Source organism: Paenibacillus lentus, assembly GCF_003931855.1.
Taxonomy (GTDB): Bacteria; Bacillota; Bacilli; order Paenibacillales; family Paenibacillaceae; genus Fontibacillus; species Fontibacillus lentus.
The window spans coordinates 4498379-4556049 of sequence record NZ_CP034248.1; the positions used below are offsets into that span (position 1 = coordinate 4498379).

Genomic DNA, 57671 nt, shown 5'->3' on the forward strand with positions numbered 1-57671 from the left:
GTATGAATCGGTGCGCACGGCAGCAGCTCTCACAGGCAAGGAAGTCGTCGTCGACGCTTACTGCGGCACAGGCACGATCGGGCTGTGGCTTGCCCCTTACGCCAGCGAGGTGCGCGGCATCGAGTCAATCCCCGAAGCGGTGGAGGACGCCAAAGCGAACGCAGCCCGCAACGGACGCGATAATGCCTCCTTCTACGAGGGCAATGCCGAAGAGCTGCTTCCTCGCTGGGTGAAGTCCGGCTTCAAGCCCGACATCATCATCGCCGACCCGCCACGTACCGGGTTAGACCCGCGCTTCATCAGCGCGGTTCTGCGCACGAAGCCGAAGCGCTTCGTGTACGTATCCTGCAATCCTTCGACCTTGGCGAAGGACTGCAAGGAGCTGCTGGACGGCGGCTACTCGCTGGAGTGGATGCAGCCGGTGGATATGTTCCCGCAGACGAGTCATGTGGAGTGCGTAATATTGATGGTACGAAATGAGATGTGACAGCACTGCTCAAGCTCAAAATAGTGTCCGTATTGCAATCAGGTAACGCGAGCCCTATTTTATATCCACAAATTCATTGTTGACACCTAGTTGTCAACAATGGGGGAGTACAATATCCGTATAGAACCTACTGAAAGGATGTTCGATATGGATATGAATGATGGATCAATTGCCGGGAGCGCCTATGCGCAGGAGGCGGCCTGCGATGGTAGGAGGCAGAGCCCATGGCTAAGATAACGCGATTGCCCGGAAACGCCGAAGGCGATTTCTACGTAAACTCGACTTGCGTCGATTGCGATATTTGCCGGCAGCTGGCGCCTAACATTTTCTCTGCGGTGGACGGATTGTCTGCGGTCACCCAGCAGCCTGAGACGGACGAAGACAGACGACTGGCGTTTTATTCCTTGCTGGCTTGTCCCACGGGGGCCATTGGCAGCGAAACGAAGGCTGAGCTTGCCGAGGCCATGAACGGGTTTCCTCTGCCATTATCGGAGGACATTTACTACTGCGGCTACTCTTCGGCCAAATCTTACGGCGGTCATAGCTATTTCATCAAACGTTCCGACGGCAACTGGCTGATCGACGCTCCGCGATTCGTTCCTGCGCTAGAGAAAAAATTGGTTGAACTCGGCGGCATAAGCACCATATTCCTAACTCATGTTGATACGGACGAAAAAAGGGATGTCGACCGGTACGCTAAGCGCTTCGGTGCGGAAATCGTTCTACACGCCGACGAAGAGGCTGAACGAGATGGGTCAGAGCGCCTTTTGACAGGTACGCAGCCCATTTGTTGGCATTCGGATCTGATTTTATTGCCCGTGCCTGGTCATACGATGGGCCACATCGTGCTGCTATATAAGGACACTTATTTGTTCGCGGGGGATCACCTCCATTGGGACCGACATACGCGCGGGCTCGGCGCGGTCCGGGATTACTGTTTTCATTCTTGGGCCGAGCAAACGGACTCCATGGAGCGGCTGGCGCGGCAATCCTTCCGATGGGTGCTGCCTCGCCATGGGGAATGGATCGAGTTAGAATGGGCTTCCATGAAGCAGGAGATGATGGATTTGGTAGAGCGAATGAGGAATACCGACTGAAGGGCAATAACGGGGGGATAAGAGATGAAGCTGGAGAGATTGATGGCGATTACAATGATCTTGCTGAATCGCAAGCGCGTCCAAGCGCATGAATTGGCCGAGCAGCTGCAGGTATCGCTACGGACGGTCTATCGCGACCTAGAATCGCTTAATCTCGCCGGAATCCCCATCGTATCCTACACGGGGGCGGAGGGCGGCTTCGAGATTATGGACAGCTTTCGGCTTGATCGCCAGCTGCTGTCGTACGACGAATTGATGTCGCTCACAATCGCACTGCAAGGCCTGCAATCTACAGGAACGATGAACGAGAACAAGATGGAGCGGCTCATGGATAAAGTCGGAGCTCTGGTCGCTCGGGCGGAACAAGGGCGGATGGATGACAGGGAGCGAATTCAGATTGACTTTTCACCCTGGAGACACAGTAAAGCCGATCGCGCCAAATTCGAATTGCTGCGGCAGGCGGCCTTGGAGCGCCGCGTCGTCGTTTTTACCTATGTGGACGGCAAGGGTGAGGTCACGACCGCTCGTTCCGTGGAACCCATGGAGATTGCGTTGAAGGGCTATGTCTGGTATTTGTACGGCTACTGTCTTAGGCGGAACGATTACCGCACGTTCCGGCTTTCGCGCATCCGGGAACTGCAGACGACTCCGAAGCTTTTCGAACGGAAGCAACTGACTCGTTCCGACAGCCCGAAGGAGGTCTGTCAGACTCCTGTATACGGGACGACGCTGGAATTAGTGCTCCGGTTCGAGGGAGGGGGGAAGGCCGCCGCATCCGATCACTTCGAAGAACATGAGCTGGAATGGCAGTCGGACGGTTCGTTAATCGTGCGGGCGACGTTGCCGGACAAGCCTTGGATCATCGGCTATTTGCTTCATTTTCGCACGGACGTCATCGTCCTCGAGCCCCACCGGATTGCCGAGAAGCTAAGGGATGCGGCGCTCTCAATCGCATCGTTGTACGAGAATTCGCCGGAAACCGACAATGGGTAAGAGTAAAGAGAGGTTCTCGCCTCTCTATTTATTTTTTTAGGCTCTGTTAAATCTCAGTGTTGATTTGGTGGCTATTTTTGATGACATTGAACCGACGGGCAGGATAATTGAGTCAGATACCCAATCGCTTTGAGAAATAAAATTTCAGGGGTGAAGCTACGTGGATAATATGATTGAAAAACTCAAGAACATTATGGTGGATTGTGTAGGGGGATTATGAACAAGTACTCATGTTACTCCTATAAGGGAAAAGGAAAAGTGGAGCATACGCCCCACTTGTTAGCATCCTCGATATATCAGCTACGGAAGTCATTAATCGTCTTACAGTTGAAGAAGTCCAGCAAATCAGCTTTCTATACCCTAACCCGTACTTGGAAATGGTTGGAAAATTGGCAGTTATAAAGGTTGTTAGACAGAAGCTTTGTTGATTGTCATGATTTCCGTTCATTAAATCGTAAATTTCTCGATTTCTTTTTGTAAATTTTGAGCGAGTTTTGCAAGATGTTCCGAAGCAACGGCCATTTCATTCATGGTTGAAGATTGTTCTTCTGTAATAGCTGATACATTTAATGTGTGTTCATTTGTTATTCTTGTTTGTTCATTGATTTCTTCTACGGTTACCGTGACATTTTTTAGTTTTTCGTAAGTGTTTATTGTATTTTGGCTAGTGGTTTCAATCATTTGTTTTAAGTCTTGAATAGCGCCTGCAATCGTATCAAACGTTCCCTCCGCTTGTTTTACAGAAACAATACCATTTTGAGCAATGGAACGGCTTTGTTCCATCATATCAACAGCTCGATTCATTTCATCTTGAATATTCCGAACAAGGTCTTCAATATCTTTGGAAGCAACTCCGGTTTGTTCCGCAAGCTTCTTCACTTCATTGGCAACTACGGCAAAGCCTTTACCATGTTCTCCTGCTCGCGCTGCTTCAATAGCTGCATTTAAAGACAATAAATTGGTTTGTTCCGTAATCGATGAAATGAGTTGACTCATGCTCTCAATTTGTTCTGATTGCTCTTTTAATTTACCCATTAAACTTGCGCTATCTTCCACTTGGGTATGTAGCTGTGTTATATCATCGATAAATGTTCGGATATCCTTCGAGCCACCTGTGGCGACTTCTGAGGTTGAAACAGATTGTTGAACGGCGCCGTTCAACGTTGCTACGACCTGCTGCATATCCTCCGATAATAATGTTGTTACCGATTGTAATTGTTCACTGACAGATTGTTGCTTGCTGGTATTTTCCGCAACATCTTGCATTGAAACGGCAACTGCCATTACCGATTGATTTACTTCTTGTACACTCGCTGTTAATTCTTCTGCAGTTGATGCAACCACTTCCGTTTCATCAGAAACCGCTTTCATCATATTTCCTAACGCTTGGACTGAACCGTTATAATAATTGGCCATTTCTCCAAATTCATCTTTTGTCTCGATGGATATAGTTTTCGTTAAATCCCCATTTGCTAGATTACCTAAATTATGATTAATATTTCTTACTTCACTGCGAATATATCTCGCAATAACAAGTACGAACAAAGACATTAAAACGACTAATACCGTACTTACAGCAAACTGTTGATAAGTCATCTTTTGTTGCGCACTAAACAGTTCCTTCGTTGGCACAAGTAATACCGCTTTCCATGGCATGCCGTTAACTTGCTGATATTGCATGAAATGATCTTCACCATTAATTTTTGTCTGGATCAGGGCTGTATCATTCCCTAACTGTTCAAGTGAAATATTTAAATAGTCTTGAATCGTTTCTGTATTGACTTTTTCTTTATCAGGATGAGTTAAGAAGGTACCTTTGTCATCAATTAAAAAAGCATATCCACTTTCTCTAATTTTGATATCTGACACAATGGACTGGATCGAATTTAGGATATAATCCCCCGTAATGACTCCGATTGGCTTCGAATCATCTACCACTTGAACACTAAATGAGATGAACATTTCCCCTAATGCCTCATCAAAATAAGGTTCTGTATGGTTTACTTGATTAGAAGTTAATCCTTTCGTATACCATTCTTGTGTATAAAAATCATAGGAAGGTTCTTCATAAATATCGGTATAAACAGCCTTCCCCTCATCTTTATATATATAGGGGCCGAATATTTCTCCATTCGCGACCTCTTTTTCGTACCATAGTCCCATTCCGTAGGTTTCTTCATTTAAGGGAAGGATTTGCTCTACTAAACTTATGAAATTTTTTCTAGTCATTAAAGTATCTGATGATTCCACAGCTGACTTCACACTGTAAATCAGTTGATTATGTGCATTAACTTTGTTTTCAACGGTATAAGTTACATTGTCGGCTAATAAAGACATTTCACTTTCAACCATTTTTTCGATTTCATTTGAAGTAATCTGATGATTCATGATTGCCATACCGATTAAGAAAATAGCAACAATAGGTATTAGTATTCCGATTTTCATAAAAATTCTCATATTACCTAATATCTTTTTCATAAATCTGTCTGACCTCCCTAAGTTGTATGTTTATAATGCTACTTATCTACTACAGTAAAGCGAAAAAGAGTATCTAATTCGACTTTACTATAAAACATCATTAGATGTCTATTTCCTTTTATCTAATATCGGGATGGTATTGGGGTCGTTTTGTCTTAGGGTGGTTTAGGCATTAATGTAAGAGGTGGAAATATCGGTGGGCATTGTATGATAGCCTTGGTTTATTGAAAGGAGTAAAGCTGTAAAGGCATCGGTTGCAACCCGATGCCCTTATACTATGCATACTTAGTGCATGATTCATCTTACGCAGCAAATTAATGTGCATTCATTTCATCTACGATTTCTTCTCCACTCAAACTAGAAGGATAATAGGTCGGCCAGTTTTCTAATTCTTTTAAAAGCGTGTCATGGTCTTCATCTCCAAAATAGATGTGGTAATGGTCTGCTTTAGTTGGATAAATACTATGATCGCTGAATTGGACATGTGCGGGTACGCCATCTGCTTCCCCAACTAAATCAAATAAAAAGCGAACTCCTCTTTTTCCTGATTCATAAGTCAAAATTTCGTATCCATGGTACTCATATTCTCCCGTCTTTCCTTCTCCATTTTGATAAAAGGTTATCTTACTATCTTGAATAACGATGCGTTCAATGTCTGTTTTATATCCGGTGGAATAATATGCCTTGTACTCTTCAAAGGTTTTATCTTTTTTTGTTTCGGCTTTATTATGTAAGACCTCATCCAAACTTCCGTCCAACAAGTACGGATAGACCGATTGCCAGTCCCCTCCCCAATCCGATAAGGCCCGGTCTTTAATCTCGCTATCTTCAAATATTCCTGCATATATTTCTTTCTGTTTCTCATCTCCGTGATGATGATTGGCATGGCTGTGATCGTGGGCATGATTATCGTGGTTATGGTTATGGTCATGCTCGTGGGCGTGCCCGTGCTCGTGGTCATGGTTATGCTCATTTTGAAGATTACCTTCTACAGGTTCAGAAGAAACTGGAGCCTCTTTAATCGGCGCTTTCTCGTTGTCTTGACAACCTGTAAGCATGGCACCTAATAGGCAAAGCACAGCTATGGATTGGATAAGTTTTTGTTTCATAAATAAATTCACTCCCACTATAAATTAATATTTTCTCGCTCTTTCTCACATTTCCTTAGAATTTTAACATTGACTACCTCGAGAGGTGGATATAACGGGAAGTTTATTGAATTTATTTCCTTTCGGCAGTGTGCGGGAACAGAGATTGGAATGGATTTTCCAAAAAAAAGTGGTTTCCGTATGATCGCACCTTGGATATCCACAACACTTCCTTGATGGTTTACCCTCCCATGTCACACGGGGTCTATGCCCTTACATTCCTTCGTTCTACCTCTCAAGGGGTGGACGCCGTTTCTCGCTCCTTTACTGGGTCGTTGCCCTTATGGAATAGTTCCTGCGGCTGATCCGTGCTTCCATTGTCTCTGTATTGATCCTAAGCATATAGTGAGTCTATCGACCTGAACGTGATTGATTTAAGCAGCCAACTGAAGCTGAGTCCGGCGAACCGGTCCTAAGACATCAGCGGCATTGTATACGATTTTCCTTGTGCCTAACGTGTGTAAAATGCGAATCAGTTTTCCACAAAGCGCCACAATAGACTGTTTCTTTTTCAACGGATTGACCTGACGCTGCGTATAATACTGATGCATCGCTTTAAACTCCGGGTTCTTTGCCACCATGGGCAACACGGCTCGGAAAAGTAGTGCTCGAAGACGTGATCGACCTCGTTTGCTGATCGTCGTTCGACCCTTTTTCTTTCCAGAACTGTTTTCTCGCAGGTTAAGTCCCGCGAGACGGATAATCTGTTGACCGTGGCTATACCGAGATAGGTCACCGGTTTCTGCTAGGAAGCCAGCAAGTGTCGTGATTCCTACACCCGGAATAGTGAGCATTTCCTGTGTGCCAGGAATCTGTTTGAGTAATAACTCCACTTGATTCATGATCTCTTCCAGTTGTTGTGTAAATAAGGCGTACTGTTGCATCCAAGTGTGTAACTCTAACTTAGCAGCAGTGGTACCTTCTGTGAGTCCAATGGATTCAGAGGCAGCTTCCACAAGCTTTTCAGCTCGCTTTATCCCTACGGCTCGCTGTACGTCTTGCTTCCATCGCCCGAGGATCGCAGTGGCGCCAAGGGCTACGATCTCTTGCGGCAATGGAAACTCAGTCAACGTGACGAGCGCGGCTTTGCCCTCCCAGCTCTTAAAAACGTTGTTAAACTCCGGGAAAAACCGATCGAGCCAGTTTTGAATCCGTCTTTGGACTTGCCCCAAACTGACCATCGTTTTCTCACGCATATTCATGAGAATTCTCAAATCTGCGTAAACGCTAGTCGGTAGTTGGGGTTCGGTATAGTGACCGTTACGGACAAGATCCGCAATCACTTTGGCATCCTTGTAGTCATTTTTAGTCTGGGAGTTATCCTCCAGTTCCTTGCTCTTATGCACATGATGAGGATTCACGACCACGATACGAATGCCCTTGTCTTGCAAGAACTCAGCCAGGGGAAACCAGTAGTGTCCGGTGGGCTCAATGCCAAACACAATATCTGTTTTGGCGTACTGCCTCTGCAATGCCTTCATCCACGATACGAGTTTCGAGAGTCCCTTACGGCTGTTTTCAAATACACAGTCTTTGCCAAGCTCGATTCCGCGAAAATCGATCGCTCTGGCAACATGGGTGTCCTTTGCAATATCTGCACCGACAACCAAGGTTTGATCTGTAATGTCCAAAATGCGTTGATTCTGTTTCTCTTTTAGCTTATACTTCATTTGAGCGTCCTCCTTCTAATTAGGGCAGTGAATGGTTCGCATTCCAAGACCCAGCATACAGGAGGCGCTTTTTTTGTTCAAATCTCATATTAATTCATTACAGGAATAGCTCCTTCTTCCTTTTTTACTCTAATCGTAATGATTACTATTTACCCTTTGCGAATATACTATGTTTTGAATTTAATGTCAATATAAATCGTAATAATTACTATTAAAATAAAAAGCAGACTAACAAAAGTAGGCTCTGCCATCCGTGACAGAACCTAGGTTTACAGATTTACATTCTGTTTTCTGTTATTCTTGAGAATCGTTAAGATAATATTGTAAGGACTGATAAGGGGACATTTTAATAGATTTCTTAGCAGCCTGCTTCACCCCCCTTCTATTCGCGAGGTATTCATTAGGGGACAAAACGTGAATCAGCTCATTAGCCATATCATCGAAGGAAGTCGGTTGAGGAACTTGCTCATGCTGAAGCAGCAATACATATTTTTTTAGAATAGACTTAATTTCATTGAATTGCTCCCCATTTAATCCATTTGCAATTATCCAATCCCAGAGACGATACTGTTCTGGTTCAAGTGTAATTTGACGCAACAAGTTTACGTATAATTCCAATCGCTGTACTTTTTCCTCTAAGGATTCAGGCAAATTGTATCACCTCTTTTATCTAATTTATTAAACCTAGAACATTCGGAGTAAGTTCTTCTATCCAATTTCCCTATGGAATTCCGGAAAGTTCTGTACGGCAATTTGACCTACCTTATTGATCATCGGTTATTCACCCCCTTTTCAATATCGATTGCCCTATAAGATGAATTAAAGAATGCCCTACATCCATTTCAATATTCAGCTTATATAAATGGATTTATACAGACTGTTGAAAAAGCCCCTATCTAGATCACATTACCGCATTAATTTGGTATAATATAGGTAATATATTGAAAGTGTGGTGCGCGAGTTGCCTAACATTCAACAAGATAGAAATCAAATTGAATTGGTTAGTATAGATATGCTTGTACCAAAAGATCATTTACTACGAATCATTGATGAAAACGTAGATTTTTCATTTATTACGGAGATGACTCGCCCCTACTATCACGGCACATTAGGGAGGCCTCCAATTCACCCGATTCGCCTTTTCAAAATGATGCTGATTGGTTATTTGTATGGCATTCACTCCGAAAGGCAATTAGAGCAAGAAATTAAAACGGACGTAGCCTACCGCTGGTTCCTTGGTCTAGGCTTAACGGATCCTGTGCCGGATCACTCGACGATTAGTTACAACCGTAATGTGCGATTCAAAGGATCTACCATTTTTCAAGACATTTTTGACGAAGTAGTCCGTTTGGCCATCCGTCATAACATGGTAGGGGGACGTGTTCTCATTACTGATTCAACGCACATCCAAGCTAACGCGAATAAAAATCGTTCATCGATGCAAGTTGTGACGGAAACGCCCCTTGAATATTTAAAAGAATTGGAGACAGCTGTTAATCAAGAACGAGAGCGTCATGGAAAAAAGCCGCTGCCGCCCGTGAAAAACGAAACGATTGAAAAAAAACTGCGAGTGAGTAACACCGATCCAGAAAGTGGCTTTATGAAGCGTAAAGGCAAACCCGAAGGGTTTTATTATTTGGATCATCGTACAGTCGATCACAAATTCAATCTCATTACGGATGTCCATGTTACCCCTGGAAATGTGAATGACTCAACCGTTTATATAGAAAGACTTCAAAGACAGATCGATACATTTGACTTTCACAATACGTTAGAAGCTGTTGCTTTGGATTCAGGATATATGACGCCCTACATATGCAAAAAAACAAGCGAGATGGGTATTTTCAGTGTCATCGCTACTCGTAATGCCCCTACAGCAGAGGGGACTATACCCAAAGAAGAGTTTTCCTATGACCCGCAACAAGACGCTTATATATGTCCCAATGGATCTAAGCTGACTTACCACACAACCAATCGCAATGGATACAAAGAATATATGTCCAACCCTGACTTATGTGGCCAATGCCCATTATTGGATAGCTGTACATCAAGCAAAAATCGTAAACGTAAAATTCAGCGGCATGTTTGGGAAGGGTTTAAAGAGCGAGTAGAAGCGAATTACCGTAGCTCTTCAGGACAGATCTTGTATAAGCTCCGTTGTAAAACAGTTGAGCGAAGCTTCGCGGATGCCAAAGTGCTCCATGGGCTTCGCATTTCCCGTTTGCGTGGCCGGGAAAAAGTGCAGGAACAAGCACTGATGACTGCCATAGTGCAGAACATTAAGAAAATAGCAAGGCACCTAGCCAAGCTTTTTTCTCGTACAAACGGGAACTCACCTTATATTTTAATCCTTTCGATTCTGGATTTCCGTGGAAAGTATGTTTTCTTGCATAGAAAATCAATTACTTCAACAGTCTGATTTATAGTAGTTAGTTTGTACGGTAAGGAAGAAAAAGTAAATTTAAATGTATTTCATGTCCTTAGAAGAAAGCAATTTGCCAATCATAGCCTGGAATCTTGAATTTAGCTGCATCAAATCCATCTAAACTCCTGAAACATTCGTTTGGAGTATTATTAGATACATGAAATCCAGTTAGTGTACGATAACTTCGTGTACGATAGTTTTCTCTCAGAATAAGCCTCTTAGGGTGCGCACATCTCAGGATACGCTCAGGGTACGCCTCTTGGAATACACCTCTTGGGATGCACGCTCATCATCTATATAGTAATGTAACAATTCCATAGTATGGGGAAATTTACCCTCTACACATACAAAAAAACAAACCTCTTGCATTTCTTATCATTTTGTAATACATTAGTTGAGGGGTCAATCATTGACCCATCAATTAATGAGCTATGCAATGCAATCCAATGCAATTGCAGCATACTGTTGAACGCAGGGCGAGCTCATTGGTTACCGCACCCAGGAGGTTATTCAATGAATTGCTCAGCTAAAGATCAAGAGCGTATTTTGTTTCTGCTTAAAGACTTCTGCAATCAGATTGGACCGAAGTTTGAACGTAGTGCCCAGATGAGCTTGTCCCGCTATGAGCTATTGTATCAGCTATACCAGACGGACGAGATGAATCAATCCACACTACAAAAATCGGTCAACATTGATCATGCAGCTGTTACTCGCCATTTGAAACAACTTGAAGCTCAAGGAATGGTGGCGAGACGCAGAAATCCATCCGATCACCGTGAGACCTTCGTCAGCCTGACAAAGGAAGGACGGGAGCAGATTGTTAGCTGCAGCACGGAAAAACGCAGTTTTGTCCATCACATGTTCCAAGACTTCAGTTCGAAGGAACTGCATGCATTAACTGACATGCTGACGCGCATTCAACAAAACATAAGTAAATATTAGATTTATAGGAGAGGATGAAGCCATATGAATACAACCCCTACTAAAGATTTCAAAGAAATCGTATTAGGACGCCGTTCCGTGAAAGATTATGATCCAACCGTAAAAATCAGCCGCGAGGAAATGACAGAGATTTTGGCAGAAGCAACGACCGCCCCCTCCTCAATTAATATGCAGCCTTGGCGCTTTGTCGTCATTGACACACCTGAGGGTAAAGCCAAAATGGCTGAGCTGGCGATGTTCAATACGAACCAGGTCAATACTTCTGCAGCTGTTATCGCGGTCTTCGGCGATATGAATTGCATCGAGCATGCCGAGGAAATCTACGGAAAATCCGTCGAACTGGGCTACATGCCTGAAGATGTTAAGGAGAAGCTGCTCAGCTCCTTCAAACCGATGTATGAAACTTTGCCCGAACAGACCATGCGGGATATCGTACTCATTGACGCGAGTCTCGTATCGATGCAGCTCATGCTCGTTGCTCGCGCTCATGGCTACGATACCAACCCGATCGGCGGATATGATAAGCAGCAAATTGCCGAAGCCTTTGGCCTCGATAAGGAACGTTATATCCCTGTGATGATTATTTCCATCGGCAAGGCAGCCACTGAAGGCCGCCCATCCTACCGCCTGCCTGTTGAGGCAGTAACGACCTGGAAGTAATCCGCCATAACATATAATTAAACCGCCCGATGGGCGGTTTTAGTTATTTATTGAAGTCACCTTTTGGGCGATCATTTTAGACATCGCGTGCTTATGAGGGATGCCGGAGGAATTACAGTCAAATACGATTTCCGAACTCTCTTGGATAAGCCAGTCTTGGTAATGTCCAAGCAACTCGCCGGAATACCACTTATACGCATTGGGTTCCTTCTCCGGAGGCGGTGCAATAAACGGCTTATTGACGAATACATTAAGGAAATGCATGCCGTTTTGATTTGTAAACTGCTTATAGTTTTCGAATATTTCTTGGCGAAACTCCGGTTTGATGTAATGAAAAACACCACTTGCAAAGACGACGTCAAAATGGCGATCTAAACGATAATCTAAAATATCCGCTTTGAATACATTCACTTCTACTCCGCATTGATCGGCCAATCTTTTCGTTTTCTCGATACCGGCATCAGAAACGTCGAAGGCTGTAACCTCATATCCATTTCTTGCAAAGAACACGGCATCTTTACCTTCCCCACAGCCAATATCCAACAATTTCACGGGCTTCGTAGGCGGCATCCGCTGCAATACCTGGTAGCATTCTTTGTTGGGCTCAGTCCCCCAGTAATAATCCTGTGTTAGATATACTTCCTCATAAATTGTAATCGGTCTATTCTGCGAGACATAACCAAGGAGCTTATCAATACTTACTTCCAAGGTTCTTGAGAGCTGAGGCAACAATGAAATATCCGGCATAGTCTGAGCATTCTCCCACTTGGATACAGCTTGAAAAGAAAGCCCAAGTATTTGGGCAAGCTCCTCCTGAGTAAGCCCTCTTTCTTTGCGATAAATATTTATATTTCTTGCTAATGTTTCTTTCATTTTTTTCACGCCCCTTTGTATAACCTCAATTTTATTGGGTATTCCTGGAGGTTACAATAACTTTGTATTTGATTTTTTTAATCATTCAACTGCCAGTTGAACGACTAGATTTACCTGATGGAGAGTATGTGGGGGTACCGCGTGGAGCGTAGTGCAAAATAATGAGCCATTGACAACACCCGATAGCTGAATTAGAATAAATTTAACAACCATCTAATTAGATGATTATTAAATAATGAATCGTTAAGGTGAGGTGTCCTGATTTGCAGTTAGACAAGGTGGTAACCTACCACAAAGCACTCGCCGACCCCACAAGAATTCGAATGCTAATTTTACTGGCGGAGGGCGAACGAAATGGGCAGGAGCTAGCGAAGAAGCTTGGAGTAACCCCGGCTACCATTACCCATCATGCCGCAAAGCTGCGTGAAGCGAGCCTCATTAACGAACGCAGGGATAAGAACACGATCTTTTTCTCACTAAATCATTATTTTCTGAAAAATAGCGCAGACGCCACGGTTAATCTGATTCAACGGGCGTCCGAAGGAGGTACGAGTATGCTGGATGAGCAGCAGCAGCGCATGAAGGAATCTGTTATCAAAAACTTCTTTTCCGCTGAAGGTCGTCTGAAGAGCCTTCCTGCCCAGCTTAAGAAGAAGTTGATTGTATTGGAGTACTTGGTATCCCGCTTGGAGATGGGGCGCAAATACACCGAGCTAGAAATCAATGCGTTCATCAGGGAATATCACGAGGATTTTGCCACAATCCGCCGGGAATTCATTATGCACCAATTTATGTTTAGGGAGAACGATATTTATGAATTGAACCCGCAGGAGATGTGGACGAAGTGGGAGAGCCTTTCGTAAGTATCCAGACTTCTCAGCGGTGACATTTATCAAAGTTATAACAGCAGAAAAATAAAAGCGGGCGCACATTTTCATGCACCCGCTTTATTATTGCTTCTCAAGCGTACAACAGTTCCAGGGTGGAAGCTGTTAGTTACTAAGCTCTTACCCGCCCCACTTACGGAAGCACATTCCCCGCGGCACGGTAAATGTCATACCATTCCTCACGGGTCAACATAATGTCGGCGGCTTTACAGCAATCCAGGATTCTCTGCAGATTCATCGTACCCGTTACCGGCTGCATCTTCGCAGGATGACGAAGCAGCCAAGCAATGGCAATTGTCGTATTGGAAACCTCATACTTGGCGGCGATTTCATCGATTTTTTGGTTCAACTCCGGGAACTTCTCGCTACCGAGGAATACGCCTTCAAAGAAACCGTATTGGAACGGCGACCATGGCTGAATCGTAATATCCTGTAATCGGCAATAATCCAAAATACTACCGTCACGGCTCACTGCAGCATGATTCTCCATATTGACGTTAATTCCATTTGAAATCATATTCGCATTCGTAATGCTCAGCTGGAGCTGATTGGCGATGAGCGGTTGTTTTACATGCTTCTTTAGAAGCTCGATCTGCATCGGATTTTGGTTAGAAACCCCAAAATATCTTACCTTACCGGAGCTCTCCAACTGATCAAAAGCTTCGGCAACCTCTTCCGGCTCAACCAAAGCATCCGGACGATGTAGTAGAAGCACGTCAAGATAATCCGTTCTCAATCTTTTCAGGATACCGTCCACCGAATTTAATATATGTTCCTTGGAGAAATCGAACATGCCCTGGCGAATACCGCATTTGGACTGCAGGATGACCTTCTCACGCACATCATCATTCATTTGGATTGCATCAGCAAAAATCTCCTCGCATTCGCCCCCGCCGTAAATATCCGCGTGATCAAAGAAATTCGCACCTGCTTCGAGCGCCGTTTGAACAAATTTCTCCGCCGCAGCTTGTCCCAATGAATTAATACGCATACAGCCGACTGCAATTACTGGCACCTCTAAATTGCTAGTTCCCAGCTTCATCGTTCTCATGATTCATATCCTCCTTGTCTATCCCTTTTGAATCATTAACTTGTATTGTACAATAGAATCTTAAACCTTAAAGTTAACTTCAAGTCAAGAGCTTGCTACCTATTTTGAAATTATGGAAGGGAAGATTCGCGATGAGCTACTCTATTAAACAAGTTTCTGAAAAAACCAATTTGCCCAGTCATACTTTGCGCTATTATGAAAAAGAAGGACTGCTGCCGTTCGTGAAGCGCACAGAAGGCGGAATTCGCCGCTTCTCGGACGATGATTTGGACTGGCTCGGACTCATTTGCTGCCTGAAGGAAACGGGCATGCCCATCAAGCAAATTAAAGCTTTCGTAGATTTAAGCATGCAAGGCGCTGATACATTAAAGCAGCGCTGCGAAATGTTAACCGAGCATAAGAAAAGCGTTGAAGCGGAAATCAAAACGATGGAAAAGCATCTGCAAAAAGTATCGAAGAAAATCAACCATTTCACCACACAGTATGAGAAGCACACCCGCCAGTAATTGATTTCCAGCCAAATAAGCTTCATGGAATAGATGAAAAGCATAGTTTTTTACGTATATATTCAATCGTTTAACCACTGATTTCTTTCATCTCTTGTTGCTCTCTAGTAATGAGAGATTTTTCTCCCCTAATCACATAATCCTCCCCCTTCATACAATCTCATCTACCAATTACAATTATAGGTAACTGTTGCCAATAGACTCTTTTTTTGCTGAGATATGGAAAGTCCTTCACACTACACCACTGCCGTTCTGAGCTACCCTGGGATGCTTATCATCTTCTCTCATCCCAGTGATAACTAATATTCGGGACGACTTGCTGATCACTCTATGAAGCTCTATGAAGGAGGTGATAGACTCATAGATTATTTGTTCTGCACACAGCATGTACTATAAAACAATGGGAGAAGAGGTGGATTAAAGTATGACACTGCGAAAAAATTTAATCTCAAAAAGCGGTATCGTGCTTTTAGCGGCTGTTGTAGTTTTATCTGTGTTTTCTTCACTAGCCTACGGGGGACAGAAGGCGGAAGCAGCCTCGGACTACAAAATTATCGGGTACTATCCTTCATGGGGGGCTTATGGAAGGAACTATAACGTCACGGATATCGATGCCAGCAAAGTAACGCATATCAACTATGCGTTTGCGGATATTTGCTGGAATGGAATTCATGGAAATCCAGACCCTACCGGGCCTAATCCGGTTACATGGTCTTGCCAGGACGAAGTCGGTGCGATCAACGTTCCGAATGGCACAATTGTACTGGGCGATCCCTGGATCGATGCCCAGAAGGCGTTCCCTGGCGACACCTGGGATAAACCACTCAAAGGAAATATTGGTCAACTGATTAAACTGAAGCAGGAGAATCCTGGGCTGAAAACAATTATTTCCGTCGGCGGCTGGAGCTGGTCGAACCGCTTCTCCGATGTGGCAGCAAGCGCCGAGACCCGCGAGACTTTCGCCAATTCAGCGGTGGACTTTCTTCGCAAATATCAATTTGACGGGGTAGACCTGGACTGGGAATACCCGGTTAGCGGCGGCCTTGCCGGCAATAGCGTCAGACCCGCCGATAAACAGAACTATACGCTATTGCTGCAAAAAGTCCGTGAGAAGCTTGATGCTGCAGGCGCGCAGGACGGCAAAGCCTACCTGCTGACGATCGCTTCTGGTGCCAGTCCATCGTTTGCGCAAAACACCGAGCTTGCGAACATCGCTGCGATTGTCGACTGGATCAACATTATGACCTATGACTTCAACGGCGGCTGGCAGACCGTCAGTGCGCATAATGCTCCTCTCTACTACGATCCTGCCGCAGCTAGCGCAGGAATACCGAATGCCGCTACATTTAACGGAGCAGCGGGCGTGCAGGGCCATTTGGATGCAGGCGTTCCAGCCAGCAAAATCGTGCTGGGCATGCCGTTCTACGGACGCGGTTGGGCTAACTGCGCTTCTGGCGACAATGGACAGTACCAAAGCTGTTCCGGCGTTTCGAACGGAACATGGGAATCCGGCATTTTCGATTTCAGCGACTTAGAAGCGAATTACATCAACAAGAACGGATACACCCGTCACTGGAACGACATAGCCAAGGTGCCTTACCTTTACAATCCGTCAAGCCGCATTTATATTTCGTATGACGATATCGAATCCTTCGGCCACAAGACCTCCTTCATCAAGGACAAGGGATTAGGCGGAGCGATGTTCTGGGAGTTCAGCGGAGATCGGAACAAGACACTCCTTAATAAGCTGGCGGGCGATTTAAGCACCGGTTCGGGCGGAACAGACACAACGCCGCCGACGACGCCAACGAATCTCCAAGCGACTGAAACAACTTCGTCAAGCGTCAGCCTGGCTTGGAACGCATCAACCGATAATGTTGGGGTAACAGGCTACAAGGTCAGTTATGGTACCAGTGAAGTCAATGTTAACGGAACAAGTGCTACAATCAGCGGACTTACTCCAAATACGGCATATACATTCACTGTGTCGGCACGGGATGCCGCTGGCAATATATCCGCTCCAAGCAGTCCGCTGTCCGTCACGACAAATTCGGGCGCTAACGACACAACGCCGCCGACAGCACCAACGAATCTACAAACGACAGGAAAAACTTCATCGAGCATTAGCCTGTCTTGGACTGCGTCTACCGATAATGTTGGAGTAACAGGCTATACCGTCAGCTATGGCTCCAGCGAACTGAACGTCTCTGAGACGAGTGCCACGATCAGCGGACTTACTCCAAATACGGCATATACGTTCACTGTGACGGCGCGGGATGCGGTCGGTAATATATCGGACAGTGCAGCGATTACGGAGACCACCGAGGCAGACGACCAAAGCGCTGCTCCTTGGGCACCGAATGTTAGCTACAAAGTGAATGATCAGGTTACTTACGAAGGCAAGACGTACTATTGCATCCAGCCCCATACCTCCCTTCCAGGCTGGGAACCGGCAAATGTCCCTGCTTTATGGGGATTACTCTAAAAACAGCAATAAGGGACTGTCCGAAAAGTAATTAATTAATACCCTCCCTAAAAAAACAAACGCCTAAGAATGCTGGTTATACGGCATTCCTGGGCGTTTGCTTTGGGTTCAATTAACTCAAAACGGACTTTCTAGACAGCCCCTTGGTTGTCTGTAAATCGCTCTCTCCAATATTCGGACCGAACTACATCAGAAAGCATTTCCCCTGTTTGCCTTCATTCGCTTCAGCTTCCCGTACAGCCGCGTCAACCTGACACAGCTCAAAGCGCGAACGCGGCGGCAGCAGTGATAGTTTGCCTGCCTGCACTAAAGAAATCAGTTCCCGAAAAGTATCCTGCCAGCCTTGAGCGCTAACTGCCTCATTCCAATGACGCAGATGAAACATAGTTGCCGATGCGTTTGTTCTACGCTTAATTTCAACCCAATTTAAAGAAATTCCTGATAGCAGTCCTAATGTCACGAAAATACCATTTCCCCCTACGCAGCAAGCCAGCTCCGTGCCTGGCTCGCCGCCAACCATATCTACAGCAGCATTCACACCAAGTCCGCCGGTCAACTCCATGATGGTTGGCAGCAAATCAAGCTCGTTCTCATTGATCACCCTCATTGCCCCAAGCCGCAGCAGCTCCTTCGTATGCCGATCATTCCTCGTCACAGCGATGAGCCGAACACCGAAACAACGACTTAACTGGGCAAAAATTCGACCAAGCGAAGAACCGCACGCGTTGACAATGAGAACATCGCCGGGCTTCAGCCCCAATATTTGACGACAAATAACCCAGGCGGTAACCGGGTTAATATATAGCTGGGCCGCCATATCATCCCCGAGGGTATCCGGAATAGCAATCGCCCAAGCTGCTGGCGCCTTAACGAATCGCTGCCATGTGCCCTCTCCCCGCAAGGGCAGTACGCGTTTGCCGATAAGCTCTTGAGGAACGTCCTCGCCCACAGCCTCAACGATGCCGACGCCTTCATACCCTGGAATACCGGGCAGCGAAATTCGATGCGAATAAGCGCCACCAATCGGAATCAGGTCAGATGGGTTAATTGGCCGGGCTGTCATTCGTACAAGCACCTCACCGCGCTGGGGAGCAGTAATGCTCCGCTCCTCAACCTTTAGGACATCACTAGGACTTCCAAAGCGGTAAAAAGTGATATATTGGTTATCCACGCAAATGCCCCTCTCCTCTAAGTATGCAATTCTAATAAATTACACTGGATATTTTTGATAAAATTTATATTTTCTTAATATCTTTTCAATATATAATTAGAATCTCCTGCACGTCCCTGATACTTCATACCATATGTCCAGAACTAAGTTTCTCTTACTGAACAACCTTGGCTGGAGTGAAGCGAACGCCCTAATATTGTAATTTTAGTTAAATAGATGAATAACAGCTGATAGTTGTCGACATACTACAAGGTTTGTGTTATCGTAAAGTAATAAGGCATTTCGCTATACAGCGAAGTGCCTTCACGTATATAAGCATATATTAACAATTAATGTAACCAAGGCGGTGATGTCATGGTGCTCTTTATATCCCCCGCACAGGGGGCGAAATCAATGTTCACGGACGGATAGAGATTTTGGGAGCACAGAATATTATTGTTGAAATATAAGGAGTGTTGTTGTAATGAGAGCATGTTTTGCAGCGGAACTAAGATCACCATTAAATAAGTCGGGACTTAAGCGTCTACGCAGTGAAGGACGTCTTCCAGGCGTTATTATGGGATTAAACAAAGAAAGTGACATGATTCATATTTCATCACATGAGTTTCAACGCTGGTTCAGAAACGGAGGAGCAGGGCTACTGGAGGTTCAAGTTGGAGACTCCAATAAGATCCCGGTACTGCTCGAAGGATTACAGCGGGATGCGATAACACGTGAGTATATTCATGTAGACTTCCTCCGCGTCAGAACGGATGAACTCGTTCGTGCGAGAGTAACGCTTGATTACGTGGGTACCCCTAAAGGTACAAAGCTAGGCGGTATTTTACAAACGCAGAGCACATTCATCGAGGTCGAAGCATTGCCTCAAAATTTACCATCATCCATCACAGTTGATATTAGTGAGTTGGAGATCGGTGACTCACTTCTAGTTGGAAATATTGAACTTCCTCCTGAAGTAACGTTACTGTCTGCAGATAACGAGCTCCTGGTTTCGATAGTTACTCCGAGAATTCAAGCGGAAGATCTCGAGGCTGCGGAAGAATCAGCGGAAGAATAACATAGATAGGCAAGTGATGGCCGCACGCCCAGCATCATGCTGAGCGTGCTGTTATTTTATACACCACAGAGGTTCCAAGAATAATCCCCTTTCAGTATGCCGTAAATCTCAAGGTCGATTACACCTTTGCCCGACCATAGATGAGCTTGCCGTAGCACACCTTCTTTTTTGAATCCATTTTTGAGCAATACTCTTTTTGAAGATTCATTAGATGGCATCACTTCAGCCTGGATGCGATTGATGTCAGCGTTTTCAAAAAGAAACTTTACTAATGTCTCAACCGCTTGCGTGGCAATCCCTTGGCCCCAATACGACTCTGACAAAAAATAACCGATCGTCACCATGTTCACCTTCTGATTAAAATCAAAGGCCTCCAAAATGCCTACCAATTTGCTATCATCCTGCCTTCGGAATATCCCCCATTTCACCCGGGATCGTTTCATAAAATCCCGATCGAAATGTCCGATCATCAATTTCACCGTCTCTTTATTATGCTTGGGAATAATGCCACAATACTTGAACACGTTGTCGTTGCTATAAATGGAATATACCTCATCAAGATGACTAAGCTCGATCTTCTTCATGATCAGGTCGCTGGATGCCAGCACCGGAAATGAGTCAAAAATTTCGTGAAGCTTCATTGCATCTCCCCTTTTCCAACTATAGTACTTAGCTCCAATTATAATCATCGGATGGCGGATCGGCAAAAAAATTTGGTCAAGCCTTGAAGTTTTTCGATCGTTAGACATAAGAAAGAATGGGTATAAAGATAATTAAAGCATCAGCATATCTTTGCGAAAGGGAGGCTACTATGAAACTGACACCCGAGCAGCGAGTAGAATTGCATGAATTCAACAATCTGACTAAGTCTTTAAGCTTCAATATGTACGATGTTTGCTACACCAAAACAAAGGAAGAGCGTCAAGCCTATATTGAATACATCGACGAGCAATACAATTCCGATAGGCTGACTCAGATTCTGATGGCTGTTTCTGATATTATCGGGGCCCATGTACTCAATGTGGCTAAGCAGGATTATGTCCCGCAAGGGGCGAGCGTTACCGTTCTTGTATCCGAAGGTCCTGTCGTGGAAGTACCAACGGAATCTTTTGAGGAATCGCCTGGGCCTTTGCCGGACAATGTAGTATTGCAGCTCGATAAAAGCCACATTACCGTCCATACGTATCCCGAATATCATCCAAATGAAGGAATCAGTACGTTTCGAGCGGATATCGATGTATCGACCTGCGGAGAAATTTCACCGCTCAAGGCGCTCAATTACTTAATCCACTCCTTTGACACAGATATTATGACGATCGATTATCGGGTTCGCGGTTTTACGCGGGACATTAACGGGCATAAGCTGTTTATTGACCACGAAATCAGTTCCATCCAAAATTACATTCCAGATGAGGTCATCGATGCGTACCATATGATTGACGTGAACGTATATCAGGAGCATATTTTCCATACAAAATGCAAGCTGAAGAATTTTGATTTGAATAACTACCTCTTCGGCTATACAAAGGACAAATTGAGCAAAGAGGAACAGGCGGAAATCACCGATCGACTTAAAACCGAAATGGATGAAATTTTCTATGGCAGAAACATCTCATCTTGAAGGACTAAGAGGAACAGGGGGGGCTCTAAATCCCCTGATTCCATCCCATATGCAATTCTTCAGCTAGATACTCCTCATCACTAATTTATTTCCGAAAAATTTCCGGCCCACTGCGAGACCCCTTCATAAATGAATATAAATCTTCGATATTAATCGTAATAATTACAATTAACGAACAATAATATATACCATGCCCGCCCGTTGTCAATCGAGCTTGTCCCCCAAATATAATGAATTTATGTTCTGAACCATGGCCTCCAATAATACTAATTATTGTAATTAAGATAATTCTATGAAATTTTAAGGAGATTGCTATGAACCCAATAACTCAATCCCGTTGGCTTTCTTTGCTGCTTCCCGCAGCCTTTGTGTTGGCCTGCCTTATTGTTGTCGTTCCCTCTCTGCTGGCCTTACCAATAATCGACCTAAATTACATTCACCTGTTCAAAACAAGCTTTATTGGTATTTTACTGGAGGCACTCCCTTTCGTTATCATCGGAGCTTTGCTCTCCTCCCTAGTTCATCTTTACATTTCCGAAAATACGCTAAGTAAATGGATTCCGAAAAATCCAGTCACCGGCATTTTATTCGCTTGTACATTAGGCTTAATATTTCCCGTATGCGAGTGTGGAATGATCCCCCTGATTCGCAAGCTCATTCAAAAAGGCATGCCCGTATACATCGCAGCCGTGTTCATTCTTGCAGGCCCGATCGTGAATCCCGTCGTGTATGGTGCTACCTATATGGCCTTTAGGCTCCATCCTGAAATGGTATATGCCAGAATGGGACTGGCTTTCCTTGTCGCAGCCGTGGTCGGCTGGATGGTATATGCCACTTGGAATGCCAATCCGCTCAGAGATAGATCCCTGTCTCCTCCTGCTGCCCACAAACATAACTGCAAACATAATCATGGGCACGATCTGCAGCACGATAACAATCATAAGCACAACCACAACCACAACCACCAAGAACCCCATCAGCAGCACACTCTTTTGCACAATCCCACCCCCGATACACATCATCACGAGCATTCCCGGCAAGGCGGGAGGGTGACCTCAATATTCGTACACGCGGCTGACGAAGTCTTCGATATGGGAAAATATTTGATCATGGGCTGTCTCATTACTGCGGCCATTCAATCCTTCATTCCAAGAGAAAGCCTGATCGCTATCGGCGGCGGCCCAGTCAGCTCCTATGTTTTCATGATGGGATTCGCGTTTTTATTGTCCCTCTGCTCGACCTCAGATGCTTTTGTAGCTTCCGCGTTTACGCATACGTTTTCTTCCGGTTCCCTGTTAGCCTTCCTCGTATTCGGGCCCATGCTGGATCTCAAAAACGTCCTAATGCTATTATCCGTCTTCCGAATCAAATTCGTGCTCTATTTCGCTTTTCTCATTTGTACCGTCGTGTTTATCGGCTCAGTTATCGTGGGCAAGCTCTACTTGAGTTGATGATGATTTCAATATAAAGGAGGGCTTATTATGAAATATGCTCAAAGGTCCCAGCGTCGACAGCAGCTAGCAAAAGCCTTTATTCTGCTCGCCTTCGCCTTATTTATCGCCCATTTAACCAAGACCGGAGCTCTGCATTATTATATCGCGCCCAAAATGGAGCCCTGGATTCGCTATAGTGCGATCCCATTGGCGATCATGTCCCTGTGCCTCGCCTGCCAAGCCCTGTCGAACAAAGACGCTGCAGCATGTGGCTGTGAACACCATCCCTCAACCTCCAGATTAAAAAATGCCGCTGCCTACACACTATTCCTTTTCCCGCTATTGCTTGGCATGATTTTGCCGGATTACGCCCTGGGAAGCATGGCTGCCGACCAAAAGGGAATGCAGCTCACCTCTCCTGTTTTAAACTCGGAGCATCTGAATGACATCTTTATTTCTCCGGACAAATACAATGAAGAATTCACCGAGCTGGCCAAGAAGTTATATTCCGCCGAGATCATCGAAGTTAAACCGGAAATTTACTCTGAAACAATTGGGGCCATCGAGCTATTCAAGGACAAATTCAAAGGTAAAACCGTAAAATTGAGCGGCTTCGTTTATAATGATCCCAGCCTGGACCATGAGCGCGAGTTTATTGTGGGAAGATTTCTCGTACAGTGCTGCACCGCTGATGCCTATCCCTTTGGGGTGGTCGTGAACTCCGATCAGCCGCTGCCCCGATTCCAGCAGGATGCCTGGATTGAAGTACAAGGCACGCTGCAGACGAAAATCCTTAACGAGAAGGAAATCATCGCCATTACGGCGGACGAATTACGTGAGGTCCCTCGCCCTGACACGCCCTACGTCTATCCGAATGATCATCCACTTGAAGCTTGGGAGTAGACATGAGCGAATGGCCGCTGCTTCGTGACTCGTACTGCACATGACCCTCTCCCCCTATCCATGCAAAAAAGCTGCTGCAATATACACGATGCGTAGATATGCAGCAGCCTTTCATTGTCCCCCTATTAACGTGATTATCGTCTTAAAACTTACCCGAGCACGACACGGTCGTCGGATAGCTTGTGACCACTGATTCTCTCGAATTCGCCAATCAACTCTTCCATGGTCAGCGTCTTCTTCTTTACTTCATTCACATCGAGAATAATGCGGCCTTTGTCCATCATGATGAGGCGATTGCCAAGACGTATAGCCTGCTCCATGTTATGCGTCACCATCAGCGTTGTCAGCTTCATCTCCTCCACGATGCTTTGGGTAAGCTTCGTCACCAACTCGGCCCGAGCCGGGTCAAGCGCGGCGGTGTGCTCATCCAGCAGCAAAATTCGCGGTTGGGTGAAGGTCGCCATCAGCAGACTGAGCGCTTGACGTTCTCCCCCAGACAGCGTGCCAACCTTGGCCCGCAGTCTATTCTCCAGGCCAATGCCCAAACGGCTGAGATGATTGCGGAACATACTGCGCCTTGAGGAATTGATACCAAGACGCAATCCACGTCTTTTGCCCCGTGAGTAGGCCATCGCCAAATTTTCCTCGATCGTCATGTTAGGCGCAGTCCCTGCCATCGGATCCTGGAAGACCCGGCCAATCCAACGGCTTCTTTGATGCTCGATCAAATGGCTGACCTCACTGCCCGCAATGCGGACCTCGCCGACGTCAGGTTTGAGCACTCCAGAGATCATATTCATCAGAGTAGACTTCCCGGCGCCATTACTGCCAACTACAGTAACGAAGTCACCAGGCTGCAAATGTAAGCTGACGTTAGCGAGCGCAATCTTCTCATCCGGCGACCCGGGATGAAACAGCTTAGATACATTCGATAGCTGCAGCATTAACGCCCACCCCCCATACCTACATGTTCACCAAGCGACTCTGTAACCTCTCTTGAACGTTTCCGGCCAAGCGAGCGCTGCTTCGATGCGCGTTGCACGGACGGAAGAACCAAAGCAACGATGACGATCACAGCGGTAATCAGCTTCAAATCCGATGATTCGAACCACGGGACACGCAGAGCGACAGCAACGACCACACGATAGACGATCGCACCTATGATTGCGGCGAGCGTAGCAAAGAATACGGTTCTCGCACCTAGTATCGCTTCACCGATAATGACAGAGGCGAGCCCGATGACGATCATACCAATTCCTGACGTGATATCCGCAAAACCAGACTGCTGGGCAATCAGCGCACCCGACAATGCTACGAGACCATTCGACAAACTTAGTCCAAGAATAATCGTATAATCCGTATGAGCGCCAAAACTGCGAATCATTCGTTGGTTATCGCCAGTGGCTCGAAGCGCCAGACCAAGATCCGTTTTGAAGAACAAATCCAGCAGCAGCTTGATCACAATGACTACAAAAGGCATTAACCACAGCGGGGAGATGAAGCTAAATATCGTTCTCTCGCCAAGCAGCGCGACGTTCGGCTTGCCCAAGATCCGCATATTAATCGAGTACAACGCGATCATCATCAATATCCCTGACAGTAACCCGTTAATGCGGCCTTTCGTATGAAGCAATCCCGTAAACATACCGGCGATAATCCCGCCGAAGCAAGCGAGCAGGGTTGCCGTTACCGGGTCTGCTCCTTTGGTAATCATAACCGCAGCGATGGCGCCGCCTGTCGTAAAGCTTCCATCCACCGTTAGATCTGGAAAATCCAGAATCCGAAAGGTAATATAAACTCCAAGCGCCATCAGCGCGTAGAGCAGGCCGGATTCAAGAGCTCCGATTAACGAGTTGACCATGATGAGTACCTCCTAAATGATTGAAACCACTAGCCTATTCCAGCAAGTTGTTCTCCTTATCGTTAACCATGTCTTTCATAGCATCGGTAACCTCGATTCCTTGCTCGGCGGCTGCCTTAAGGTTCAGAATCAGGTCAAGCTTATCCGGGAAGGTGATCGGCATATCGCCGACTTTCTTGCCTTCCTTTAATACTTCAATAGCCATTTGCCCCACCTGGTAGCCATGATCATAATATTTAAAACCAACTGTGGCAAAAGCCCCCTTCTCTACCGTATCGCGGTCGCTGGAGAAGAACGGGATATCATGCTCATTCGCGATTTGAATGATTGTGCTGACTGCCTCGACAACCGTATTGTCAAGCGTCGTATACAAAGCATCAGCGCGGCCAATCAACGATTCTGCCGCCTGCTTCACTTCAGACGTGTTCGTTACCGGCGCTTTAATCAGCTTGATGCCATGTTTCTCAAGCGCTTTCTCCGCATGACCAGCCATAATGACGGCGTTCGGCTCGCCCTGGTTAATGACGACGCCAACTGTCTTCACATCCTTGAAGTTCTCCGCGATAAAATCCATTAGTTTGACAATGGCTTCGGGGTTCGTGTCGGATGCTCCCGATACATTGCCGCCTGGCTTTTCCAAATTGTCGACCAGTTTGGCATCCAATGGGTCGGTAACGCTGGCGAACAGAATCGGTGAGCTCTTAACCTGACCTACGAGCGCTTGAGCTGGAGGCGTAGCAATCCCCAGAACAAGGTCGTATTTATCTCCGGCAATTTTTTGCGCAATCGTCAGGTTATTGGTTGGATCTCCCTGTGCGTTATTATAATCGAGCTTCAGGTTCTCACCTTCTACGATGCCTGCGTCCTTAAGCGCTGCGAGGAAACCTTCCCGAGTCGCATCGAGAGACGGATGCTCAACGATTTGCGAAATTGCGATTTTATAGCTCTCCTTGCCCGTATCCGCCGGAGCACCTACTTCTGCGTTGCCCTTATTTGACGCAGCCCCGGAGTTGCTGCTGCCGGCATTATTGCTGCCGCAGCCGATCACTGTAACAAGCATAGCAACAATGGCCAATAACACCCCTATTTTCTTTTTCATTTCAATAACCCCTCTCTTCAATAAATAATAGATCCCCATAAAGATTTAGGCCACGAAAGCATGATCTTGCTAACGCTTTCCCATATGAAAGTGATAAAGCGAAAAATCATGACTGGGCTTCTCTTTTTGAAGTAAAGTATTATTCCTATCTTAAATGGAGGTTTATGGTACGTCAATTATTAAATATCGGTCAATTTTCGTTTATCAAGTTCGGTTATACGTAAAAAAGGACTGCCCGCTTATTTTGTAGAATAAGCTGCAGTCCTCCTCCAAAAATCCATGCGCGAAGCACAGATTGTTGCACCTAAACAATTAATCGCGAATTACTGTAATCCAGCCTTCAGCGTCCACATGCACCTTCGCCCCTAAAGCTTCAGCGATAAAACGCAGCGGTACATACGCCTTGCCGTCTTCATGAATGAATGCCGGTTCGGATAATGTTACGGCCTTCCCGCCTACCTTCGCTTGCTTGGAATCAACAGTCAGCACGATTTCCTCTAGAGTAATATCGTCGATGATCGTAGCCGTTTTCGTTTCCTTATTCCATTTGATTTCAGCGTCCAACTCAACGGACATATAACGAAGCGGTACAAAGCTGGTACCATTCTTCTTGATTACTTCATAATAATCTCCCGGATAACCGACCAACACATATTTGGAAGTGATCTGCATTTGTTCGGTCAGCAGTTTGTGAATGATTGAACCCGGCTCAAAATTGCGCAGCATCTGTCCCGGAGTAATCTCCTCATCGGCAACTTCCAGTTTGCCCGCGCTCAAATTCACTTGATCTATAGCTACATTTCCGCCAACATTCCACATTTCGGATTCACTGCGCACCGTGAATGATTTAATAGGTACGCCTTCACTTTGAGGAATTGCTACCGTAAATTCCATGTTCTGCTTGCGCGTGTTCAGGCTGCTATCGAAATACAAGTCCATTTTCAACACAGTGTCCTTACCAAGAACGGTATTCAGTTCAGGCATTTCTTCGAACAAAGCATCAACTTTTTGGTCGTATTCCTTCAGTACCTCGGCCAGCGATTCTTGTACTACTCCATACATTGCCGCAACGGCAAATTCTTTGGAGGAAGCTGGGCTGTCGCCAGACGCATCACTTCCAAATGTACCGGTAAGAATCGGATAGAAGGTATCATAGAATACCCCGATAAGCTCCTTCAAACCCTCTTCGTCTTTCGCCGCATTCGTTATAAACGGCTTCACTAGCTTCACCAGCTCGTCACCACGGATTTCCACATGCAGCTGTGTCAGGCTAAGCGATTCATCGTTAACTTTCTCCTGCACTTTCTTCACAGAAATCGTGGATGGATTCGGCATATGCTTCAACAGAAATCCGGCAGCCTTAACGCCGAACTCTTGCGCCTGCTCATTGTATTGCTCCAAGTCAATATAATCTAAAGACGCATCCTCTAGAGATATGTACAGCGGCTGCTTCGCCCCTTCAAGCTGAATGGCCATCCCTTTCTTGTCCATGGAGATATGATATGGCAGCTTCTCTCCGGAGTAATCGACCGAACCTTTGATCGACATCGTAGAAGCATCCTGAATTTTAGCATGGTCAACAATTAAAGAAACTGAATTGATCAGATCAATAATTTCCTTATCTTCTGCAGATACCTTATCCGCTGGTACGACTTCAATCGAAACCGATTGTCTGGATTCACTGGCTTGGACTTCCAAGTTGCTCAACAAAGCTTTGTTGATATCGAATCCCCCTACCGCCTGACATCCTGTAAGGAAGACTAGCAGCAACACTAGTGGCAGCGATAGCCATTTACTCATTTTTTTCAAAATAACATTACCTCCTCTATAATTATATATTCTATTATCCTGTATCCCTCTCACCTTGTAAATAAGAGAAAACAATGAGTTGACATGTGTTGGCACAACAGCTGCAGCTTCATATATGCTATAATGACATCGAAACATCAACCACAACACAATTGAAGAAGATCCATGCAACACTGCATGCGAGAGGTTCGTGAACTCCCTCTATAAAAAACTACCGGCGCTCTGCGCTTGTTTGCCGTGCCCTTTTGAGGACTCGGTATGTTTTTTCATAGTGTTCCAGTTCAAGAACTCTCTTTCTTCTATGTAAACGGTGCGCCTCGCACCCTTTATCTAAATTCAGAAGAGGAGAGGTTTTTTTATGCTTCAACACGAAAAGTCCGTTGTTGTATTCAGCGGCGGCCAAGACAGTACAACTTGCCTCTTTTGGGCTCTGAAGCAATTCCGTGAAGTCGAGGTCGTGACCTTCGATTACGGCCAGCGCAACAAGCAGGAAATCGAGTGCGCCCGCGGAATAGCCGAAGAGCTTGGGGTCAAATTCCACCTGCTCGATATGAGTCTATTGGCTCAATTAAGCCCGAATGCAATGACACGCCATGACATGGACATCGTCCATGAAGACGGCGAGCTGCCCAATACCTTTGTAGAAGGCCGCAACCATTTATTTTTAAGCTTTGCAGCTGTTCTTGCTAAAGGAGTTGGAGCAAGGCATATTATTACCGGCGTATGCGAAACGGACTTCAGCGGCTACCCGGACTGCCGGGACGCCTTCGTCAAATCGCTAAACGTAACGCTGAACTTGGCGATGGATCATAACTTCGTCATCCATACCCCGCTTATGTGGCTCGATAAAGCCGCCACCTGGCAGCTTGCCGATGAACTTGGCGCCTTTGACTACATCCGGGAGCGGACGCTTACCTGTTACAACGGCGTAATCGGCGATGGCTGCGGGGAGTGTCCTTCCTGCAAGCTAAGGCTTGCCGGTATGAATGCCTATCTTGATAAACGAGCAAAGGGGGAGAGCTCATGAGCTTTGTCCCTGGCGAATTTCGCATCGTTGACAAGCTGCAGAAGCTGGGAGAGGACATACCTCATTCCGAATTAAGATACCATAAGAGACGTGTGCTGGTAAGTAAAGAATTTACATTTGATGCTGCACACCATTTACATGCTTATGAGGGCAAGTGCAAAAACTTGCATGGACATACCTATAGAGTTATTTTCGGCATTAGCGGCATACCGGATGAACTTGGCCTCACGATCGATTTCGGCACGATCAAAACGATTTGGAAGCAGGAGATCGAGGGATATCTCGATCATCAATATTTAAACGAGTCGCTACCGCTAATGAATACAACGGCGGAAAATATGGTCGTATGGCTGTATGAGCAAATGGAACAGGCGCTTCAGTCCGACGCTTATCGTTCCTCTTCTCTGCAGGCCAGAACGGAATTCGTTCGCCTGTACGAAACACCGACCAGCTATGCTGAAGCGAGACGGGAGTGGATGAGCGGTGAGTAATCATCAGCAGCCTATCCCTGTCCTAGAAATATTCGGCCCGACCATTCAAGGGGAGGGCATGGTCATCGGTCAGAAGACGATGTTCGTCCGCACCGCGGGCTGCGACTACCGCTGCTCCTGGTGCGATTCCGCTTTTACCTGGGATGGCAGCGCCAAGGATGACATCCGGCTGTTAACAGCCGAGGATATCTATGCCGAGCTGTGCTCCCTGGGGGGAGATCGATTCTCCCATGTTACGCTGTCCGGCGGCAATCCCGCTCTCCTTGGGGGACTCGGTACGCTAGTATCACTGCTTCATGAGAGGGGATTCATCGTCGCAGTAGAGACGCAGGGCTCCCGGTGGCAGGATTGGCTCGCGGAAGTCGACGAAGTAACCCTGTCTCCGAAACCGCCGAGCTCGGGCATGACGACCGACTGGAATATGCTTGACGAGGTGACCTCCAAGCTGTCGGCAAGACCTTATCCTTTGAAACAAAGCCTTAAAGTCGTTGTCTTTGATGATGAGGATTTAGCCTATGCCAAAGAAGTCCATGTCCGCTATCCGCACATACCTTTTTACTTGCAGGTGGGCAACCCAGATGTGAAAAGAATGGATATCCAACAGCATACTGCAGATCTTCTGGAGAGATATGAGCAGCTGATCGACCAGGTTGTCTCCGCCCCAGAATTGAATAATGTGCGCGTGCTCCCCCAGCTCCATGCCCTCGTTTGGGGAAATAAACGCGGCGTGTAGTGTTTATAAGACTAGATACGATCTAATTATCAGGAGGATTTATAATGACTGGAAGACAAAACGATGAGCTTCAGGATTTAACGCTGCTCGGCAATCAAAATGTGCAATATTCTTTTACTTATGATCCCGACATTCTCGAGAGCTTTGATAATAAACACCCGTACCGCGATTATTTCGTAAAGTTCAATTGCCCGGAATTTACAAGCTTGTGTCCGATTACCGGACAGCCTGACTTCGCTACGATTTATATTAGTTATATTCCCGATATCAAAATGGTAGAAAGCAAATCGCTGAAGCTGTATTTGTTCAGCTTCCGCAATCACGGCGATTTCCATGAAGACTGTGTAAATATCATTATGAATGATCTGATTAAACTGATGGATCCAAGATATATCGAGGTCTGGGGCAAATTTACACCGCGAGGCGGCATTTCAATCGACCCGTACTGTAACTATGGGCGTCCTGGCACGAAATACGAGAGTATGGCTGAGCAGCGTCTGATACAGCATGACATGTATCCGGAGAAAATTGACAACCGGTAAGGTACACCCAAAATCGTAACCGAATACCGGAGTTTCAAACGGCTGCAATCTGTTACAATGGTATAAATAGTTGAGTTGAAATGATTGCAACCTATTCCGGAGGGAGAGACTGCCTTGAAGCCGAAAGTATTCATTGCCCGCAACGTTCCGAAAGAAGTGGAAAACTATATCGCTAAACATTGCATCTATGACAAATGGGATCGTCCAGAGCTTATCCCGAGAGACGCACTGCTGGCCAGTCTGTCCGATGCTGAGGGACTGCTCACCTTTGGCGGCAAAATAGATGCAGAGCTGCTTGATCACGCCCCGAAATTAAAAGTCGTCAGTACGATGAGCGTGGGCTACAATCACTTTGATCTTGCGGCGATGAAAGCCCGCGGCGTCATGGGGACCAATACGCCCGACGTATTGAATGAAACCGTGGCCGATTTAATATTCGCGCTGATTCTAGCTTCGGCCCGCCGAGTTACCGAGCTCGATCGCTACGTGAAGGAAGGACAATGGAAGCGCGGCAACAACCAGAATTTATTTGGCCTAGACGTCCATCACAAGAAGCTGGGGATTATCGGTATGGGCGGCATCGGGGAAGCCGTTGCCCGCCGGGCAACATGGGGGTTCCAGATGGAAGTCCTGTATCATAACCGCAGCCGGAAACCAGCCGCTGAATCGGAGCTTGGAGCCACCTATTGCTCAATGGACAAATTGCTTCAGGAAGCCGACTTCATCGTCCTGATGACGCCGCTGACGCCAGAGACGCAGCGCCTGATCGGCGAGCGGGAATTCGGACTGATGAAGCCATCAGCGATCTTCATTAATGCCTCCCGCGGGCAGACTGTGGATGAGCAGGCTCTCATCAGCGCATTGGAGCAGAAAACAATATATGGCGCAGGTTTAGACGTTTTCGAACGGGAGCCTATATCCCCAGATAACCCTTTATTGAAACTGCCTAATGTTATTACCCTGCCCCATATCGGCTCGGCAACGAGCAAGACGAGATTCGACATGGCTATGCTCGCTGCGCAAAATATGGTCGCTGCCCTCAACGGCCATATTCCGCCACAGCTCGTTAAGGAACTGCGGGCTTAAGGATACCTGGCATTTGCATATCATAAAATATAGGGATGGAATAGGAGTCAACTCCCAATCCATCCCTTTCTTTGTTCTGCCTACTATTTACTTCTCCTCCAGCCCTAGAAGGGAGCCGAATCCACAGGCATCATGTTTCGATTTTTCCATAATCGTCACCCTATACACTACGACGATTGCTCCAATTGAGACCTTCGCTTGCCTTGCGGGGAAATGCGATCATTCGGCATGATGAATACGACCAGGATGGCTAGTCCGGCGGGAATCAGTGCCCACATAAATGTATGGGCAATAGAGGTGGACAGAGCCGATGTTATTTTCTCCAAAATCTGCGGCGGAATTTGCACCCTCCGCTCCGGGGATAATGCTTCCCTCAAATCGCCGAAGGCTTCCGCGGATACTCCTGCTCCTGCGCTCTCTCCACCAAATGCCCGCTTCATTTCATCAGCAACTAAATTTCTTTGTACTATCCCAAAAATCGTAATTCCCAGAGTCATCCCCAACGATCGCAAGAAGGAATTGGTGGATGTGGCTGCCCCACGCTGACGCATATCGAAATGATGAACAGCAGCCATGCTCAGCACCGAAAAGGAGTAGCCTACCCCAAATCCGGTCAAAATGCTATAAAGCGTAAGCAGAAACCGGGTAGTTTCATTTGTAATCGTGCTTAATGCAAAAATACCGCTCACAAAACAGAATACGGAAATAAACATGATCGTCTTATACGATAGCCGCGTAGATAAAAATCCACCTAACATACTACCTATAACCGATCCAATCATCATCGGCATAAGTATCATACCCGAGTTCGTCGCAGAACCCCCAAATACGCCCTGTACATAAATAGGGATGAACACTGTCGCGACAATAAACACACTGCCGTAAAGCAATGCGAGTGCGCTGCTCGTCGCGTAAAGCCTATTCCTGAACATATTAAATGAAATAATGGGCTCCTCCGCCTGCGTCTCTATGAACAGGAAAGCTATAAATAATACGGTAAAGCCAGCAAACAAGCTTAGGATTACGGTTGATCCCCAAGGATAGGTTTCTCCACCTAGTTCCAGCGCAAACATCAGACACACGACGGAAGCAACAAGCGTAAATGCCCCGCCCCAATCGATGCGCTGCTCGGAACGCAACAAGGATTCGCGATAGAAGACGATTATTAATCCGAGACAGACCAGCCCAATCGGCACATTGATCAGGAATACCCAATGCCAGCCTAGTCTATCGGTAATATAAGCACCGAGCAATGGGCCAAATATGCTGGAGGTTCCGAACACCGCCCCGAGCAAACCCGTCATTTTACCGCGCTTCTCCAAGGGAAATATGTCATAAATTATTGTAAAAGCAATCGGCATCAGCGCCCCGCCGCCAATCCCCTGGATAGCTCTGTAAATGCTCAGCTGCATTATGCTTTCCGCCATGCCGCACAGCACAGAACCAACTAAGAACGTAATAATCCCGAATATAAAAAAACGTTTGCGACCGTACATATCGGAGAGCTTCCCAAATACTGGAGTACCGGCCATAACGGCAACCATGTACGCCGAGGTTACCCATACGAACTGGTTCATTCCGCCAAGCTGCGACACAATCGTACCCATTGCCGTCGTAACGATCGTATTATCCATGGCTGACATTAGTATCGCCAGCATCAGACCGATTAAGATGAGAGAGGTGTTATCCTTCTGTTTCATATTCAAATTAGGTATGCCCCTTTAACTTTTTCAAATTTTGTTACTTGCTTCTGTTGTTTATTTTATTGGAAAAAGACGGAATGTAAAGCTTCCGACAAAAATTTGTAATACGACAAAGTACGAGTCTTACTTACAAATATTGTAATAATATGATACAATTGAACCGTGATCACAGCCTCATCCATTTCAAGCCTGGCATAGATTATCCTTATCATGAGGATGTCCTGAAAGAGGACGTCTTTTTTCTTGAAAGTATTTATTACCTATATCGTACCCGCGAAGCGATCTAAATCTCATCTTTTATCCTAGAAATGAATAATTACGTTTTAAAGAGAGGGAGGTTCACGATAATGAACTCCAAATGGACCATACTGGAACAAAAAATGCGGGAGGTAGGCATACAGACGTTAATTATAACCGATCCCAAACATGTCTATTACTTGACAGGCTTTCTAAGCAACCCTCACGAACGATTTCTGAGTGCCGTATTCTCCATCGGCAAGCAGCCCTTCCTGCTCGTTCCCGAGCTGGATGAAGAAAATGCCCGATCTGCTGCAGACACCATGGCAGTCGTAACGCACAGGGATACGGATAACCCTTATGAAGTATTAAAAAATAATCTTAAATGCTCCGTCGGCACGATCGGCTTTGAAAAGGACCATATGTCGGTTGCCCGATTCGAGCAGTTGCAGGAATCCCTGTCCTTTGCCAGATATTTAGATGTTGGCCCATGGCTTCGCCAGCTTCGCAATCGCAAATCAAAGGAAGAAATCAGCAAAATTCGACATGCCGTGGCCCTTATTGAACAAGTGCTGCTGGAGACCCTGCCCCATGTAAAAACTGGCATCACAGAAAATGAACTTGTCGCAGAAATCGAATACCTGATTCGTAAAGTAGGCGCTGAAGGCCCGGCCTTCGATTCCATGGTGCTGTCTGGAAAGAAAACCGCTCTTCCCCATGGAGTGCCAGGCCATCAGCCGATAGCAAATGGCGACCTGCTGATGTTCGATATCGGACTATATGCTGACGGTTACGCATCGGACATTACGCGCACCTATGGCGTTGGACACTTGACCGAGCCGCTACAGCAAATGTATAATACGGTGCTCGCCGCTAATGAAGCAGCAATCCAGGCCATTAAGCCCGGCGTATCTTATGCCTCGATTGACAAAGCTGCCCGCGACGTCATTGAGGAGGCCGGATACGGCCCCTACTTCATTCACCGACTCGGGCACGGTCTCGGGATCGATGTTCATGAATTTCCCTCCGTCCATGGGGAGAATGAGCTGCTTCTTGAAGAAAGCAACGTATTTACGGTCGAACCCGGGATTTACGTGCCTGGGGTCGGAGGCGTTCGCATCGAAGACGACGTTGCCGTAACCGCTACAGGAGTAGAAGTGCTAACTACACTCCCCAAAGAGCTTACTTATTTATAACACCGCAACCAACCTGAAGCAGGGGTTGTCCAGAAGGTCAGTAAAAACGGACTGCTGGCAACCCCTATTTGTAATAGTAATCTATTTTCTGCATTGAATACAGCAGCGTGATTTACCGTTCAACTAGCAGCTGATCGCGATGCTCCGGCAACCGGATGGACATGTCAGGCTACTCCACTTATGCTTCCTCCCTCTCCTCTTGATGGAAATTTCTGGCGATGTATAGAAAAGGAGTACCCGCTGCGGTCAATACAAATTTCACGACATACGTCGTCAGCAATATTTCCGTCCAAATTTGCAAACTATATTGCCCCGCAAAAGCAATCGTACAGAAGATCAGCGTATCCACAAAAGAACTGATCAACGTACTGCCATTGTTACGAATCCACAGCTGTCCCCGGCTCGGATAGAATTTTCGAATCCAGGAAAACAACCGGACATCCAGAAATTGGCTAACGAAATATGCCGTCAAACTGCCGAGCGCAAGCCTTGGCATCCATCCAAAGATCCTCTCTAAAGAAGAGTGGGCCAAGTCCTCAGGCTGAGGCGTAAATACTAGTGCCATCTGCATCAGGATCGTCGTCATAATCAGGGTAAAGAAACCAAACCACACCGCTTTCTTAGCTTCGCCTCGGCCGTATTTTTCATTTAGCAAATCACTGGTCATGTATAAGCTAACATACATCGTATTGCCGAGGGTCATAACAATTCCGAACATTTCAATCGTCTTCACCACTTGAATGTTGGCAATGACCGTAGCAACGCCAATCCAGGCATAAAGCCCCTTTTTGCCGAACCAGCGATAGCATATCAAGAAAAATGCGAAATTAACGATGACGAACAAAACACCCCATCCGAGGTTATACATCAGACTTCCTCCCTATTTTTGAATTCATATGAGTGTAAAATGAGTGTGAAAAACGTGAAAAATTACTGGAATAAAGAATGTTTTCAAAAACCTATTTTCAAAATGGGGGAACTTGCTATAATATATGACTAATGAACCAATGGTTAATAACTTATCTAGGTTTATGGAAGGAGGGTTCTAGCAATAAGTATTGACCTACAAGGAACACATAATTTTAGGAGGAAATAATGTCATGCTCGGAATCAAGCACTCAATCAGCCGCAAATTCATGACAACCTTTACCGTTGTCATCATCTTATCTTCCCTATTGTTTAGCATCAGCTTTTATTTCGTATCCATGGGGATCATCAACAAAAACGTTCTGCCCCAGTTTGACAAGGTTCTACATACTAGTACGCAGGATATTTATCGCAACCTTAATACAACGATGTCCCTCCAACTGCTCAATGGGGGAGAAAACTCCCGCTTTGGCGTAGAAGCCTACTTAACGAAGAGTGTGGAGGATTTTCAATTACATACAGTTTATCTAGTTCATCTTCAAGATGAGCAAGCCACAGTCATTGCGACCAGCTCCGGCTCTACCCTAGAAACCTCTGACACCATAGCCATTCAAGATGCGATGAGGCAAGCATCAGCTGGCAAAATAGCGATTAGCGAATTATACCAGGACCAATTTGGCTACCATAAGACGGCTTATCTCCAGGTTCCAGGAAGTGATCTGCTGTTGGCCGTCGGAATAGATGCTACCTTTATCAAGGAAAAGCAGACGGAAATTTTATGGATCTGCCTTGGCATTACTGCCGTAATTATATTTCTCGGCATTACCGCAGCCTATATGGTCAGCAAACGAATTACTAAGCCAATCAGGAACCTGGCACAGGTCACGGAGAAAATGGCACATGGCGATTTCCGGCAAACGATTGAGGTTCAAGGCCATGATGAGTTAGCCCAGCTGGCAGCAAGCTTCCGCACCATGACAGAGCAGCTTAAAGGAATGATCACCAATGTCCTTCATACTTCCCAGACGGTCGTTAATACATCAGACAACTTGCTTGCATCCGCACAAACCTTCGAACAATTAATTTACAGCTCAAATGAAGCTACGCAGCAAGTGGAAGCAGGCAGCTCTACGATTGCCACAACTGCTGCAGAAAATGCGAGAGCCATGGAGGAAATTTCTGCAGGCATTCATCATATCGCGTCTTCCTCGGCAGAAATCACCGAGAAAATTGGGGAAGCATCGGATAAAGCCATATCAGGCAACCAGATCGTTCATGATGCTGTCACTGAAATGCTCCAAGTCGAGGAAGCGGCCATGGAATCCATGAACCATATTTCGCTCATGAACGAACGCTCCGCAGCGATTGCCCAAATCGTTGGAACGATCATGGAAATCAGCAAGCAGATTAACATTCTAGCGCTCAACGCTGCCATTGAATCAGCCCGTGCCGGTGAACATGGAAGAGGCTTTGCAGTCGTAGCCGAGGAAATACGCAAGCTCGCCGAGCAATCCCGCATCGCTACGGACGAAATCGGTGACTATCTTCTCGCCATTCAAGATGAAGCCAGCAACTCTGTACGTGCAATGCAGCGTGTCAGCGATGAAATCCAATCTGGAACGTCTCGCGTTAAGAGCGCAGAAGAAGCTTTTTCTCAGCTGGCAGCATGGATTCAAAACATTAACTTGACCGTACAATCCATCTCTTCTTCCACCCAACAGGTCTCTGCAAGTGCAGAAGAAGTGACAGCTTCTGTAGAAGAGGCAGCAAATATCACCGCGAAATCCCTCGTCACGATCGAGGAAATTGCCCATAACTCCGCAAAGCAAGCGGACGAAATCAATGACCATGCCAATGCCGTGCGTAACCTGCATGAAGGTGCACTTTCCTTACGTGAGTCCGTCCGTCAATTTATCATCTGATAAATCCGTACAAATTATGAAAAGTAATGCCGTGCTATGGAATAATAGCACGGCATTACTTTTTATCTGCCAAAAATAATAACGGCAGCCAATAGCACCACTGCCTCTAACCCTTCATTCAAAGCACCATACACATCACCTGTTAATCCGCCTAATCTCTTGCTGATCCTAGCCGCCGCCAGCGTGCCGACGAAGCATACAATACACGGTACGATCAAATAATAAATCAAGAAGAGCATCCAGGAAACAGGCGGTATCAGCCACCAGGCTACTAGCGTCAATCCGAGCGCCGATAGCAATAGAGCGACTATAGTTGAAATGGTGATATCACCTGCCGTCTGCCCATGAAAGCGCTCCGCAAGTCCCTCGCCTTCCCGCGCCGTCGGCCAGACTTTTAATGCATAGGTCATAAACCAGCGGCTCCACACGGTTGCCATCAACAGCGCGGCGCCTATGTAGACAAAACCAGAACCTATTAAGGTTGCCAGAAGAGACATTTTAAAGAGAAGGAGCAATACGCAAGCAATAACTCCCATAGCGCCGACTCGACTGTCCTTCATAATCTCCAGCATCTTCTCCCTGCTGCGATAGCTAAGCAGCGCATCAGCCGAATCCATCCAGCCGTCAAGATGCAGACCCCCGGTCAGCCAAATCCAAGCCGCAAGTGTAACAACTGCCGCGGGCATCGGCGGCAGAAGCCAAGCGGAGAGTGCAGCGACCACGCTGAGCACAGCGCCGATGGCGAAGCCCACGAGCGGATAATGCTTCACACTGCGCCTCAGCACCTCTGGCGTGAAATCCACTTCGAGCGGAACAGGGATTCGCGATAAAAACTGGAACGCCGCCGCAATCGGCCGATCCTTACTTTTATTGCGGTTCATGCTTCTGTTCATAGCTTATACTCCCTGCTCTTTAGTTCGATCGGAATGCCTGCGGTAACGAGAAATACCTGTTTTGCGATTGTGGCTAAACGCCGATTCATGACGCCGGCCAAGTCCCGATATAGCCGCCCCAAAGGATATGCGGGAACAATGCCACTACCCACCTCGTTGGTCACCACCACTATAGTTCCGTTATAACTGGCGATCGCTTCCATCAGCCGATCTATTTCCTCCATTGCCTTGGCCTCACCATCCGTTTGCTCGCCAACAGAGAGCAGAACATTAGACAGCCACAGCGTCAAGCAATCGATCAGTACAGCTGGAGAGGGTTCGACTTCAGGATCAGAATGCGCTGCCCCCATCGCCTCCCGCCCAGTATCGCTTAGCTTCGTCAGCAAATCGCCTAGTTGGAGCGGCTCTTCGATCGTCTCCCAACTATAATCTGTCGTCTCTCGCCCCTGACGATGCAATGCTATCCGCTGTTCCATTTCGATATCGAAGGCTTGAGCTGTGGCGATATAATACGCCCTGCCAGCATGCTTCATGCACCAGCGTTCGGCAAAGCTGCTTTTTCCGCTGCGAGCTCCGCCCGTCACCATGACGATCACTTTGTATTCACTCCATTATCCATGCCAGCCGATGGCTCGCCTGAGGAAATTCCCGCACTTTCAAAGGTAGCCATTTCCTTCATAATCCGGCAGGCTCCATCAATCAAATGAAGCGCAAGGGCGCCTCCGGTTCCTTCTCCAAGCCGCATATCAAGCTCAAGCATCGGAGAGAGGCCAAGCGCCCGCAATACCTGAATATGCCCAGGCTCCTGCGAATGATGGGAAGCAACCATATAATTTACCGTCTCCGCGCATAATTCCTTAGCGATTAAAGCGGCTACACTGGAAATAAATCCATCGATAACGACAGGACAACGATAAGCTGCTGCGCCTAATATGACACCAGTTAAACCTGCAATTTCCAGGCCACCCACTTTGGATAGGACATCCAGTGGATCTTGGGCATCCGGTTGATTCAACGCGATAGCCCGCTCAACTACAGAGGCTTTGTGATGCAATGTCTGCTCATCGATGCCTGTACCCCTTCCCACACACTCCAAAGGAGCAATGCCCGTCAGCACGCTCATCACCGCAGCGCTGGCTGTTGTGTTGCCAATTCCCATTTCACCTGTCACGAACAATGTTGTACCTTTATCCACAGCATCCTTTACGACAGCAACCCCAGTCAATAGAGCGGCCTCTGCTTCATTACGGCTCATCGCTGGACCAGCAGCCATATTGGCCGTTCCCATTCTAACCTTACGAACAAGCAGATCCGGGTGACTCAACTCGGCATTAACTCCGACATCCACACACAGTACATCAGCACCTGCTTGACGGGCAAACACATTAATTGCCGCCCCGCCAGCCAAGAAATTCAATACCATTTGTGGAGTAACCTCAGCCGGAAAAGCACTAATCCCTTCCTCACATACACCATGGTCTGCGGCCATCACGATAATTGCACGCTTATCAAAGCTTGGCTTCACTTGTCCTGTGATTCCAGCAAGCTGAATCGCCAGCGCCTCCAGCTTTCCAAGGCTGCCCGGCGGCTTGGTCAAACGATCCAAATGCTCCGCTGCCGCTGCCGAAGCCTCCCTTTGCAAAGGCGATACTAACTTGATAACGTCTGAAACGGAATAACTCATTTTATAACCCCTTCCTCTAATTTCACTTCAGCACAACTAATCATTAACAGCCACTCTTCCTGCTAGATCCCGTGCTCGTTTCGCAACAGCAGTTGGGGTACCTGGCGATCCGGATGCATCACGGCATAAGAGTCCACTTCAAAGAGTGACTTCACTATTTCCGGGGCAATAATTTCACTCGGCTTTCCTCTGGCCACGACCTTTCCTTCACGCAATGCAAGCAGCTTATCACAATACAATGCAGCCAGATTCAAATCATGCATTACTGCAATGACGGTTAATTGTTCAGCCTGCTGCCAGCTGGAGATCAATTCCATAAACTGCATTTGATAGTGAATGTCGAGATATGTCGTCGGCTCATCCAGCAGGACGACCTCCGGCTGCTGCGCCATCACTTTGCCAAGTGCAACCCGCTGTCTCTGCCCGCCACTCAGCACATGCAATGGCTTGTTCTCCAGTCCCTGCAGGTCTAGGCGGTTTACGATCTCGTCAAGCAACGCCGCCGCACCGTCTCCCGTTTCTTGTCCCCGCCAGTTTTGAAAAGGAAATCTGCCCATTTCCAGAACCTGACGCACTGGAAAAGCCATCGGCGGCAAACCATCCTGCTGAAGTACAGCCAGCTTCCTTGACAAAGCTTTGCGTCCATAAGATGGAAGTGACTTGCCCACTAGCGAAATATCCCCAGCCTCCGGTCTCTCAACACCTGACAAGAGGTTTAACAGCGTCGTTTTTCCGCTGCCGTTGGGCCCGATGATGCCCCAGAACTCTCCCCGCTGAACATGCCAATCGACTCCCTTTAGCACCGTTTGCCGACCATAGGTCTTGCATACGCCTTGAACATGAATCATTGCAGCTCCTCCATTCTCCGCTTCTTATTACGATATAGCAAATAAGCAAAGAAGGGAGCGCCCACAAATGCCGTAACAACACCAAGCGGTATTTCTGTAGGGGCAAGCACCGTTCGGGCTGCAAGATCGCTCCACATCATAAAGATTCCCCCGCCAAGCGCGGAGAGCGGAATAATCAAACGATAGTCCGGACCGGTCATCAGTCTGATCATATGCGGTATGACCAGCCCAACAAAGCCGATCACCCCAGACACAGACACAGCAGCCGCAGTCATCAGAGTAGCTACCAGCAGTACAAGCACCTTGGTTCGATCGACATTCAGCCCGGAGTGAGCCGCATGACGTTCTCCCAATGCAAGCAGGTTCAAGCTACGGGCTTTACTCCACAAAAACAGCATTCCAATGACCAAATATGGGAGAAGGATGATCGTATACGACCATCCACGCAAACTTAAACTCCCCATTGTCCAGTACATAATTTCATTGATAGTCTTCTTCGACATTGCCGTTAAAAACGACACAATCGCCCCTAGAAAAGACTGCATAACCACACCTGACAAAATGAGGCTCTCAATCGGGATTTTTCCGTTCTCCCTAGCGAGCCACATGACAACAAGCAGTGTACATGCACCTGTTACAAACGCAACTATCGGGAGCGTGAATACACCGACCAACGAAAACTGCCAGCCAAAAAAAATAAGTGTGGCAGCACCGACCGCAGCTCCCGAGGAAACGCCCAATGTAAAGGGATCAGCCAGCGGATTGCGAAGCACACCTTGAAATGCGGCACCGGCCACTGCGAGTGAACCTCCGACTAACATGCCCAGAAGTACTCGTGGCAACCGAACCTGCAGAACGATCTGCTCTGCCGATATATCCCAATCTGATGTTATCAAGCTGCCGATTCCTGGCAGCTGCTGAAGCAAAATACCTATAATCTGGCCGGTGGGCAGAAAGACGGATCCAACGCCGATACAAATCAGCAAAGTAACAGCCAGAAGTATCATGCCCGCCACTGCGTATCCTGCCAATTTCTTCGTCATTGCGGGATCAATTCCGGATAAATGGCTTTGGCAATTTCAATTAACCCCTGAGTAACGCGAGGGCCGGGACGGCTTAATAAATTATCATCAATCCCAATAACCCGATCCTCCTTGACGGCCGTGATTTGATCCCAACCACCGCGAGTCTTGATCATTTCGCCGATCGTTTTATTGTCCTCATAGCGTATGTTCCCGCCAAATAAAATAACATCGGGGTTAGCCTTAATAATATTTTCTTCGTTAATTTCATTCCAGCCTTCAAGATCCGATGCTACGTTCTCGCCTCCAGCCAGCGTGATCAATTCATCCATATACTCGCCTTTACCGACCGTCCAGCCCGGCGAAAACTCAATGTATACTTTTTTGCGTTGATCCGGCGTTAACGTTTTAACAGCATCCAATACGAGATCGCGTTCTTTTTCCATTTGCCCTACCACTTCTTCAGCTTCTTTTTTCCGGTCAGTGATCTCGCCAATTGCTCTAATATGAGCCAGCGTTTCTTCCAATTTGTTCGGGTTGGACTGATAAACCTTAACACCAAGATCGGTTAAGCTTTTAACGGTTGCCGGGTCGATCAGGCTGCCCACCACCACAACCAAATCCGGCTTTGCGGCGATGACGGCCTCAACGTTAACCTGGGAACCGCCCATTCTTGGCTTATCCTTTACGGCTTCGGGATAATCGTCGTTGTCAGATACGCCCACGATTTGTTCATCAAGACCCAAAGCAAATAATCCTTCCGTCTCAGAAGGAGCCAGCGATACGATCCTTTGAGGAGCAGCCTCAAAAGTAAACTCCGCACCTGTTGAATCCGTCACCGTCAAAGGATAGGTTGTTTTTTGCGCATCGGATGCTGGCTGCTCCTGCTCGCTCTGTCCCGTTTGATTGCTCTGCTCCTGCTGGGCAGGTGTACTGGTTGCGTTATTGTCTTGCGTGTCCTTAGTGTCCTTGCCGCACGCTGCCATCACTACGAGTACAACTACTAAAACCAAAATACCCCAATAATGCCTAAATTTATCCATCCTTCTCTCTCCTTATCGGTATCTTTTAATACCCATAAATTTTAGCTATTAAATGGAAAATTGAGGGAAACAAGAAAAACCCCATCCGCTCAGGATCGGGCTACGTCTACAAGACTATACACACTGTTCAAGCATCCGGCTTGTCCAGTATATAGCTCTATCAGCAGAACGTCTTCCTTTCCTCGAAGGAACGTCTCTTCTTCCCGTAGGCAGGTCTCCTGACTCCAGGTTATCGATTCAGCTCGCCTTCCCATCCTCGAAGCTTCACTCCAATCCAGGCGTACTGCGCTGGCTATAGCGGTGATTCAACGAATGACAGTGGCATTATGAGCTTCATCCCTGTTTACAGTGGCGGGACCGTGCCGGAATTTCACCGGCTTCCCTTTTAACCCGAGACGTCAGTTGTGGATCAACTGCCGATTCGGGACCTACGGATTCTTTCCATTCATTTCACTAAGCATTCTAGCATTAGCGTCTGTAATGGATTATAGGCGAAAACCGCCCATCTGACAATCATTTATACCCTCTGCCGCGGCTCACATAACCAAATATGTCTAATGAAAGAACTTTTTCTGACCGTTCCGTAATCACGAATCATAAGGCCCGATCGAGTCAGTTCCTCCTCAAGCGGTTCCGTCGACACGATGACAGCTCTTTGACTAAAACGCTCTATGCTGCCCAGCATTTGTTGACGCTCCTCCGGAGAAAGAACGGAACATAAATTATAGGGCATATCCACGATAGCTGCATCATAAGGCTCGTTCACTTCATTCAGGTCACCTAGAATAACCCTTCCATCGTCATACCCGAAATGCCGTAAATTCATCTTCGCCCCCCGAACAGCCAGCGAATTAATATCCCTGCCTACAATATCGATCCCCATAGATAACGCCTCAACCATCACATTCCCCATCCCGCAGCATGGATCAATCACCTTCACGGCATGCGGATCAGGAACCGCTATGTTGACTAATGCTCTAGCTACGGGCGTACTGAGCCCGGTGGAATAATTGCGCGGCTTATTTTTATGACGAAGCCATACCGGCTCCGCTTCATGGAAAATCCCAATCGACCAATGACCACGGATTGAGATCAGCCCAAAAGTTATGTCCGGTCTGCGCATTTCCGCCTTGCCGCGAATTCGCCCCCCTATCTGCCGCTCGATGTCACGCTGCTCTTCATAGGTCCGTAAATCTCCCCGCTTCATACAGATAACTTTAAAGGTTCTATCATTCAAACGCAGCTCAGCGACTTGCGCTGCAATGCTGTCCAAGCTGTCTCCCGTGAATAATATATCCATTCGAGAAGAAATAAAGGGGCTTCGGCTCAGATCAATCTGCCTAGTCGTTTCTACATACCCTGCGCTTCCCGGACGCTGCCCAAACAAAGCTTCCAGCTCCATTTCACACAGCCGCCGCTCATTGTCATGACAGGCATAAATATAAATATACCGATCAATACCATCTCTACACATCGTGATTCATGCCTCCACCTTCATCTTCCTGGATTACGCTGTTTAAGCCCTTGGCTAATAACACCTGCACAGTAACCTCTAACTATTAGCCCTGGCAATCGTACCGGCATCATCCTAGTCTTCCCATTTCTGCAGCGCTTCTGCCAGCAGCCGATACCCCTCCAGCCTGGCTGTATAGTCAGGAATAGGCGAAACGATCAGAAACTCATGATTGCTATACTCATGCTGTAACTCCTTAAGCTTAAAATATACGCTATGCGGCATGCCGATAATGTTATGGAATGAACTTCGCCCCGTTTGGCCTGCAGTATTATCCAACACTTGCTCCCAGTGTGCCGCCTCTTCTTCCGTAGCAGCACATACAACGCTTACGGCAAGCATCGTCTTTGGCTCGCTCTGCAATGCGGTTGGCCTAAAGCTAGCTCGATAAGAGTCAAGTACATCAGTACCGTCCCGCTCACTCATAAAATGGCCGAAGACATAGCCCGTTCCGAATTTCGCGGCATATTCAGCACTCTTCATGTTCGTTCCAAGCATCCATACCACGGGTTCGATTTGCGGTTCTGGACGCGCAATTACAGCATGTCCATCATACTTATAATTGTTCTGAAGCAGCTCTAGTAACGAGCCAATCGTCTTCGGAAGCTCCGCGACCCGCTTCAGAAAATTGCCGCTCAAAGCCATAACAGCATGAGCTTCTCCCCCGGGCGCCCGCCCGAGCCCCAGATCGACCCGGCCAGGATAGAGGGCAGCAAGCAGCCGGAACCATTCCGCTACTTTTAGCGGACTGTAATGAGGCAAGAGAACAGCTCCGGAGCCAAGGCGAATTCTTTCCGTCTTGGCCCCGACATGAGCAAGCAGCACTTCAGGCGAGGAAGAAGCCAAGCCGGGCATATCATGATGCTCAGCCGTCCAATATCTCGCATAGCTCCACTTCTCTGCATGCTGCGCCAAGGCCACAGCTTGTCTCAGCGCCTCTTCATCGGTACTCTCCGGCAAGCGGGGTACCAAATCCAGTACACTAAGCTGTAATGGCATATGTGTACTGGCTGTTATAACCGGCATGCGCATCACTTCCTTATCGTTGTTAGTTCGGCTATTTTTGCCCGCCTATATATTTAGCCTCAGAATACCGCCAGCCTTCATCTGCGTATCCCAAAACCCCTTCTTAGGTAGCAGTAGAGAGGCAACGAGTGAGATGACACCGCCATGGGTAATGACCAAAATCCGCGCTTTCTCTCCAGTATTTGCCCGAGCATCTTGATTCACTATATTTGTCCATTCTTGAACTACCTCAGCAACCCGCCGTTCGAATCGTTTCCATGCTTCTCCCTCAGGCGGGATAACTGACTGCGGGTCGTCGATCCACGCACGATAATGCGGATCTTCCTTCAGCATCTCATAGGTCTGGCCTTCCCAGTGTCCGAAGTTCATTTCCCGCAGTCGCGAGTCATAGCTCGCTTGTCCGACAAGATCCGGTCTGACCCGGGCCAGCGTCTGACGGCAGCGCAGAAGATCACTGCAATATATAGATGAAAAGGAAATACCTGCCAGCTCCCGTTCAAGAGCGCACAATTCGGAAGCTTCATCGTCAAGCAGGGCCATATCCGAGTGTCCCTGATATCGCCGTTCCATATTCCAGCGCGTTCGTCCATGACGGGCAAGCCACAGCTCTGCTGTATGATCCCTTGGTTTTTCCAATCCCCATCACCTCCTGAGCAGCTTTATAAGTTATCGGAAATTGGCACCGCGCCAGGCTTTATGCGAGGAGCCTGACGTAACAAAACGGGGGCTATAAATATTAGCGGGCTTCTCGGCATTAGGCTGTTATGACCCGTTAAACCCGCAGCTCAATACCAGAATAAGCAATGTACCAAGCACTACAAAGGCATTCGATACCCAGTAGAGCATGCGGCCCGTTCTTGGAATGTCATCGGCCTCCAGTTCTCGGCTCTTATCCCCCATATATGTGCGGAAAGAAACCACGCCGTGGTACGAATTTTCACCCCCGAGGCGAACCCCCAGCGCCCCGGCAACGGCTGATTCCGGGTACCCGCTGTTCGGACTCGGATGAGACGCAGCATCGCGCCGCACCATAGCAGCGGCGCCTTTGGCATTGAAGCGGAGAAACCAGGCCGCGGCGATCAGCAGCAGAGCCGTCAATCGTGCGGGGATATAGTTCGCCATATCATCAAGCCGCGCCGACGCCCAGCCGAGATCAATGTATTTATCGTTTTTGTAACCGACCATCGAGTCTAGGGTATTCACGGCGCGGTAAGCCATCGCCAGCGGGGCTCCACCCAGCAGCGCAAAGAAGAGAGGGGAAATGACAGCGTCGACGATGTTCTCGGCGACGGTCTCGACGGCGCCGCGCGCCACCTCCGGCTCGGAGAGATGGGCGGTGTCGCGACCGACGATCATGCCGAGCGCGCGCCGCGCGGCAGGCATGTCCCCAGCGCGCAGGTGGCCGCATACCTCCATGCCGGCTACCTGCAGCCCCTTAGCCGCGATGGTCGTAGCGATCAGCGCAGCCTCGGCCAGCGCGGCGAGCCACGGGCTGACCTGGGCCAGCAGCAGCAGAACGGCCCAGGTCAAAGCAAAGCTGCCGCCCACAACGAGCAGCGGCAGCAGCAGCCCCGCGGCCCGGTAGGCGCGGGGCTTCACCAGGCGGCGAATAGCCGCCTCGATCGCGGCGATCGCCTTCCCCATCCCGACGACGGGATGGGGAAGCCAGCGCGGATCACCGAGCAGCCGGTCAAGCGCGTACGCGACCGGCAGCACCCACCACGCGGCCGTCATTTCGGCGCACCTCCGGCCGCGGCCAAAGATTCGCGAACCGCGTCGTACACCAGGCGGCCAATAGCGCCGCCCAGGTCGGTCGCGGTTCCCGCGTAGGCGTGCAGCAGCGGCCATTCCGCCCGCTGGCTGACGCCCAGCATGACCGCATCCGTTGTCGTACCGGTTGCGGTCAGGCCATTCTCGGCATCGCGCACGCCGAGATCGCCAAGCGCGGCCGCTTTCGCCTCCGTCGCCGTAATGACGGCGTTCACCATGGCCGCGGGAGTCATTCTGCCGTCAACAACCAGCAGAATATTTATTGTTCCCGGCGTCCATGAAGCCGGGAACGTCGTCCGCTGCACTCCCGCTCGGGCCGCATTGGACACACCCGCTGTTGCGCAGCACAGCACCCCAAAATCGGGGCCCTGCTCCTCAACGACTGCCGCGTGCTTCAACTGCACCGCTGTCAATAATCCAGCCGTCCCTTGCTCAGGATACCCCCACCCCACTAGCAAATTCCGGATATCCTGCACTGGATCGTCACAACGGTAGAACCGATCCACATAAATGTTCGCATATCTTTCCACCGAGCTCATTCCACCCCCGTATATTGCGCTGCCTATACTCTCCATCGGGCCCGGCGCTTCCAGCAGAATATGGCGCTCTTTCCGATATATCTTCAATCCCGGCCATATTTTCGCGTGGTAGACCCCCTGTCCGCTCGGATCGGATCGAACCAATGGTTGATTGGGATCGGATTGTTCCTTTAAATCAAATCGCTCCCCTCGATCCAACTGGTCGTTAAAATCAGTTCTGCCGGTTGGATTGTTTTCATATGTCTGGTTCGTTTGATTATTTTGAACATGCAAAAAAGGAGTCGTCATCCCTCGCCACCTCCAATAATCAGCTGCATCTCCCCGATCAGCAATGTATTGGCCGCCCGATCCTTCACTGCGACGCGAATATGGCCCTCGTCCAGCCCTGGATACATCGCACAGCTTCGCACAAGCACACCACGTCGTCCAAGCGCCTCCTGCATGCTGCCGGCCGTCCAAGGCGCTGGAAGCTTCAAAAGAAGGTAGTTGGCTTCCCCAGGTGTTACCTCGCAGCCCAAGCGTCCCAGCTCCGAGGCAAGATACTTCCGTTCCTTAGCAATGGCGGAGATCGTCGCTGTTACATATTCTTCCCCAGCCTGAAGGCTGATCTCCCCTGCTCGCAGCGCCAAAATATTGACGCTCCAAGTCACCTGCTTGCTCCTCATCGCGGCGATTATTTGTGGATGTGCGATACCATAACCAAGCCGCAGTCCGGGAATCGCGTAAAACTTCGTCATGGACCGAACGAGGATGACATGCGGATATTGCTCCAGCTCGGGCAGCAGCGATTGGCGGCGTTCCGCGGGAATAAAATCGATAAAGGCCTCATCCAATACAAGATAAGTCTTCTGCTGCTCCGCGGACTCCGCAAGCAGCCGCAATTGCTCCACCTCATATTGAACTCCGTTGGGGTTGTTCGGCTGGCCGAGGAACACCAGGTCGCTCGACGCCATAAGCTTTACAATTTGCTCGGGGGCTGCTCGGTAGTCCCGCTCTGCAATGCCGTAAACCATCTGAACCTCAGCTCCAAATTGCCGGGACAGCGTTTCATATTCGGAGAAGCAGGGCTGTACAACGCCAACCTTATTCGGTGCTAACGCCAATAAAATAAGACTCATGATTTCCGCCGCGCCGTTGCCGACGCAAATTGCCCCCTGCGAAGCCCCGTGACGCTCGGCCAACATAGAAAGCAGGGCCCGATGGCCCGGATCAGGATACCTCACAATCTCGGGCAGCGCTGCCTGCAGCGCCTCCAGCATACCGGGCGGCGGCCCGAGTGGGTTAATGTTTGCACTAAAGTCGGTGAATTGCCCCGGCTCAAGACCGTATCGCAGTGCTGCCGACTCTACATCTCCTCCATGTCCGTACACTTCCAACATTTTGCCATTCCTCTTTTCCATAAACCATTAGTATGTCTTGGCAGTTTTTCGCCCGCAAGTTCAATGCCCTCATTATGAGGTGAATGCCTATCCTACGTCAATGTTGGTCGAATGCACGTCTTCCATTAAATGAAAAATGCTGAATACCGCGTTTTTCCCTTTGGTTTCGGTCTCTAATTGGTTTACAATAAATACGGTAGGATATTTCAAATTACATTTAAAATATAGATCTGATGGAGGAAGAGTCATGCTATTTATTGATAACCAGGGAATTACCGATGCCTCGGTCAATCTGGCCATTGAGGAGTACGCGCTGAAGCATCTTCCACTCGAAGATGACAGCTATTTGCTGTTCTATATTAATGCACCGTCGATCATTATCGGCAAGCATCAGAATACGATTGAGGAGATTAATCTCGATTACGTCAAAGAGAACAACATTCAAGTCGTACGCCGTCTGTCCGGCGGCGGAGCGGTCTACCACGATCTCGGGAACTTGAACTTCAGCTTTATTACCAAGGACGATGGACAATCCTTTCATAACTTCCGCAAGTTTACACAGCCGGTCGTTGAGGCTCTGCAATCTCTCGGGGTCAATGCGGAGATGACCGGACGCAACGATCTGCAGGTCGGCGAACAGAAAATATCCGGCAACGCCCAGTTCTCCACGCGCGGACGTATGTTCAGCCATGGCACGCTCATGTTCAACTTGAATCTCAATGATGTCGCCGCTTCGCTCCATGCGAATCCGGAGAAGTTTAAATCCAAGAGCACCAAGTCCGTGCGCAGCCGGGTAGCCAACATCATCGATTTTCTAGAGCATAAAATGACGATCGAAGAATTCCGCGCCGAGCTGCTGCGGCATATTTTTGGCATGGATGCGGACAAGGTTCCGCAATATCATTTAAACGAGAACGATTGGAGCAAGATTCACGAAATTTCCAAGGAACGCTATAAGAACTGGGATTGGAATTTCGGTTTGTCCCCGGAATCCAATGTGAAACATACGAAAAAGTTCCCGATCGGTATCATTGATCTTCGTATGGATATTAAGGATGGCCATATCCATGACATTAAAATTTACGGCGACTTCTTCGGGGTAGGTGACGTCGCCGATATTGAGGACAAGCTTCGCGGAGTGCGTCACGAGGAGCAAGCCGTGCGGGAAGCGCTGGCCGACATTGATATAAAGCACTATTTCGGCAATCTGGAGTTCGATGATTTCGTAGGCCTGGTCTTCCTGAAAGAATAGCAAGGGTGAAGGAATAGAGTAGCAACGTGTAATATAAATAATACGCGGCAGAGGAGATACCTAAACGATGTACAAACTCATAGCAATTGATATTGATGATACTTTAATCAATGATGATAAAGAGGTTACCCCGGCAACCCAACAAGCGTTAGAAGAAGCCATTACTGCTGGGGTGGTCGTTACACTAGCCACGGGGAGAGCTTATTCCTCCGCTCAAGCTGTTGCCCGCCAAACCGGTCTGAATGTGCCAATTATTACATACCAGGGCGCCTACGTAAAAAATCTATTGGATGAAGAAGTGCTATACGAGCGCTATCTTCCTCTGGAAGCAGCCAGCAGATTATTCGAGTATTGCTTGGAGCATGATCTGCATTTGCAAACGTATATCGATGATAAGCTGTACTCCAGAGAGGAAAATCAGAAGCTGATCGATTATACTTCCCTCAACAACACCGAATATTTTATCGAGCCGGACTTTGCCAAGCTGGTTGCTCAGCCAACGCCAAAAATGCTAATTATCGACGAGCCCGATTACCTGGATGAAATCGCTCCGGTTCTCCGCGAGCTGCTGGGACCTGAGGTGCATATTACTAAATCTAAACCGAACTTCCTGGAATTCATGCACCATGAGGGAACTAAAGGCCATGCATTGAAATTTATCGCCCAACATTTCGGCTGCGATCTGAAGAATACGATTGCGATCGGCGATTCCTGGAATGACCACGAAATGCTGGAAGCCGCAGGACTTGGCGTCGCCATGGGCAATGCGATCCCGGCACTGAAGCAAATCGCGGATTATGTAACTTTGAGCAATAATGAAGATGGGGTTAAGCGCGTCATCGACAAGTTTATTTTTAACCGGGAATCCTAAGTGCTGTTTCAAGGATCAAGAAGAACCTCGCCATTTAACTAGCGGGGTTCTTTTTAACGTCGTGTTATATACTTTATTTTGTCGTATTATATAATTTTCTTCAAGCTTGCTCTGCCTTGCCTTCTTGCTCCAACAAAACAGTTCTTCCCGAATAAGCCAGCTCCACATCTTCGGGGAGTCCATAGTCGCGGCAGCGCAAATCAATATCATGCGACATATGAGTGAACAGGGAATACTTCGGCTGAATCTCCTGCAAAAGCTGCATTGCTTCTTTCATATCGTAGACTGAGCGGGTCGAAAATTCGGCCTTTTCCTCGTAAAAGCTCGTGCCAAGAATAAGTAAATCCAAGCCGTGAAGTGGCTTCTTCTGCTCCTCCGGGAGCGCGATTGCATCTGAGCAATAAGCCCAAGTATATCCCTGCTTAGTCAGCCGGTAGGCATAGGAGAAGCCATTCTTACCATGAAAGACCTTCCAGCCTTCGATGTGCCATCCTGCCAGTTCCAAGCCCTGATCTACAGCGTGCATATCCAGCTGCCCCGGCAGCCAGGGATATTGACGTAAAATCATGTCAATCACTTCCTGTGGCGCATACAGCTGTCCCCGGCGATTTAACCAACGACAGGAGTCCGCCCATTCCGGAAGTCCCCCGATATGATCAAAATGAGCATGCGTCACCAGAATATGCTCAACATAGCGCAGGGCATGACGCTCCATCGCCTCACGCCAATCCGGGCCACAATCGATCAGAAATGTCCCGTCTACACTTTCGAGCATCACGGATGAGCGAAAGCGCCGATTGATTCCCCGATGTCTCGCCTCCTGGCATACCTCGCATTCACAATACACCCTAGGTACGCCCATTGCGTCCCCGGTTCCCAAAAACGTTAGTTGATCTGCCTTTTTAGTCATCCTGTTTTGTTCACCTCGTTACTCAGTAAGCTTTTTGGTACAATTATGTTTATTATAGCGAGCCATTCAAGCCACTTTCCCTTTATAAATCCAGGATATTCCTGCCTCCGGCATCGTGCCTGGTTCATCATAACATAAGTTTTCTGCCTAAATCCTCTGTCATCTGAATGTATTCCGTCCTTCTTCTACTGCTCCTTGCCTCACTGATTCTGACCCTCATTCATTCTGACCTCATTAAAAATAACCGCCCTGAATTTATCAAGGACGGTTATTTAAACGCCGCATCTTCACTAGAAAAAATTATGATTTTACACTCGCCTAACTTAGATCATTACGGTTAACGGTTCTGCTTTTAACGGATTCTCTACAATCCAGCTCTTCTCATCATTAAACAGATAGGCCCGATGCACAAGTACCCGTACCTCCTGGCCCGCGTGGAGTGTCTCCTTCTCCAACGAACGGAACGTCGTCAGCTTATGCCCACTGACCTCGACCTCAACAAGCCATTCACTACCGCGGAAATGCAGATGCTTCACGATCGCCGGTGCCGTAGCCGATTTCAAAATGAACTCCTGCTCGGTTCCCACCTCGATATATTCCGGGCGAATAAAGGCACGGATACCAGGCCCCTCCGCCTCCTTCTCAAAGCCTTTCAAATCAGAGGCTCTTTCCACTAGTGTAGACTGGCCGATAAATGAAGCTACAAACGGCGTATGCGGCTCTTTATAAATATCCCATGGCGTACCCTTCTGCTCCAGGCGGCCCTGGTTTATGATCATGATTTCGTCCGCTACCTCAATAGCCTCATCTTGGTCATGAGTAACGAAAATAGAAGTAATCCCAACACGCTCAATCAGATCACGAAGCCAGGAGCGCAGCTCCTTCCGTATCTTGGCATCGATCGCCGCAAACGGTTCATCGAGCAGCAACAGCTGGGGCTCCGGCGCCAAAGCCCGGGCGAAAGCAACGCGCTGGCGCTGTCCTCCCGACAACTGATGCGGATAGCGCTGCTCGAAGCCTTTTAACCCCGTAAGTTCCACTAGCTCCATGACCCGTTCTTTAATCTTGGCTTTGGGAACCTTCTTTATCTGAAGCCCAAAGGCTATATTATCGAACACCGTCATGTGTTTAAATAATGCATAGCTTTGAAATACGAAGCCGATCCCGCGCTCTTGCGGAGCAAGCGCGTTCACCCGCTGACCATGAAACAAAATCTCTCCAGAATCAGGCTGTTCCAGACCTGCCAAAATACGCAAAATAGAAGTTTTCCCCCCGCCGCTCGGCCCAAGCAGACCGATAAGCTGCCCTTTTTCGATTCCAAAACTAACGTCTTTTACCGCATGAAAGTTCCCAAAATGTTTATCCAAGTTCCTTACTTCTACATGCATTCAGGTCACACTCCTTCGCTCGATCCCAGTTTACAGCTTCATATATTATTCTTATGAATTTACTCGGTATTATGTCATAAAAATACTTTACCAAACCCTGCCTTTACCGTCAATCCACTACTTTTCATAATTTTATATTCACATCCAATCCTGATCCATGAAGCATTTTTAACGGTGCTGAATAGGAGTCTGAATCCTGGAATGATTAACGTTAATCATTCTTGTGAATGAAAGCGTTGACATTCCCTCATGCTTTATATTATATTAGTTTCGAGAGCAGGGATGTGAAAGGTGATGAGCATGTCAAAAGAGTCTCACAACAAGGTAACCGTAAAAACGCTAGCGGAAAAACTCGGGTTATCAGTAGCTACGATCGATCGAGCATTAAACCAGAGGGGGAATGTCAAAAAGGCTACCTACGACAGAATCATGCAGGCTGTCGAGGAGTTAAACTACTCACCTAACAAGTCAGCAAGCTACCTATCTAGAAACAAAATGATTTCTATTGCTGTTATTTTCCAGACTTATCCTATTTATTTCTGGGAGCAGATTGAAATCGGCGTGAAGAATGCACTCGATGAATTGTCTCATTTCGGCCTTCAAGTAGATATTATCCGTACAATAAATAACAACATTGAAGAGCAGATCGAAATCATTAACGAAGTTGTTGACAGCGGTAAATACGATGGCATCGCTATTTCCTCCGATGGTTCATTCGAGATCGCCGAGCTGATAGACAAGGCTGTTAATAGAGGCATAGCCACCTGCACGTTTAATACCGACTCTCCCATTAGTAAGCGATTATTTTATGTCGGCTGCGATTATCGCGATGCAGGGAAATTAGCCGCGGAATTATTATGTAAATTTATCGGGCGCAAAGGGAAATTAGCCTTCATCCTCGAGACGGAGAACATGTTTCAGTTCCAGCAAAAGATTCTAGGCTTTCGCGAGATCATCGGGCATTACGACAACGTACAAATGATTGGTCCTCTTAAACTGGATTGGAATAATATCGAGAGCTCTATGGAAATCTTAATGAAAGGCCAACTTTCAGAGGTAGACGGCATATATTTGGCCACCGGACAACTTGCCGCCATGGCACAGTATATCGAAAAATGGGGACTGGACGCAGTTCTCATCGGCCATGATATGAATCCGGAGGTACATGAGTATTTGCAGAAAGATATCATTACGGCAACGATTTGCCAAGATCCGCATAATCAGGGCTATACTGCCGTCAAGATGTTGTTTGATCATTTGACTCGTCCATCAGACTTTATACCATCCTTAAACTTAAGCAAGCTTGAAGTTGCTCTTAAAGAAAACGCCAATTTTTTTCTATAATTTTTACTAAGCTTTTCGTTACTTAACACCCTTTACCAAAAAATGATTAACGTACATCAATTATAAATCATTCCAATCATGTTTTTACTCATTAAAAAAACAAAGGGCTCGTAAATATGAAAAAAAAGGCATCACTCATCCTCATTGCCATGATGATCTTCACTCTCGTGCTCACAGCATGCGGAGGAAATCAAAACACCGCCGACAAAAACAAAGATAGTAACGGCGGAGAGACAAAGCAAGTTGCCTTCTGGTATTACTTTGGCGGAAATGAAGAAAATGCGATCAAAGAAGCCATCCAAAAATATAACAGCTCGCAGGATCAGTACGAAGTTGTCGGACAATATGTGCCATTCGGCGATATGAAAAAGAGAATGTCCGTTGGCTTAATGGGTGAAGAATTGCCGGATATCGTAACCGTCGATAACCCTGACCACGCTTCCTTTGCGGCAGCCGGTATTTTTGAAGACATTACAGAACGTGTTAACGAATGGGGACAAGGTAGTCAATACCTCGAAGGTCCGCTGGAATCCGCTAAATACGACGGCAAGCTCTATGGCCTTCCATTCACAAGCAACACGCTTGCCCTTTTCTATAACACCGATATGTTTGAAGAAGCTGGAATTACCGCTCCGCCAAAAACATGGGATGAGCTTCGTGAAACAGCGAAGAAATTAACGGTCGGCGATCGCTACGGCCTAGGATTTGCTGCTGTGAAATCCGAAGAAGGCGCCTTCGACTTCCTTCCATGGCTTCTGTCAACCGGGGCAAACTACGATAACATCGATTCTCCCGAAGCTGCCCGTGCATTCTCTTTCCTAACGGATCTCATCAAAGACGGCTCCGTGAGTAAAGAAGTCATCAACCTAACGAACGGTGATACTTTAAAACAATTTTCTTCCGGTAAGCTAGCCATGATGGTGAATGGCCCTTGGAATATCGCGGGTGTAAAAGCGGATGCTCCCGATATGAACTTCGCTATCGCCAAGCTGCCGATCGACAAGCAGGAGGCTTCCGTGCTCGGTGGAGAGAATATCGCTATCATTAAAGGCAATAACGTAGATGGTGCTTGGGATTTCCTGAGATGGATGTCAGAGGCTGAACAACTGGAGAACTTCCTCGTACAAACCGGTTACTTCTCTCCTCGTCAGGATGTCGCAGAAAAGTCCGACCATTGGAAGAGTGATGCCCATTTGAGCGGATTCCTGGAGCAAATGCAGTCCGCGCAGCCACGCGGCCCGCATCCGAAATGGCCGGAAATTTCCTCCATCATCCAGGAAGCCTATCAAAAGTCGTTCTCCTTGGCCATGGATCCAGCAGCTGCAGCAACAGAAGCCGGAAATAAAATCAAAGGTATTATCAATCCATGACGCAAGGCATATTTCCATCATAACACATTAGGCAAATAAGACTCCATTACTTCCTCTCCAACCACCATGATTTATAGTGTTGGAGAGGGACAATCCCTAGAAAGGGGCAGTACTTGTGGAATTAAACAGAAAAAATCTGCTGATCAGTCTAGCCTATGTAGTTCCTGCACTTATTTTCATGCTGGTATTGATCGGTTATCCGCTCTTCTATAACTTTAAAATCAGCTTTCAGCATCTGGATCTCATGACACTCAACAATCCGGATATCGCGTTCGCCGGGCTAGAAAATTATCGTAATGTCATCGGGCAGGATTCTTTTCAGAGTGCATTCAAAAATACTTTTTTCTTTACGTTTTGGA

52 protein-coding genes, 1 pseudogene and 1 riboswitch (2 of these 54 running past the window's edge) are annotated in these 57671 nt (G+C 47.4%); of the genes and pseudogenes, 25 read left to right on the plus strand and 28 right to left on the minus strand.

Features of this window, described 5'->3' with window-relative positions; genetic code table 11:
- The 3 genes from rlmD to EIM92_RS20425 form a co-directional block, all read left to right on the plus strand.
- Positions 1–487: the 3' portion of a 23S rRNA (uracil(1939)-C(5))-methyltransferase RlmD gene (rlmD, locus tag EIM92_RS20415; protein ID WP_125084404.1), read on the plus strand. 1157 nt of this gene lie to the left of the window's left edge; 487 of the gene's 1644 nt are visible here — the last part of the coding sequence; its start codon lies beyond the left edge, outside the window; the stop codon is at positions 485–487.
- 224 nt (positions 488–711) lie between these two features.
- Entirely contained in the window at positions 712–1584 is an 873-nt protein-coding gene (locus tag EIM92_RS20420; RefSeq protein ID WP_125084405.1) for an MBL fold metallo-hydrolase, read from the plus strand.
- A 24-nt stretch (positions 1585–1608) separates the two neighbouring features.
- On the plus strand, positions 1609–2577 hold the full coding sequence (locus EIM92_RS20425) for a helix-turn-helix transcriptional regulator (protein WP_125084406.1): 969 nt from the start codon (positions 1609–1611) through the stop codon (positions 2575–2577).
- Between the two features lie 447 nt (positions 2578–3024).
- Here EIM92_RS20425 and EIM92_RS20430 read toward each other — a convergent pair whose 3' ends face one another.
- The 4 genes from EIM92_RS20430 to EIM92_RS20445 form a co-directional block, all read right to left on the minus strand.
- The gene (locus EIM92_RS20430; RefSeq protein WP_125084407.1) at positions 3025–5055 is read right to left on the minus strand and encodes a methyl-accepting chemotaxis protein; all 2031 of its coding nucleotides are present in this window, start codon (positions 5053–5055) and stop codon (positions 3025–3027) included.
- Positions 5056–5369: 314 nt separating this feature from the next.
- Complete coding sequence (locus tag EIM92_RS20435; RefSeq protein ID WP_246021086.1) at positions 5370–6164, minus strand: metal-binding protein ZinT; 795 nt, start codon at positions 6162–6164, stop codon at positions 5370–5372.
- 413 nt (positions 6165–6577) lie between these two features.
- On the minus strand, positions 6578–7873 hold the full coding sequence (locus tag EIM92_RS20440; RefSeq protein WP_125082745.1) for an IS110 family RNA-guided transposase: 1296 nt from the start codon (positions 7871–7873) through the stop codon (positions 6578–6580).
- A 294-nt stretch (positions 7874–8167) separates the two neighbouring features.
- Positions 8168–8524 carry a DUF1878 family protein gene (locus tag EIM92_RS20445; protein WP_125084408.1) on the minus strand — a complete coding sequence of 119 codons (357 nt, stop codon included), beginning with the start codon at positions 8522–8524 and terminating at the stop codon, positions 8168–8170.
- 301 nt (positions 8525–8825) lie between these two features.
- Between EIM92_RS20445 and EIM92_RS20450 the strand changes: the two are divergent.
- From EIM92_RS20450 to EIM92_RS20460, 3 genes and pseudogenes are all read left to right on the plus strand, one after another.
- Positions 8826–10181: pseudogene (locus tag EIM92_RS20450) on the plus strand (IS1182 family transposase); the annotation flags it as partial.
- A 630-nt stretch (positions 10182–10811) separates the two neighbouring features.
- The gene (locus EIM92_RS20455) at positions 10812–11240 is read left to right on the plus strand and encodes a MarR family winged helix-turn-helix transcriptional regulator (RefSeq protein WP_125084409.1); all 429 of its coding nucleotides are present in this window, start codon (positions 10812–10814) and stop codon (positions 11238–11240) included.
- A 24-nt stretch (positions 11241–11264) separates the two neighbouring features.
- Complete coding sequence (locus EIM92_RS20460; RefSeq protein ID WP_125084410.1) at positions 11265–11900, plus strand: nitroreductase family protein; 636 nt, start codon at positions 11265–11267, stop codon at positions 11898–11900.
- Positions 11901–11939: 39 nt separating this feature from the next.
- On the opposite strand, the gene EIM92_RS20465 is transcribed toward EIM92_RS20460, so the two are convergent.
- Positions 11940–12773: a methyltransferase domain-containing protein gene (locus tag EIM92_RS20465; RefSeq protein ID WP_125084411.1), complete on the minus strand. Its 834-nt coding sequence runs from the start codon at positions 12771–12773 to the stop codon at positions 11940–11942.
- A gap of 263 nt (positions 12774–13036) precedes the next feature.
- Here EIM92_RS20465 and EIM92_RS20470 point away from each other — a divergent pair, with 263 nt between their 5' ends.
- Positions 13037–13636 carry a DUF2087 domain-containing protein gene (locus EIM92_RS20470; RefSeq protein ID WP_125084412.1) on the plus strand — a complete coding sequence of 200 codons (600 nt, stop codon included), beginning with the start codon at positions 13037–13039 and terminating at the stop codon, positions 13634–13636.
- A 157-nt stretch (positions 13637–13793) separates the two neighbouring features.
- Here EIM92_RS20470 and EIM92_RS20475 read toward each other — a convergent pair whose 3' ends face one another.
- Positions 13794–14711 (minus strand): aldo/keto reductase, encoded by a 918-nt coding sequence (locus EIM92_RS20475; RefSeq protein ID WP_125084413.1) that lies wholly within the window; start codon positions 14709–14711, stop codon positions 13794–13796.
- 131 nt (positions 14712–14842) lie between these two features.
- Here EIM92_RS20475 and EIM92_RS20480 point away from each other — a divergent pair, with 131 nt between their 5' ends.
- Together EIM92_RS20480 and EIM92_RS20485 are read left to right on the plus strand one after the other, a co-directional pair.
- Positions 14843–15217 (plus strand): MerR family transcriptional regulator, encoded by a 375-nt coding sequence (locus EIM92_RS20480; protein WP_125084414.1) that lies wholly within the window; start codon positions 14843–14845, stop codon positions 15215–15217.
- A gap of 424 nt (positions 15218–15641) precedes the next feature.
- Positions 15642–17702: a glycosyl hydrolase family 18 protein gene (locus EIM92_RS20485; RefSeq protein WP_125084415.1), complete on the plus strand. Its 2061-nt coding sequence runs from the start codon at positions 15642–15644 to the stop codon at positions 17700–17702.
- 184 nt (positions 17703–17886) lie between these two features.
- Here EIM92_RS20485 and EIM92_RS20490 read toward each other — a convergent pair whose 3' ends face one another.
- Entirely contained in the window at positions 17887–18873 is a 987-nt protein-coding gene (locus EIM92_RS20490; RefSeq protein ID WP_164515165.1) for a zinc-dependent alcohol dehydrogenase family protein, read from the minus strand.
- Between the two features lie 463 nt (positions 18874–19336).
- Between EIM92_RS20490 and EIM92_RS20495 the strand changes: the two genes are divergently transcribed.
- Complete coding sequence (locus EIM92_RS20495; protein WP_125084417.1) at positions 19337–19930, plus strand: 50S ribosomal protein L25; 594 nt, start codon at positions 19337–19339, stop codon at positions 19928–19930.
- 56 nt (positions 19931–19986) lie between these two features.
- On the opposite strand, the gene EIM92_RS20500 is transcribed toward EIM92_RS20495, so the two are convergent.
- On the minus strand, positions 19987–20571 hold the full coding sequence (locus EIM92_RS20500; protein ID WP_125084418.1) for a GNAT family N-acetyltransferase: 585 nt from the start codon (positions 20569–20571) through the stop codon (positions 19987–19989).
- A 170-nt stretch (positions 20572–20741) separates the two neighbouring features.
- Here EIM92_RS20500 and speD point away from each other — a divergent pair, with 170 nt between their 5' ends.
- From speD to EIM92_RS20515, 3 genes are all read left to right on the plus strand, one after another.
- Positions 20742–21551, plus strand: a complete 810-nt coding sequence (gene speD, locus EIM92_RS20505; protein ID WP_125084419.1) for an adenosylmethionine decarboxylase — start codon at positions 20742–20744, stop codon at positions 21549–21551.
- A 314-nt stretch (positions 21552–21865) separates the two neighbouring features.
- A complete protein-coding gene (locus tag EIM92_RS20510) occupies positions 21866–23002 on the plus strand; it encodes a permease (protein ID WP_125084420.1) in 1137 nt (378 codons plus the stop codon).
- Between the two features lie 30 nt (positions 23003–23032).
- Positions 23033–23887, plus strand: coding sequence for a TIGR03943 family putative permease subunit (locus tag EIM92_RS20515; RefSeq protein WP_125084421.1), 855 nt, complete (start codon positions 23033–23035; stop codon positions 23885–23887).
- 149 nt (positions 23888–24036) lie between these two features.
- Here the strand turns inward: EIM92_RS20515 and EIM92_RS20520 are convergent, their stop codons facing one another.
- The 4 genes from EIM92_RS20520 to EIM92_RS20535 form a co-directional block, all read right to left on the minus strand.
- A complete protein-coding gene (locus tag EIM92_RS20520) occupies positions 24037–24831 on the minus strand; it encodes an ABC transporter ATP-binding protein (protein ID WP_125084422.1) in 795 nt (264 codons plus the stop codon).
- A complete protein-coding gene (locus EIM92_RS20525) occupies positions 24831–25748 on the minus strand; it encodes an ABC transporter permease (RefSeq protein ID WP_125084423.1) in 918 nt (305 codons plus the stop codon). The genes EIM92_RS20520 and EIM92_RS20525 overlap by 1 nt, the downstream gene beginning before the upstream one ends.
- Positions 25749–25782: 34 nt before the next feature.
- Complete coding sequence (locus EIM92_RS20530; protein WP_125084424.1) at positions 25783–26847, minus strand: ABC transporter substrate-binding protein; 1065 nt, start codon at positions 26845–26847, stop codon at positions 25783–25785.
- A gap of 312 nt (positions 26848–27159) precedes the next feature.
- Entirely contained in the window at positions 27160–28647 is a 1488-nt protein-coding gene (locus EIM92_RS20535) for a copper amine oxidase N-terminal domain-containing protein (protein WP_246021458.1), read from the minus strand.
- A gap of 367 nt (positions 28648–29014) precedes the next feature.
- Between EIM92_RS20535 and queC the strand changes: the two genes are divergently transcribed.
- The 5 genes from queC to EIM92_RS20560 all read left to right on the plus strand — a co-directional run bounded on the left by queC (position 29015) and on the right by EIM92_RS20560 (position 32535).
- Positions 29015–29683, plus strand: coding sequence for a 7-cyano-7-deazaguanine synthase QueC (gene queC / locus EIM92_RS20540; protein WP_125084426.1), 669 nt, complete (start codon positions 29015–29017; stop codon positions 29681–29683).
- Complete coding sequence (queD, locus tag EIM92_RS20545; protein ID WP_125084427.1) at positions 29680–30174, plus strand: 6-carboxytetrahydropterin synthase QueD; 495 nt, start codon at positions 29680–29682, stop codon at positions 30172–30174. The genes queC and queD overlap by 4 nt, the downstream gene beginning before the upstream one ends.
- Complete coding sequence (gene queE, locus EIM92_RS20550; protein ID WP_125084428.1) at positions 30167–30907, plus strand: 7-carboxy-7-deazaguanine synthase QueE; 741 nt, start codon at positions 30167–30169, stop codon at positions 30905–30907. The genes queD and queE overlap by 8 nt, the downstream gene beginning before the upstream one ends.
- 44 nt (positions 30908–30951) lie before the next feature.
- Positions 30952–31449 (plus strand): preQ(1) synthase, encoded by a 498-nt coding sequence (gene queF / locus EIM92_RS20555; protein ID WP_125084429.1) that lies wholly within the window; start codon positions 30952–30954, stop codon positions 31447–31449.
- A gap of 114 nt (positions 31450–31563) precedes the next feature.
- Entirely contained in the window at positions 31564–32535 is a 972-nt protein-coding gene (locus EIM92_RS20560) for a 2-hydroxyacid dehydrogenase (protein WP_125084430.1), read from the plus strand.
- 167 nt (positions 32536–32702) lie between these two features.
- Here the strand turns inward: EIM92_RS20560 and EIM92_RS20565 are convergent, their stop codons facing one another.
- Positions 32703–34235 (minus strand): MDR family MFS transporter, encoded by a 1533-nt coding sequence (locus tag EIM92_RS20565; RefSeq protein ID WP_125084431.1) that lies wholly within the window; start codon positions 34233–34235, stop codon positions 32703–32705.
- Between the two features lie 350 nt (positions 34236–34585).
- Here EIM92_RS20565 and EIM92_RS20570 point away from each other — a divergent pair, with 350 nt between their 5' ends.
- Complete coding sequence (locus tag EIM92_RS20570; protein ID WP_125084432.1) at positions 34586–35671, plus strand: M24 family metallopeptidase; 1086 nt, start codon at positions 34586–34588, stop codon at positions 35669–35671.
- Positions 35672–35849: 178 nt separating this feature from the next.
- Here the strand turns inward: EIM92_RS20570 and EIM92_RS20575 are convergent, their stop codons facing one another.
- Positions 35850–36539 carry a queuosine precursor transporter gene (locus tag EIM92_RS20575; RefSeq protein WP_125084433.1) on the minus strand — a complete coding sequence of 230 codons (690 nt, stop codon included), beginning with the start codon at positions 36537–36539 and terminating at the stop codon, positions 35850–35852.
- 232 nt (positions 36540–36771) lie between these two features.
- Between EIM92_RS20575 and EIM92_RS20580 the strand changes: the two genes are divergently transcribed.
- Complete coding sequence (locus tag EIM92_RS20580; protein ID WP_125084434.1) at positions 36772–38460, plus strand: methyl-accepting chemotaxis protein; 1689 nt, start codon at positions 36772–36774, stop codon at positions 38458–38460.
- A gap of 62 nt (positions 38461–38522) precedes the next feature.
- Here the strand turns inward: EIM92_RS20580 and cobS are convergent, their stop codons facing one another.
- From cobS to cobD, 12 genes are all read right to left on the minus strand, one after another.
- Complete coding sequence (gene cobS, locus EIM92_RS20585) at positions 38523–39353, minus strand: adenosylcobinamide-GDP ribazoletransferase (protein WP_246021087.1); 831 nt, start codon at positions 39351–39353, stop codon at positions 38523–38525.
- Positions 39350–39949 carry a bifunctional adenosylcobinamide kinase/adenosylcobinamide-phosphate guanylyltransferase gene (cobU, locus tag EIM92_RS20590; RefSeq protein ID WP_125084435.1) on the minus strand — a complete coding sequence of 200 codons (600 nt, stop codon included), beginning with the start codon at positions 39947–39949 and terminating at the stop codon, positions 39350–39352. The genes cobS and cobU overlap by 4 nt, the downstream gene beginning before the upstream one ends.
- A complete protein-coding gene (cobT, locus tag EIM92_RS20595; RefSeq protein ID WP_125084436.1) occupies positions 39946–41037 on the minus strand; it encodes a nicotinate-nucleotide--dimethylbenzimidazole phosphoribosyltransferase in 1092 nt (363 codons plus the stop codon). The genes cobU and cobT overlap by 4 nt, the downstream gene beginning before the upstream one ends.
- Positions 41038–41099: 62 nt before the next feature.
- A complete protein-coding gene (locus tag EIM92_RS20600; protein ID WP_125084437.1) occupies positions 41100–41885 on the minus strand; it encodes an ABC transporter ATP-binding protein in 786 nt (261 codons plus the stop codon).
- The gene (locus tag EIM92_RS20605; protein WP_125084438.1) at positions 41882–42928 is read right to left on the minus strand and encodes a FecCD family ABC transporter permease; all 1047 of its coding nucleotides are present in this window, start codon (positions 42926–42928) and stop codon (positions 41882–41884) included. Before EIM92_RS20605 ends, EIM92_RS20600 begins: the two co-directional genes overlap by 4 nt.
- Positions 42925–43950, minus strand: a complete 1026-nt coding sequence (locus EIM92_RS20610; protein ID WP_125084439.1) for an ABC transporter substrate-binding protein — start codon at positions 43948–43950, stop codon at positions 42925–42927. The genes EIM92_RS20605 and EIM92_RS20610 overlap by 4 nt, the downstream gene beginning before the upstream one ends.
- 191 nt (positions 43951–44141) lie before the next feature.
- Positions 44142–44397, minus strand: a riboswitch (cobalamin riboswitch).
- A gap of 70 nt (positions 44398–44467) precedes the next feature.
- Positions 44468–45424, minus strand: a complete 957-nt coding sequence (locus tag EIM92_RS20615; RefSeq protein ID WP_125084440.1) for a methyltransferase domain-containing protein — start codon at positions 45422–45424, stop codon at positions 44468–44470.
- 114 nt (positions 45425–45538) lie between these two features.
- A complete protein-coding gene (locus tag EIM92_RS20620) occupies positions 45539–46489 on the minus strand; it encodes an MsnO8 family LLM class oxidoreductase (protein ID WP_125084441.1) in 951 nt (316 codons plus the stop codon).
- A 45-nt stretch (positions 46490–46534) separates the two neighbouring features.
- Positions 46535–47125 carry a histidine phosphatase family protein gene (locus tag EIM92_RS20625; RefSeq protein ID WP_125084442.1) on the minus strand — a complete coding sequence of 197 codons (591 nt, stop codon included), beginning with the start codon at positions 47123–47125 and terminating at the stop codon, positions 46535–46537.
- Positions 47126–47251: 126 nt separating this feature from the next.
- The gene (gene cbiB, locus EIM92_RS20630) at positions 47252–48223 is read right to left on the minus strand and encodes an adenosylcobinamide-phosphate synthase CbiB (RefSeq protein WP_125084443.1); all 972 of its coding nucleotides are present in this window, start codon (positions 48221–48223) and stop codon (positions 47252–47254) included.
- Entirely contained in the window at positions 48220–49086 is an 867-nt protein-coding gene (locus tag EIM92_RS20635; RefSeq protein ID WP_125084444.1) for an adenosylcobinamide amidohydrolase, read from the minus strand. Before EIM92_RS20635 ends, cbiB begins: the two co-directional genes overlap by 4 nt.
- Positions 49083–50177 (minus strand): threonine-phosphate decarboxylase CobD, encoded by a 1095-nt coding sequence (gene cobD, locus EIM92_RS20640; protein ID WP_125085297.1) that lies wholly within the window; start codon positions 50175–50177, stop codon positions 49083–49085. Before cobD ends, EIM92_RS20635 begins: the two co-directional genes overlap by 4 nt.
- Before the next feature lie 247 nt (positions 50178–50424).
- Between cobD and lplA the strand changes: the two genes are divergently transcribed.
- Positions 50425–51429, plus strand: a complete 1005-nt coding sequence (gene lplA / locus EIM92_RS20645; protein ID WP_125084445.1) for a lipoate--protein ligase — start codon at positions 50425–50427, stop codon at positions 51427–51429.
- 67 nt (positions 51430–51496) lie between these two features.
- On the plus strand, positions 51497–52300 hold the full coding sequence (locus EIM92_RS20650; RefSeq protein WP_125084446.1) for a Cof-type HAD-IIB family hydrolase: 804 nt from the start codon (positions 51497–51499) through the stop codon (positions 52298–52300).
- A gap of 100 nt (positions 52301–52400) precedes the next feature.
- Here EIM92_RS20650 and EIM92_RS20655 read toward each other — a convergent pair whose 3' ends face one another.
- Positions 52401–53210 (minus strand): MBL fold metallo-hydrolase, encoded by an 810-nt coding sequence (locus EIM92_RS20655; protein WP_164515166.1) that lies wholly within the window; start codon positions 53208–53210, stop codon positions 52401–52403.
- A 323-nt stretch (positions 53211–53533) separates the two neighbouring features.
- A complete protein-coding gene (locus EIM92_RS20660) occupies positions 53534–54598 on the minus strand; it encodes a sulfate/molybdate ABC transporter ATP-binding protein (RefSeq protein ID WP_125084447.1) in 1065 nt (354 codons plus the stop codon).
- Positions 54599–54892: 294 nt separating this feature from the next.
- Between EIM92_RS20660 and EIM92_RS20665 the strand changes: the two genes are divergently transcribed.
- The 3 genes from EIM92_RS20665 to EIM92_RS20675 form a co-directional block, all read left to right on the plus strand.
- Entirely contained in the window at positions 54893–55942 is a 1050-nt protein-coding gene (locus EIM92_RS20665) for a LacI family DNA-binding transcriptional regulator (RefSeq protein ID WP_125084448.1), read from the plus strand.
- Positions 55943–56058: 116 nt separating this feature from the next.
- Positions 56059–57312, plus strand: coding sequence for an ABC transporter substrate-binding protein (locus tag EIM92_RS20670; protein WP_125084449.1), 1254 nt, complete (start codon positions 56059–56061; stop codon positions 57310–57312).
- 115 nt (positions 57313–57427) lie between these two features.
- Positions 57428–57671: the start of a carbohydrate ABC transporter permease gene (locus EIM92_RS20675; protein ID WP_246021088.1), read on the plus strand. The gene runs 383 nt beyond the window's last position; 244 of the gene's 627 nt are visible here — the first part of the coding sequence; the start codon lies at positions 57428–57430; the stop codon falls past the right edge of the window.

Coding starts and splice junctions, on each gene's coding strand:
- EIM92_RS20660 (WP_125084447.1), bottom strand. CDS start 54,598: ATGCATGTAGAAGTAAGGAACTTGGATAAACATTTTGGGAACTTTCAT.
- EIM92_RS20520 (WP_125084422.1), bottom strand. CDS start 24,831: ATGCTGCAGCTATCGAATGTATCTAAGCTGTTTCATCCCGGGTCGCCG.
- EIM92_RS20670 (WP_125084449.1), top strand. CDS start 56,059: ATGAAAAAAAAGGCATCACTCATCCTCATTGCCATGATGATCTTCACT.
- EIM92_RS20500 (WP_125084418.1), bottom strand. CDS start 20,571: ATGAAGCTTCACGAAATTTTTGACTCATTTCCGGTGCTGGCATCCAGC.
- EIM92_RS20480 (WP_125084414.1), top strand. CDS start 14,843: ATGAGCTACTCTATTAAACAAGTTTCTGAAAAAACCAATTTGCCCAGT.
- EIM92_RS20510 (WP_125084420.1), top strand. CDS start 21,866: ATGAACCCAATAACTCAATCCCGTTGGCTTTCTTTGCTGCTTCCCGCA.
- EIM92_RS20615 (WP_125084440.1), bottom strand. CDS start 45,424: ATGTGTAGAGATGGTATTGATCGGTATATTTATATTTATGCCTGTCAT.
- EIM92_RS20440 (WP_125082745.1), bottom strand. CDS start 7,873: ATGAAGTATAAGCTAAAAGAGAAACAGAATCAACGCATTTTGGACATT.
- cobD (WP_125085297.1), bottom strand. CDS start 50,177: ATGTTGGAAGTGTACGGACATGGAGGAGATGTAGAGTCGGCAGCACTG.
- EIM92_RS20570 (WP_125084432.1), top strand. CDS start 34,586: ATGAACTCCAAATGGACCATACTGGAACAAAAAATGCGGGAGGTAGGC.
- EIM92_RS20475 (WP_125084413.1), bottom strand. CDS start 14,711: ATGAGAACGATGAAGCTGGGAACTAGCAATTTAGAGGTGCCAGTAATT.
- EIM92_RS20530 (WP_125084424.1), bottom strand. CDS start 26,847: ATGAAAAAGAAAATAGGGGTGTTATTGGCCATTGTTGCTATGCTTGTT.
- EIM92_RS20430 (WP_125084407.1), bottom strand. CDS start 5,055: ATGAAAAAGATATTAGGTAATATGAGAATTTTTATGAAAATCGGAATA.
- EIM92_RS20620 (WP_125084441.1), bottom strand. CDS start 46,489: ATGCCGGTTATAACAGCCAGTACACATATGCCATTACAGCTTAGTGTA.
- EIM92_RS20535 (WP_246021458.1), bottom strand. CDS start 28,647: ATGAGTAAATGGCTATCGCTGCCACTAGTGTTGCTGCTAGTCTTCCTT.
- lplA (WP_125084445.1), top strand. CDS start 50,425: ATGCTATTTATTGATAACCAGGGAATTACCGATGCCTCGGTCAATCTG.
- cobT (WP_125084436.1), bottom strand. CDS start 41,037: ATGAGTTATTCCGTTTCAGACGTTATCAAGTTAGTATCGCCTTTGCAA.
- queF (WP_125084429.1), top strand. CDS start 30,952: ATGACTGGAAGACAAAACGATGAGCTTCAGGATTTAACGCTGCTCGGC.
- EIM92_RS20575 (WP_125084433.1), bottom strand. CDS start 36,539: ATGTATAACCTCGGATGGGGTGTTTTGTTCGTCATCGTTAATTTCGCA.
- EIM92_RS20420 (WP_125084405.1), top strand. CDS start 712: ATGGCTAAGATAACGCGATTGCCCGGAAACGCCGAAGGCGATTTCTAC.
- queC (WP_125084426.1), top strand. CDS start 29,015: ATGCTTCAACACGAAAAGTCCGTTGTTGTATTCAGCGGCGGCCAAGAC.
- EIM92_RS20605 (WP_125084438.1), bottom strand. CDS start 42,928: ATGACGAAGAAATTGGCAGGATACGCAGTGGCGGGCATGATACTTCTG.
- EIM92_RS20580 (WP_125084434.1), top strand. CDS start 36,772: ATGCTCGGAATCAAGCACTCAATCAGCCGCAAATTCATGACAACCTTT.
- EIM92_RS20465 (WP_125084411.1), bottom strand. CDS start 12,773: ATGAAAGAAACATTAGCAAGAAATATAAATATTTATCGCAAAGAAAGA.
- EIM92_RS20650 (WP_125084446.1), top strand. CDS start 51,497: ATGTACAAACTCATAGCAATTGATATTGATGATACTTTAATCAATGAT.
- EIM92_RS20610 (WP_125084439.1), bottom strand. CDS start 43,950: ATGGATAAATTTAGGCATTATTGGGGTATTTTGGTTTTAGTAGTTGTA.
- EIM92_RS20525 (WP_125084423.1), bottom strand. CDS start 25,748: ATGGTCAACTCGTTAATCGGAGCTCTTGAATCCGGCCTGCTCTACGCG.
- cobS (WP_246021087.1), bottom strand. CDS start 39,353: ATGAACAGAAGCATGAACCGCAATAAAAGTAAGGATCGGCCGATTGCG.
- EIM92_RS20515 (WP_125084421.1), top strand. CDS start 23,033: ATGAAATATGCTCAAAGGTCCCAGCGTCGACAGCAGCTAGCAAAAGCC.
- EIM92_RS20485 (WP_125084415.1), top strand. CDS start 15,642: ATGACACTGCGAAAAAATTTAATCTCAAAAAGCGGTATCGTGCTTTTA.
- EIM92_RS20495 (WP_125084417.1), top strand. CDS start 19,337: ATGAGAGCATGTTTTGCAGCGGAACTAAGATCACCATTAAATAAGTCG.
- EIM92_RS20460 (WP_125084410.1), top strand. CDS start 11,265: ATGAATACAACCCCTACTAAAGATTTCAAAGAAATCGTATTAGGACGC.
- EIM92_RS20655 (WP_164515166.1), bottom strand. CDS start 53,210: ATGACTAAAAAGGCAGATCAACTAACGTTTTTGGGAACCGGGGACGCA.
- EIM92_RS20565 (WP_125084431.1), bottom strand. CDS start 34,235: ATGAAACAGAAGGATAACACCTCTCTCATCTTAATCGGTCTGATGCTG.
- EIM92_RS20455 (WP_125084409.1), top strand. CDS start 10,812: ATGAATTGCTCAGCTAAAGATCAAGAGCGTATTTTGTTTCTGCTTAAA.
- queD (WP_125084427.1), top strand. CDS start 29,680: ATGAGCTTTGTCCCTGGCGAATTTCGCATCGTTGACAAGCTGCAGAAG.
- EIM92_RS20665 (WP_125084448.1), top strand. CDS start 54,893: ATGAGCATGTCAAAAGAGTCTCACAACAAGGTAACCGTAAAAACGCTA.
- EIM92_RS20435 (WP_246021086.1), bottom strand. CDS start 6,164: ATGAAACAAAAACTTATCCAATCCATAGCTGTGCTTTGCCTATTAGGT.
- EIM92_RS20600 (WP_125084437.1), bottom strand. CDS start 41,885: ATGATTCATGTTCAAGGCGTATGCAAGACCTATGGTCGGCAAACGGTG.
- EIM92_RS20635 (WP_125084444.1), bottom strand. CDS start 49,086: ATGACGACTCCTTTTTTGCATGTTCAAAATAATCAAACGAACCAGACA.
- speD (WP_125084419.1), top strand. CDS start 20,742: ATGAAACTGACACCCGAGCAGCGAGTAGAATTGCATGAATTCAACAAT.
- EIM92_RS20425 (WP_125084406.1), top strand. CDS start 1,609: ATGAAGCTGGAGAGATTGATGGCGATTACAATGATCTTGCTGAATCGC.
- cbiB (WP_125084443.1), bottom strand. CDS start 48,223: ATGACGGCCGCGTGGTGGGTGCTGCCGGTCGCGTACGCGCTTGACCGG.